The 57671-nt window shown below is 63.9% G+C and carries 49 protein-coding genes (1 of these 49 running past the window's edge); 33 read left to right on the top strand and 16 right to left on the bottom strand.

What is annotated here, in order from left to right; translation table 11 throughout:
• The first annotated feature begins 79 nt into the window (after nt 1–79).
• From UP09_RS03665 to UP09_RS03610, 12 genes are all read left to right on the top strand, one after another.
• A complete protein-coding gene (locus tag UP09_RS03665) occupies nt 80–979 on the top strand; it encodes a carbohydrate ABC transporter permease (RefSeq protein ID WP_044536864.1) in 900 nt (299 codons plus the stop codon).
• Nucleotides 980–981: 2 nt separating this feature from the next.
• Nucleotides 982–1857 carry a carbohydrate ABC transporter permease gene (locus tag UP09_RS03660; protein WP_044536637.1) on the top strand — a complete coding sequence of 292 codons (876 nt, stop codon included), beginning with the start codon at nt 982–984 and terminating at the stop codon, nt 1855–1857.
• 82 nt (nt 1858–1939) lie between these two features.
• Nucleotides 1940–2926: a D-erythronate dehydrogenase gene (gene denD, locus UP09_RS03655; RefSeq protein WP_044536636.1), complete on the top strand. Its 987-nt coding sequence runs from the start codon at nt 1940–1942 to the stop codon at nt 2924–2926.
• A gap of 29 nt (nt 2927–2955) precedes the next feature.
• Entirely contained in the window at nt 2956–3912 is a 957-nt protein-coding gene (locus UP09_RS03650; RefSeq protein WP_044536635.1) for a sugar kinase, read from the top strand.
• On the top strand, nt 3909–4559 hold the full coding sequence (gene eda, locus UP09_RS03645) for a bifunctional 4-hydroxy-2-oxoglutarate aldolase/2-dehydro-3-deoxy-phosphogluconate aldolase (protein WP_044536634.1): 651 nt from the start codon (nt 3909–3911) through the stop codon (nt 4557–4559). The genes UP09_RS03650 and eda overlap by 4 nt, the downstream gene beginning before the upstream one ends.
• A gap of 43 nt (nt 4560–4602) precedes the next feature.
• Nucleotides 4603–5775: an acetyl-CoA acetyltransferase gene (locus UP09_RS03640; RefSeq protein WP_044536633.1), complete on the top strand. Its 1173-nt coding sequence runs from the start codon at nt 4603–4605 to the stop codon at nt 5773–5775.
• A gap of 72 nt (nt 5776–5847) precedes the next feature.
• Nucleotides 5848–6048 carry a hypothetical protein gene (locus UP09_RS03635; RefSeq protein WP_044536632.1) on the top strand — a complete coding sequence of 67 codons (201 nt, stop codon included), beginning with the start codon at nt 5848–5850 and terminating at the stop codon, nt 6046–6048.
• Between the two features lie 140 nt (nt 6049–6188).
• Nucleotides 6189–7391: a CaiB/BaiF CoA transferase family protein gene (locus UP09_RS03630; RefSeq protein ID WP_044536631.1), complete on the top strand. Its 1203-nt coding sequence runs from the start codon at nt 6189–6191 to the stop codon at nt 7389–7391.
• Nucleotides 7392–7402: 11 nt separating this feature from the next.
• The gene (locus UP09_RS03625) at nt 7403–8569 is read left to right on the top strand and encodes an acyl-CoA dehydrogenase family protein (protein ID WP_044536630.1); all 1167 of its coding nucleotides are present in this window, start codon (nt 7403–7405) and stop codon (nt 8567–8569) included.
• A 120-nt stretch (nt 8570–8689) separates the two neighbouring features.
• Nucleotides 8690–9826: a thiolase family protein gene (locus UP09_RS03620; protein ID WP_044536629.1), complete on the top strand. Its 1137-nt coding sequence runs from the start codon at nt 8690–8692 to the stop codon at nt 9824–9826.
• Entirely contained in the window at nt 9823–10182 is a 360-nt protein-coding gene (locus UP09_RS03615) for a Zn-ribbon domain-containing OB-fold protein (protein WP_044536628.1), read from the top strand. The genes UP09_RS03620 and UP09_RS03615 overlap by 4 nt, the downstream gene beginning before the upstream one ends.
• 419 nt (nt 10183–10601) lie before the next feature.
• Entirely contained in the window at nt 10602–11129 is a 528-nt protein-coding gene (locus UP09_RS03610) for a carboxymuconolactone decarboxylase family protein (RefSeq protein WP_044536627.1), read from the top strand.
• A 66-nt stretch (nt 11130–11195) separates the two neighbouring features.
• On the opposite strand, the gene glsA is transcribed toward UP09_RS03610, so the two are convergent.
• Both glsA and UP09_RS03600 read right to left on the bottom strand, forming a co-directional pair.
• Complete coding sequence (glsA, locus tag UP09_RS03605) at nt 11196–13055, bottom strand: glutaminase A (RefSeq protein ID WP_044536863.1); 1860 nt, start codon at nt 13053–13055, stop codon at nt 11196–11198.
• A 290-nt stretch (nt 13056–13345) separates the two neighbouring features.
• A complete protein-coding gene (locus tag UP09_RS03600) occupies nt 13346–13567 on the bottom strand; it encodes an acyl-CoA carboxylase biotin carboxyl carrier protein subunit (protein WP_044536862.1) in 222 nt (73 codons plus the stop codon).
• Nucleotides 13568–13697: 130 nt separating this feature from the next.
• Between UP09_RS03600 and UP09_RS03595 the strand changes: the two genes are divergently transcribed.
• Nucleotides 13698–14672 carry an IclR family transcriptional regulator gene (locus UP09_RS03595; protein WP_044536626.1) on the top strand — a complete coding sequence of 325 codons (975 nt, stop codon included), beginning with the start codon at nt 13698–13700 and terminating at the stop codon, nt 14670–14672.
• Nucleotides 14602–16161 carry an acyl-CoA carboxylase subunit beta gene (locus tag UP09_RS03590; RefSeq protein WP_044536625.1) on the top strand — a complete coding sequence of 520 codons (1560 nt, stop codon included), beginning with the start codon at nt 14602–14604 and terminating at the stop codon, nt 16159–16161. The genes UP09_RS03595 and UP09_RS03590 overlap by 71 nt, the downstream gene beginning before the upstream one ends.
• Before the next feature lie 7 nt (nt 16162–16168).
• On the opposite strand, the gene UP09_RS03585 is transcribed toward UP09_RS03590, so the two are convergent.
• Complete coding sequence (locus UP09_RS03585; RefSeq protein ID WP_052832945.1) at nt 16169–17338, bottom strand: patatin-like phospholipase family protein; 1170 nt, start codon at nt 17336–17338, stop codon at nt 16169–16171.
• 230 nt (nt 17339–17568) lie between these two features.
• Here UP09_RS03585 and UP09_RS03580 point away from each other — a divergent pair, with 230 nt between their 5' ends.
• A complete protein-coding gene (locus tag UP09_RS03580) occupies nt 17569–18351 on the top strand; it encodes an acetoacetate decarboxylase (RefSeq protein WP_044536624.1) in 783 nt (260 codons plus the stop codon).
• Nucleotides 18352–18405: 54 nt separating this feature from the next.
• Here UP09_RS03580 and UP09_RS03575 read toward each other — a convergent pair whose 3' ends face one another.
• The 3 genes from UP09_RS03575 to UP09_RS03565 all read right to left on the bottom strand — a co-directional run bounded on the left by UP09_RS03575 (nt 18406) and on the right by UP09_RS03565 (nt 22755).
• Nucleotides 18406–19704, bottom strand: coding sequence for an MFS transporter (locus tag UP09_RS03575; RefSeq protein ID WP_044536623.1), 1299 nt, complete (start codon nt 19702–19704; stop codon nt 18406–18408).
• Nucleotides 19705–19942: 238 nt separating this feature from the next.
• Nucleotides 19943–21139, bottom strand: a complete 1197-nt coding sequence (locus UP09_RS03570) for an acetyl-CoA C-acyltransferase (protein ID WP_044536622.1) — start codon at nt 21137–21139, stop codon at nt 19943–19945.
• A gap of 827 nt (nt 21140–21966) precedes the next feature.
• On the bottom strand, nt 21967–22755 hold the full coding sequence (locus UP09_RS03565) for a type III pantothenate kinase (RefSeq protein WP_044536621.1): 789 nt from the start codon (nt 22753–22755) through the stop codon (nt 21967–21969).
• Nucleotides 22756–23025: 270 nt separating this feature from the next.
• Here UP09_RS03565 and UP09_RS03560 point away from each other — a divergent pair, with 270 nt between their 5' ends.
• Nucleotides 23026–24288, top strand: a complete 1263-nt coding sequence (locus tag UP09_RS03560) for an MFS transporter (protein WP_044536860.1) — start codon at nt 23026–23028, stop codon at nt 24286–24288.
• A 111-nt stretch (nt 24289–24399) separates the two neighbouring features.
• Here UP09_RS03560 and UP09_RS03555 read toward each other — a convergent pair whose 3' ends face one another.
• Nucleotides 24400–26679: an FdhF/YdeP family oxidoreductase gene (locus tag UP09_RS03555; RefSeq protein ID WP_044536620.1), complete on the bottom strand. Its 2280-nt coding sequence runs from the start codon at nt 26677–26679 to the stop codon at nt 24400–24402.
• Between the two features lie 281 nt (nt 26680–26960).
• Nucleotides 26961–27593, bottom strand: a complete 633-nt coding sequence (locus UP09_RS03550) for a LysE family translocator (RefSeq protein WP_044536619.1) — start codon at nt 27591–27593, stop codon at nt 26961–26963.
• A 248-nt stretch (nt 27594–27841) separates the two neighbouring features.
• On the opposite strand from UP09_RS03550, the gene UP09_RS03545 reads away from it, so the two are divergent.
• Nucleotides 27842–29557: a tetratricopeptide repeat protein gene (locus UP09_RS03545; protein WP_082069952.1), complete on the top strand. Its 1716-nt coding sequence runs from the start codon at nt 27842–27844 to the stop codon at nt 29555–29557.
• A gap of 11 nt (nt 29558–29568) precedes the next feature.
• Here the strand turns inward: UP09_RS03545 and UP09_RS03540 are convergent, their stop codons facing one another.
• Complete coding sequence (locus UP09_RS03540) at nt 29569–30339, bottom strand: enoyl-CoA hydratase (RefSeq protein WP_044536618.1); 771 nt, start codon at nt 30337–30339, stop codon at nt 29569–29571.
• Between the two features lie 129 nt (nt 30340–30468).
• Between UP09_RS03540 and UP09_RS03535 the strand changes: the two genes are divergently transcribed.
• Complete coding sequence (locus UP09_RS03535) at nt 30469–31032, top strand: PaaI family thioesterase (protein WP_044536617.1); 564 nt, start codon at nt 30469–30471, stop codon at nt 31030–31032.
• 60 nt (nt 31033–31092) lie between these two features.
• Nucleotides 31093–31707 carry a TetR/AcrR family transcriptional regulator gene (locus UP09_RS03530; RefSeq protein ID WP_044536616.1) on the top strand — a complete coding sequence of 205 codons (615 nt, stop codon included), beginning with the start codon at nt 31093–31095 and terminating at the stop codon, nt 31705–31707.
• Nucleotides 31708–31847: 140 nt separating this feature from the next.
• Here UP09_RS03530 and UP09_RS03525 read toward each other — a convergent pair whose 3' ends face one another.
• Complete coding sequence (locus UP09_RS03525; RefSeq protein ID WP_044536615.1) at nt 31848–32762, bottom strand: LysR family transcriptional regulator; 915 nt, start codon at nt 32760–32762, stop codon at nt 31848–31850.
• A gap of 116 nt (nt 32763–32878) precedes the next feature.
• On the opposite strand from UP09_RS03525, the gene UP09_RS03520 reads away from it, so the two are divergent.
• From UP09_RS03520 to UP09_RS03485, 8 genes are all read left to right on the top strand, one after another.
• Entirely contained in the window at nt 32879–34375 is a 1497-nt protein-coding gene (locus UP09_RS03520; protein WP_044536614.1) for a CoA-acylating methylmalonate-semialdehyde dehydrogenase, read from the top strand.
• A 121-nt stretch (nt 34376–34496) separates the two neighbouring features.
• Nucleotides 34497–35642: an isobutyryl-CoA dehydrogenase gene (locus UP09_RS03515; RefSeq protein WP_044536858.1), complete on the top strand. Its 1146-nt coding sequence runs from the start codon at nt 34497–34499 to the stop codon at nt 35640–35642.
• Nucleotides 35639–36721, top strand: a complete 1083-nt coding sequence (locus UP09_RS03510; protein ID WP_044536613.1) for an enoyl-CoA hydratase/isomerase family protein — start codon at nt 35639–35641, stop codon at nt 36719–36721. Before UP09_RS03515 ends, UP09_RS03510 begins: the two co-directional genes overlap by 4 nt.
• Nucleotides 36722–36747: 26 nt before the next feature.
• Nucleotides 36748–37635 carry a 3-hydroxyisobutyrate dehydrogenase gene (gene mmsB / locus UP09_RS03505; RefSeq protein ID WP_044536612.1) on the top strand — a complete coding sequence of 296 codons (888 nt, stop codon included), beginning with the start codon at nt 36748–36750 and terminating at the stop codon, nt 37633–37635.
• Nucleotides 37636–37765: 130 nt separating this feature from the next.
• Nucleotides 37766–39496 carry an AMP-binding protein gene (locus UP09_RS03500; protein ID WP_044536611.1) on the top strand — a complete coding sequence of 577 codons (1731 nt, stop codon included), beginning with the start codon at nt 37766–37768 and terminating at the stop codon, nt 39494–39496.
• Nucleotides 39497–39499: 3 nt separating this feature from the next.
• A complete protein-coding gene (locus UP09_RS03495) occupies nt 39500–39979 on the top strand; it encodes a MaoC family dehydratase (protein ID WP_044536610.1) in 480 nt (159 codons plus the stop codon).
• A 247-nt stretch (nt 39980–40226) separates the two neighbouring features.
• Entirely contained in the window at nt 40227–41144 is a 918-nt protein-coding gene (locus UP09_RS03490) for an SDR family NAD(P)-dependent oxidoreductase (protein ID WP_044536609.1), read from the top strand.
• 131 nt (nt 41145–41275) lie between these two features.
• Entirely contained in the window at nt 41276–42517 is a 1242-nt protein-coding gene (locus tag UP09_RS03485; protein WP_082069951.1) for a BaiN/RdsA family NAD(P)/FAD-dependent oxidoreductase, read from the top strand.
• 11 nt (nt 42518–42528) lie between these two features.
• On the opposite strand, the gene UP09_RS03480 is transcribed toward UP09_RS03485, so the two are convergent.
• Nucleotides 42529–43746: an MFS transporter gene (locus UP09_RS03480; RefSeq protein ID WP_044536608.1), complete on the bottom strand. Its 1218-nt coding sequence runs from the start codon at nt 43744–43746 to the stop codon at nt 42529–42531.
• Nucleotides 43747–43838: 92 nt separating this feature from the next.
• On the opposite strand from UP09_RS03480, the gene UP09_RS03475 reads away from it, so the two are divergent.
• Nucleotides 43839–44741, top strand: a complete 903-nt coding sequence (locus tag UP09_RS03475) for a LysR family transcriptional regulator (protein ID WP_044536607.1) — start codon at nt 43839–43841, stop codon at nt 44739–44741.
• 9 nt (nt 44742–44750) lie between these two features.
• Here the strand turns inward: UP09_RS03475 and UP09_RS03470 are convergent, their stop codons facing one another.
• From UP09_RS03470 to UP09_RS03460, 3 genes are all read right to left on the bottom strand, one after another.
• Nucleotides 44751–45830: a D-TA family PLP-dependent enzyme gene (locus UP09_RS03470; protein ID WP_044536606.1), complete on the bottom strand. Its 1080-nt coding sequence runs from the start codon at nt 45828–45830 to the stop codon at nt 44751–44753.
• 114 nt (nt 45831–45944) lie between these two features.
• Nucleotides 45945–47753 carry an ABC-F family ATP-binding cassette domain-containing protein gene (locus UP09_RS03465; protein WP_044536605.1) on the bottom strand — a complete coding sequence of 603 codons (1809 nt, stop codon included), beginning with the start codon at nt 47751–47753 and terminating at the stop codon, nt 45945–45947.
• Nucleotides 47754–47760: 7 nt separating this feature from the next.
• Nucleotides 47761–48258, bottom strand: coding sequence for a YaiI/YqxD family protein (locus tag UP09_RS03460; protein ID WP_044536604.1), 498 nt, complete (start codon nt 48256–48258; stop codon nt 47761–47763).
• Between the two features lie 134 nt (nt 48259–48392).
• Here UP09_RS03460 and UP09_RS03455 point away from each other — a divergent pair, with 134 nt between their 5' ends.
• A complete protein-coding gene (locus tag UP09_RS03455) occupies nt 48393–49205 on the top strand; it encodes a MaoC family dehydratase (protein ID WP_245301742.1) in 813 nt (270 codons plus the stop codon).
• A gap of 2 nt (nt 49206–49207) precedes the next feature.
• Nucleotides 49208–49816: a 2-hydroxychromene-2-carboxylate isomerase gene (locus UP09_RS03450; protein ID WP_044536602.1), complete on the top strand. Its 609-nt coding sequence runs from the start codon at nt 49208–49210 to the stop codon at nt 49814–49816.
• Between the two features lie 47 nt (nt 49817–49863).
• Here the strand turns inward: UP09_RS03450 and UP09_RS03445 are convergent, their stop codons facing one another.
• Nucleotides 49864–50736 (bottom strand): tetratricopeptide repeat protein, encoded by an 873-nt coding sequence (locus UP09_RS03445; protein WP_044536601.1) that lies wholly within the window; start codon nt 50734–50736, stop codon nt 49864–49866.
• Nucleotides 50737–50959: 223 nt separating this feature from the next.
• Complete coding sequence (locus UP09_RS03440; RefSeq protein ID WP_044536600.1) at nt 50960–53335, bottom strand: xanthine dehydrogenase family protein molybdopterin-binding subunit; 2376 nt, start codon at nt 53333–53335, stop codon at nt 50960–50962.
• A 201-nt stretch (nt 53336–53536) separates the two neighbouring features.
• Between UP09_RS03440 and UP09_RS03435 the strand changes: the two genes are divergently transcribed.
• The 3 genes from UP09_RS03435 to UP09_RS03425 form a co-directional block, all read left to right on the top strand.
• Nucleotides 53537–54580 (top strand): Ppx/GppA phosphatase family protein, encoded by a 1044-nt coding sequence (locus UP09_RS03435; protein ID WP_082069950.1) that lies wholly within the window; start codon nt 53537–53539, stop codon nt 54578–54580.
• Between the two features lie 184 nt (nt 54581–54764).
• Entirely contained in the window at nt 54765–55454 is a 690-nt protein-coding gene (locus UP09_RS03430; protein ID WP_044536599.1) for an RlmE family RNA methyltransferase, read from the top strand.
• A 161-nt stretch (nt 55455–55615) separates the two neighbouring features.
• On the top strand, nt 55616–57671 hold the 5' portion of the coding sequence (locus tag UP09_RS03425; protein ID WP_156164430.1) for a lipase family alpha/beta hydrolase. 2 nt of this gene lie beyond the right edge of the window; 2056 of the gene's 2058 nt are visible here — the first part of the coding sequence; its start codon is at nt 55616–55618; only part of the stop codon is in view: it crosses the right edge, with 1 base visible at nt 57671.

Genomic DNA, 57671 nt, shown 5'->3' with positions numbered 1-57671 from the left:
GCCGCTACCATCCGTGAGGGGGAAGTCCGACATGGCAATTCTGGCCGAGCCCAGCGTTGCGACGATCAAGCGCACCAGCATGTGGTCCAGCGCGTTCCAAAGTCGTCACTTTCTGGGCGCGATGTTCATGGTGCCTGCCGTCACCATCCTCGTTCTGTTCCTGGCCTATCCCCTCGCGCTGGGTTTCTGGCTGGGGTTGACCGATACCAAAATCGGCGGCGCCGGCCGCTTCATCGGCATGGCGAACTTCGTCTCGCTCGCGAAGGACAGCGTGTTCTGGCTCTCGGTGTTTAATACGATTTTCTACACGGTGACCGCGAGCGCGGTGAAATTCGCGATCGGACTTTACCTGGCGCTGCTGCTCAACGAGCGGCTGCCGCTGCAATCGATGATCAGAGCGATCGTGCTCTTGCCGTTCGTGGTGCCGACGGTGCTGTCCGCGATTGCGTTCTGGTGGATCTACGACAGCCAGTTCTCGATCATCTCCTGGGTGCTGGTGAAGTCCGGACTGATCACGCGATACATCGAATTCCTCGGCGAACCCTGGAACGCACGTTGGTCGGTTGTCGCTGCCAATGTGTGGCGCGGCGTGCCCTTCGTGGCGATCACGCTTCTCGCAGGCCTGCAGACGATCTCGCCCTCGCTCTATGAGGCGGCCAATCTCGACGGCGCCACCAACTGGCAACGCTTCCGTCATATCACGCTGCCGATGCTGTCGCCGATCATCGCCGTGGTCATGACCTTCTCGGTGCTGATGACGTTCACCGACTTCCAGCTGATCTATACCATCACCCGGGGCGGGCCGATCAATGCGACGCATCTGATGGCGACGCTGTCGTTCCAGCGCGCGATCACCGGCGGCAATCTCGGCGAGGGGGCGGCGATCTCGAACGCGATGATCCCATTCCTGGTCGCCGCGATCCTGTTGAGCTTTTTTGGGCTTCAGCGCTCCCGCTGGCAGCAGGGCGGGAGGGACTGACCATGACCACCGTGGACGACCAAACCGTCGGAATGTCCTACCTGGAGAGCTGGCCGCGGAAGCTCCTGCGCGTCTATCTTCCGCTCGGGCTGATCATGTTCTTCCTGCTGTTCCCGTTCTACTGGATGGTCGTCACGACCTTCAAGCCCGACGCGGAGATGTACGACTACGAGAAGTTCAACCCGTTCTGGGTCGCGCATCCGACGTTCGAGCACATCAAGAAGCTGTTCCTGGAGACCGACTATCCGCAATGGATGTGGAACACCGTGATCGTCTCGGTGTCCTCGACATTTATCTCGCTGTTCGCCAGCGTCTGTGCGGCCTATGCGATCGAACGTCTTCGCTACAAGGGCTCGCGCTATGTTGGCTTAGCGATCTTCCTCGGCTACCTGGTTCCCCCGTCCATCCTGTTCATTCCGCTGGCCGCGATCGTGTTCCAGCTTGGGCTGTTCGACGGCAATCTGGCGCTTATCCTGACCTATCCGACCTTCCTGATCCCGTTCTGCACCTGGCTGCTGATGGGATATTTCCGCACCATCCCTTATGAACTCGAGGAGTGCGCGCTGATCGACGGGGCGACGCGGCTGCAGATCCTGACCAAGATCACGCTGCCATTGTCGCTTCCAGGAGTGATCTCGGCCGGCATTTTCGCCTTTACGTTGTCGTGGAACGAATTCATCTACGCGCTGACCTTCATCTCCTCGTCCGAAAACAAGACGATTCCGGTCGGCGCGATTACCGAACTCGTCAACGGCGACGTCTATCATTGGGGCGCGCTGATGGCGGCGGCACTAACCGGGTCGATCCCCGTAGTTATCCTTTATTCCTTCTTCGTGGAGTACTATGTGTCGGCCATGACCGGTGCCGTGAAGGAGTGATTGCGGGTCCGCCATGAGGAACGCGCCCGAGGCGGCGCGTTCCGACCAATACGAAGGCCCAATAAGAAGAAGGAGCAGGCTCTTGCACATTCTCATCCTCGGCGCCGCCGGCATGGTCGGCCGCAAACTCACCGAACGGCTGTTGCGCGACGGTCGTCTCGGCAGCCGTGACATCACCAAAATGACGCTGCAGGACGTGGTTGCGCCGGCCAAGCCCGCGAACGCCTCGATCCCGGTCAACGTGATTGCCTCCGATTTCGCCGACGCCGGCGTCGCGGCGCCCCTGATCGCCGAACGGCCGGAGGTGATCTTCCATCTCGCCGCGATCGTCTCGGGCGAGGCGGAGGCCGAGTTCGACAAGGGCTACCGGATCAACCTCGACGGCACCCGCCATTTGATCGACGCGATCCGCGCGGCCGGTGGCGGCTACAAGCCGCGGTTGGTGTTCACCTCCTCGATCGCCGTGTTCGGCGCGCCATTCCCGGAGAAGATCGGCGATGAATTCTTCCACACGCCGCTGACGAGCTATGGCACCCAGAAATCGATCTGCGAGCTGCTGATCAACGATTACAGCCGCAAGGGGTTGCTCGACGGCATCTCGATCCGCCTGCCGACCATCTGCGTACGGCCCGGCAAGCCGAACAAGGCCGCGTCCGGCTTCTTCTCCAACATCATGCGCGAGCCGCTGGCCGGCGAGGAGGCGATCCTGCCGGTGTCCGACGACGTCCGGCATTGGCACGCCTCGCCGAAATCGGCGGTCGGCTTTCTGATCCATGCCGGCACGATGGATCTCAATGCGATGGGCCCGCGGCGCAATCTCAGCATGCCCGGGATGTCGGTCACCGTCGGCGAGCAGATCGCAGCGCTCGATCGCGTCGCCGGCAAGAATGTCACCGCGCGCATCAAGCGCGTAGCCGACCCGACCATCATCGGTATCGTCTCGGGATGGCCGCGCGATTTCGTCACCGATCGCGCGCTCAAGCTCGGCTTCACCACAGCCGAGAAGACGTTCGACGACATCATCCGCATCCATATCGAGGACGAACTCGGCGGCAAGTTCGCGGCTTGAGTTAGGTCCGGGCGAACGCGGTTCTTGAGATGACCAGGGTAGCCTGCATCGGCGAATGCATGATCGAGCTGCGCCAGGCCCCGGGGGGCCAGGCCGGCGCGCTGTACTCGCGCTTCTATGGCGGCGACACGCTCAACACCGCCGTCTATCTGTCGCGGCTCGGCGTCGACGTCGACTACATCACCGCGCTCGGCGACGATGCGCTGAGCGACGAGATGATCGCGGGCTGGGCCGCTGAAGGCATTGGTACAAAGCGCGTCGCGCGGCTGCCCGGCAAGCTGCCGGGGCTGTACCTGATCCAGACCGACGACAAGGGCGAGCGGCGCTTCTTCCACTGGCGCGAGAGTGCGGCCGTGCGCAGCCTGATGGACCTGCCCGAGACCGACGACATGCTGAACTCGCTTGCGAGCTATGACATCGTCTATCTCTCGGCGATCACGCTCTCGATCCTGCAAGAGGGCGGACGGGAAAAGTTGATGACGGCGCTGAAGCGCGCGCGGCTGCTGGGGACGCGGTTTGCGTTCGATACCAATTTCCGGGCCCGCGGCTGGCCGGATTTGGACGTCGCGCGCAAGGTCTTCAGTAGCGCGTTCGAAGGCGCTGATATCGTGCTCGCGTCGACCGAGGATCTGGCGCCGCTCTATCCCGGCGAAAGCAACGCCGCGCTGCTCGCCGGCATCTCCAGCCCCGAAGTGGTGCTGAAGCTCGCCGAGCCATCGTGCATTCTGCGCCATGCCGGTGGGTCGAGCGAGGTGAGGGCGGAGCCGCTGACCAAGCCGGTGGTCGACACCACGGCGGCCGGCGACAGCTTCGCCGCCGCCTACCTTGCCGCGCGTCTCGGCGGCGCCGAGCCGGAGGACGCGGCCCGTGCTGGCCATCGCCTCGCCGGCGCCGTGGTAGGCTATCCCGGCGCGATCATTCCACGCTACGCCATGCCGCCGAAGAAGGCGCCACGGCCCTCAACATCCCGCAAGGCCTCCCAATGACAGCGACATCAAAGCAGGACCAGATCGCCGAGTTGATCCGGCAAGCCACCGTGATCCCGGTGCTGACGATTGAACGGCTGGAGGACGCGGTGCCGCTCGCCAGGGCACTGGTCGCCGGCGGCGTGCGGACGCTCGAGGTCACGCTGCGCACGCCGGCCGCGATCGAGGCGGCCAAGGCAATGATAGCTGAAGTGCCTGATGCGATCGTCGGGATCGGCACTATCCTCAATGGTGACGATTTGGCGCGCGCCGAGGCGCTCGGCGCCAAATTCGGCATCAGCCCTGGCGCCACGCCCGAACTGTTGAAGGCGGCGGCGGCCAGTCGGCTGCCGTTCGCCCCGGGGATCGCCACCGCGTCCGAGTTGATGCAGGCGCTGGCGCACGGCTTCGACGTCGTCAAATTCTTCCCGGCCGAGCAGGCCGGCGGTATCAAGGCACTGCGGGCGCTGGCGGGGCCGTTTCCGAATGTCAGGGTTTGCCCGACCGGCGGGATTGGCGAGGCCAATGCGGCGACCTGGCTCGCCGAGCCGAATGTGCTGGCGGTCGGTGGGTCCTGGCTTTGCCCGTCCCAAGACGTCCGCGCCGGCAACTGGGCCGGCATAACCGCCATGTGCGCGCGGGCGATGAAATCGCTGAAAGCCGCCTGAAGATGGGTTACATAAATCTCGAACACGAACAGGGAGAACGGCCATGACTGCAGCCAGCATCGTCGGTTGGGCGCATACGCCATTCGGCAAATTCGACGCGGAAACCGTTGAAAGCCTTGTCGTCAAGGTCGCCAACGAGGCGCTGGCCGATGCCGGCATTGCGGCTTCAGATGTCGACGAGATCATGCTCGGCCATTTCAACGCCGGCTTCTCGCCGCAGGATTTTACGGCCTCGCTGGTGTTGCAGGCCAATCCGGCGCTGCGCTTCAAGCCGACGACGCGTGTGGAAAACGCCTGCGCCACCGGTTCCGCCGCCGTGCACCAAGGCATCCGCGCCATCGAAGCTGGCGCTGCGAAGATCGTGCTGGTGGTCGGCGTCGAGCAGATGACCCGAACGCCCTCGGCCGAGATCGGCAAGAACCTGCTGAAGGCATCGTACCTGCCGGAGGACGGCGAGACCGTCGGCGGCTTCGCCGGTGTGTTCGGCAAGATCGCGCAGAGCTATTTCCAGAAATACGGCGACCAGTCCGATGCGTTGGCGATGATCGCGGCCAAGAACCACAAGAACGGCGTCGCCAACCCCTATGCGCAGATGCGCAAGGACTTTGGCTTCGAGTTCTGCCGCGCCGAGAGCGAGAAGAACCCTTATGTCGCGGGTCCCTTGAAGCGCACCGACTGCTCGCTGGTGTCTGACGGTGCCGCAGCACTGGTGCTGACCGACGCCGAGACCGCCAAGACCATGGGCAAGGCGGTCCATGTCCGCGCCACCGCGCATGCACAGGATTTCCTGCCGATGTCCAAACGCGACATCCTGCAGTTCGAAGGCTGTACCATCGCCTGGCAGCGCGCGCTGCAAAAGGCCGATCTGCAGCTCTCCGATCTCTCTTTTGTCGAAACCCATGATTGCTTCACGGTCGCCGAATTGATCGAATATGAAGCGATGGGCCTGACGCCGAAGGGGCAGGGCGCACGCGCGATTCTGGAAGGCTGGACCCAGAAGGACGGCAAGCTGCCGGTCAATCCGTCCGGCGGCCTCAAGGCCAAGGGCCATCCGATCGGCGCCACCGGCGTCTCCATGCACGTCATGACCGCGATGCAGCTCACCGGTCAAGCGCCGGAGGGCATGCAGCTCAAGAACCCGCAGCTCGGTGGCATCTTCAATATGGGCGGTGCTGCGGTCGCGAACTACGTCTCGATTTTGGAGCCTGCAAAATAAGAGGCAAGGTTGGAGGCTCGTGAATTCTTTAGCGCGCTGACCTCGTGGAGGCCTGTCACCGGAGAATGCACTATGGCAATCGAAAACTCGCTATCGCTGTCTGAACTGAACGACCGCATCGCGATCCTGCGGGATAATATCAGGCAACTGATCGAGCAGGCCGCCGGCGCGGGCGGCGCCGAGGTCGAGGAGCGCATTTCCGAGCGTCTCGAACAGCAGAATGCGGAACTGGAGAAGCTGTTGAAGGCGCGTGAGGCCCTGCCGGGCCAGTAGTCTCTGGTCGCGTCCTGGATCGACCAGGAGCCACGATCGGCTCCGGTACGCATACGCCCATACGCCGGGCACGGCTTGATCTCCGCGAAAACCTCCCGTTACTAGGTTTCCAACCAGAACAGCCGGGAGCGCATAGGACCATGGGACCACTGCAGGGCATCAAGGTCGTCGACATGACGACCGTGCTGATGGGACCCTATGCCACCCAGATGCTCGGCGATTATGGCGCCGACGTCATCAAGGTGGAATCGCCCGATGGCGACGTGACGCGACAGATCGGGCCGACGCGGCATCCCGGCATGGGCCCGGTGTTTCTCAACACCAACCGCAGCAAGCGCTCGATTTGCCTCGACCTGAAGAAGCCGGCCGGGCGCGAGGCCGTGCTGCGGCTGATCGCGAAGGCGGATGTGCTGGTCTACAATGTGCGCCCGCAGGCGATGGCGCGGCTGCAGCTCGGCTACGATGTGGTCTCGAAGATCAATCCGCGCCTGGTCTATGCCGGCGTGTTCGGCTTCGGCCAGGAGGGGCCTTATGCCGCAAAACCCGCCTATGATGATCTGATCCAGGGCGCCACAGCCTTGCCGGCGCTGATGGCGCAGACGTCCGACGGCGTGCCGCGTTACGTGCCGAATGCACTGGTCGACCGCATCGTCGGTCTCACCGCGGTCGGTGCGATCTGCGCCAGCCTCGTGCATCGCGACCGGACCGGGCAGGGCCAGCGCGTCGACGTTCCGATGTTCGAGACCATGGCGGGCTTCGTCATGGGCGATCACATGGGCGGGCTGACCTACGATCCGCCGCTCGACAAGGGTGGATACGCGCGACATTTGTCGCCGGACCGGCGGCCCTACAAGACCTCGGACGGCTATATCTGCGTGATCGTCTACAACGACAAGCAGTGGGAGAATTTCTTCAAGGCCACCGGCCGCGAAGATCTCCGGAGCAATCCGAAATTCGCGACCTTCGCCGGCCGCGCCACCAACATTGATGTTGTCTACGCCGAGCTCGCGCGCATCCTGCTGACGAAGACCACGGCCGAGTGGAGCGATATCCTCGAAAAGGCCGACGTGCCCGTGATGCCGATGCACGATCTCGAGAGCCTACTACAAGATCCGCACATCGTCGCCACCGAGGTCTTCCCGGTCACGGAGCATCCGACCGAGGGCCGCATTCGCAATATGAAGGTGTCGGCACGGTGGTCGGAGACCAAGGCGGAGCCGCAGCGGCTGGCGCCGCGGCTCGGCCAGCACGGCGAGGAGATTTTGCGGGAGGCGGGCTTCTCCCCCGACGAGATTGCCGCGATGGCACGCGACGGCGTCACCAAGCTCGCGCCCACCACTTAAGGACAGCGCCCATGGATTTCGCACTCTCCGCCAACCAGGAATCGATCCGCGACGCCATCGGAAAAATCTGCTCGCGCTTCGACGATGCCTACTGGCTGAAGAAGGACAAGGAGGGCGGCTACCCGGCCGACTTCCACCGTGCGCTGGCCGATGCAGGCTGGCTCGGCATCTGCATCCCCGAGGAATATGGCGGCTCCGGCCTCGGCATCACCGACGCCGCGATCATGATGCACACGATCTCGTACTCGGGGGCCGGCATGTCCGGCGCATCGGCCGTGCACATGAACGTGTTCGGGCTCAATCCTGTCGTCGTGTTCGGCACCAAGGAGCAGTGCCACCGCATGCTGCCGCCGATCATCGACGGCCGCGACAAGTCCTGCTTTGCGGTGACCGAACCGAACACCGGCCTCAACACCACCCAGCTCAAGACGCGCGCGGTGCGCCAGGGCGACAAATACGTCGTCAACGGCCAGAAGGTGTGGATATCGACCGCGCAGGTCGCCAACAAGATCCTGCTGCTGGCACGCACCACGACACTGGAAGAGGTGCGCAGCCCGACCCACGGGCTGAGCCTGTTCTACACCGATTTCGACCGCAAGCGCGTCACCGTGCACGAGATCGAGAAGATGGGCCGCAAGACCGTCGACTCCAACGAATTGTTTTTCGAGAATTTTGAGATCCCGGTCGAGGACCGCATCGGCGAGGAGGGCCGCGGCTTCGAATATATCCTGCACGGCATGAACCCCGAGCGCATCCTGATCGCGGCCGAAGCTGTCGGCCTCGGCCAGATCGCGCTGAAGCGGGCGTCGGACTACGCAAAGGGCCGCATCGTCTTCAACCGACCGATCGGCATGAACCAGGGGATCCAGCATCCGCTGGCGAAGAACTGGATGGAGCTCGAGGCCGCCTGGCTGATGGTGCTGCGCGCCGGCTGGCAATACGACCAGAGCCTGCCGTGCGGCCCGGCTGCCAACGCCGCAAAATATCTCGCGGCCGAGGCCGGCTTCCATGCCTGCGAGCAGGCCGTGATGACGCATGGCGGCTTCGGCTATGCCAAGGAATACCACGTCGAGCGTTACCTGCGGGAATCCCTGATCCCGCGCATCGCGCCGATCAGCCCGCAGCTCATCCTCAGCTTCATCGGCGAGAAGGTGCTCGGCCTCCCGAAGTCGTATTGACGTGATGATCGTAATTGTAGCCGTCATTCCGGGGCGATGCGAAGCATCGAACCCGGAATCTCGAGATTCCGGGTCTGGTCCTTTGGACCATCCCGGAATGACGGAAGAAGGCATAGGGCCATGAGCTTCGTCACCGGCGTCGGCCTCACGTCCTTTGGCAAGCGCGAAGGCTCATCCTCGCTCGACCTGATGAGCAAGGCGGCCGAGTCAGCCATCGCCGACGCCGGGCTGAAGCGATCCGACGTCGACGGCATCCTGTGCGGCTATTCCACAGTCTCGCCGCACATCATGCTGGCGACCGTGTTTGCCGAGCATTTCGGCATTCGTCCGTCCTACGCCCACGCCGTGCAGGTCGGCGGCGCGACGGGGCTCGCGATGACCATGCTGGCGCACCATCTGGTCGATGCCGGCGTGGCAAAGCACGTGCTGGTGGTCGGCGGCGAGAACCGCCTGACCGGGCAGAGCCGCGACGCCTCGATCCAGGCGTTGGCCCAGGTCGGCCATCCCGATTACGAGGTGACGCTGGGGCCGACAATTCCTGCCTATTACGGTCTCGTCGCGACGCGCTACATGCATGAGTACGGCGTCACGCAGGAGGACCTCGCCGAATTCGCGGTGCTGATGCGCAAGCACGCGTTGACGCATCCCGGCGCGCAATTCCATGAGCCGATCACAATTGCCGACGTGATGGCGTCCAAGCCGGTGGCGATGCCGCTCAAGCTGCTCGATTGTTGCCCGGTGTCCGATGGCGGCGCGGCGTTCGTGATCAGCCGCGAGGCAACCGGCGACAGGCGGGTTCGTATCCGCGGCTGCGCGCAGGCGCACACCCATCAGCACGTCACGGCCGCGCCCGCGCTGAGCGAACTCGGCGCGGAGATTTCGATTGCCAAGGCCAAGGCGGAGTCTGGCATCGCCATTTCGGACGTCCGCTACGCCGCGATCTATGACAGCTTTACGATCACGCTTGCGATGCTGCTGGAAGATCTGGGCCTCGCCAAGCGAGGCGAGGCGGCGGCACGGGTCCGCGCAGGATATTTCGATAAAGACGGCGAGATGCCGCTCAACACCCATGGTGGTCTGCTCAGCTACGGCCATTGCGGCGTCGGCGGCGCGATGGCGCATCTCGTCGAGACCCATCTGCAGATGACCGGCCGCGCCGGCAATCGTCAGGTTCGCGACGCCTCGGTCGCGCTGCTGCATGGCGATGGCGGCGTGCTGTCGTCGCATGTCAGCATGTTCCTGGAGCGCGTGCGGTGAGCGGGCCAATCGCAGACTGGACCAAGGGCGCCGAAGCAATCGTCTATCAGGTGTGTAGCGCGTGCAGCGCCCGGCAATATTTTCGCCGCAGCTTCTGCGCCGCATGCGGCTCGACCGACCTGACGGAGAACCAAGCGACCGGGACAGGGACGATCTATGCAACGTCGCTGGTCTGCCGCGCCGCGACGCCAGAGACGCGAGCGCATGTGCCTTACAACATCATTCTTGTCGATGCCGAGGAAGGCTTCCGCATGATGGCCCATGGCGACAACGATCTAGCCATCGGCGACAAGGTCGCGGCGCGCTTTACGCAGTTCGCGGGGCGGCTGGTTCCCTACTTCGTCAAGGCGAAGTGAGGGGCTTGGGCGATCCAATCAGAACGCGAGACCAGAGCCGGTGTCGCCTTTCGCCCCTCGCAGTTGCGGAACCTATCGCCAGTAGAAAATGACGCTGGCGATGACGAGCATTGCCGTCACCGCCAGCATTTGCGCAAGCGCCTCCGAGGCCGCCCTCTTGGTGGCTTCCTTCATGCGTTCTCCCTAGACCCGGGCATGACTCATCGTTGCGCAAACAGCGCGCAAGACGGCCAGATTTTGTACTCGGAACACCCCGCGACGAGTATTCGCTTTGATGAGTCCCCACTCAGCGAACATCGACCGTCTCAGGGTTGTATAGCATTGCGGCGGCAATTTGGCTCGCCCGTGTTGCTCCCGCGACGGCTGACAGATAGTGTTTTGGAACCCGATAGAAACGACAACACGATCAAGGTTTGGAAATGGCCCGCATCGACTACTCCGATCCCGCGAATGCAAGTCCGCGCACCCGCGAAATTCTCGACAAGAACCGTAACGCCAACATCTTCCGCATGATGGCGCATTCGCCGAGCTATTTTGAGCAATATTGCCGGCTCGGCGGCGCGATCCGCCACAAGGGCGAGCTCGATGCAATCGTGCGCGAGCTTGCGATCACGCGCACCGGCATTCTCTGCGAGGCGCCCTACGAGATCGTCGCCCACAAGCGGATCGGCAAGAATGTCGGCGTCACCGACGAGCAGAACGAAGCACTGGACAACTGGCAGCAAGCTACGTGCTTCAACGAGGTGCAGCGCGCGGCGCTGGCCTTCACCGACGAGGTCGTCAAGCTGAAGAAGCCGACCGACGCGACCTTCAAGGCGATCGCGTCGAAGCTGACGCCGGCCGCGCTGATCGAACTGCAGCTCTCGGTCGGCTTCTACATCATGACGTCGAAGTTCTTGGAGACGTTCGAGATCGACCTGCAGCCGGTGACGGAAGTGGTGAGCTGATTTTTGACCACGCGGGAGCTTTCTTCGCCTCTCCCCGCGAAGAGCGGGGCGAGGGAGAAGAGCGAGCTAGCCCGACGTCAGCAGATCCACCTTCGCATTCGCGACGATCAGCCGATCGGCAAGCAGTTGCGCGAGATTGCGCATGACGCGCTCGCCCGCGTGGGGGTGCTGTTTGGTGAAGCGCTCGAAATCGGCGATCGCCACCTCATAGGCGGTCGCCGACATGTCGGCCAGCACGTTGGCAGAGCGCTTCGGCTCCAATAGCGCCATCTCGCCGAATGCCATGCCGGCGGTCAGCGTCGCCAGCCGGATGCCGTCGGGCAGCGTGACGTGCACTACGCCGCTGCGCAGGAAGAACAGCGAGGTGGCGGTTTCGCCCGCGGTGATGATCTTCTCGTTCGGCTGATAGGTTCTGATCGTACCGAGCGAGGCAAGGTCGGTCAGTTCCTCCGCGCTCAACCCGGCAAGCAGCGGCTGTTCGGACAGTTCAGTGGTTTCGAGGAAGTCGATCGAGCCGCCGTAGCGATAAACGATCTGGTCCTCCGCCCATTCGATCGCGGTATCGAGCAGGTAGAAATCCCTGATGTTGCCGAGCTGGCTGGTCCATTCGTTGATTGTCCTCCACTCCCGCGACGTCTGTTTGATCCCTGACAGGATCACGGTGACGCCGAGCTCGGCCAGGTCCTTGAAGGCTTCCGCCACCAGCCGGGCGCCGGCGCGCGTCGTCGCGGTGACGCGGCGCAGATCGAAGATCACGAACTCCGGACGCCGGCCACCGCCGAGACGGCGCGAGACGTAGTCGACATTGGAGAGCGACAGCGTGCCGACCAGCTCGATGACGCGCACCTCCTGGAAGTGTTTGGCCAGGATCTCCTGCTCCTGCGGCCGGCGGACGCGCCGCGATGGGTTCTTGCCGATATTGTAGTCGGCGATGATGCTGTGGCGGGCGTCGTCGCTGCGGTTGAGCATGTGCAGGTCGTAATGCGCCGACAGCGCCTCGCAGACCTTGATGCCGCGCACGCTGTTGCCATGCTTGTCGAGATTGGGCGAATAGCTGCCAAGCCCGAGCCGCGCCGGCAATGCCGCCAGGATGCCGCCGCCGACGCCGCTCTTGGCGGGAATGCCGACGCGGTAGATCCATTCGCCGGCATAGTCGTACATGCCTGACGACGTCATCACCGAGAGCGTGCGGGCGATCGCGTAGGGCGTCACCACCTGTTCGCCGGTCAACGGGTTGATGCCGCGATTGGCGAGGGTCGCCGCCATCACCGCGATGTCGCGCGCGGTGACGAGGATGGCGCATTGCCGGAAATAGACGGCGAGCACATCAGGTACGTTTTCGGTGATCACACCATTGGTGCGCAGGAGATAGCCGATCGCGCGGTTGCGGTCGCCGGTCGCGCTCTCGGACGCGTAGACCGCCTCATCAACGCCGAGCTCCCGGCCGGCGAAGCGGCCGAGCGCGTGCCGGACGTATTCGAACGCGCCATCGCCCTTGGCGGAGTGGATCAGGCCGGAGCAGGCGATCGCGCCTGCATTGACCATCGGGTTGAACGGATGGTTGTCCGCGTTCAGCCTGATCGAGTTGAAGGGATCCCCCGACGGCTCGACGCCGATCACGCTTTCCACCCGCTCGGCGCCCAGTGTGTCCAGCGCCAGCGCGAACACGAACGGTTTCGACATCGACTGGATGGTAAAGGGGATTTTGGTGTCGCCGACCTCGTAGACATGGCCGTCGAGGGTCGCAAGGCTGATGCCGAAATGGGCAGGGTCGGCCTTGCCGAGTTCGGGAATGTAGTTGGCGAGGGCGCCGCCGGTCTCGGGCAGGAACTCTGCGTAACAGGCGCGCAAAAACCGCAGCAGCGGCGGCTTCGAGCTGGTCCAGGCCGTGGTGATGGCGGTGACGGGAGGCGGCGATTGTTTCATCGCCTCATGTTGTGCAACGCAATCAAGATGCGCGCAACCGAGTGCGCCCGGACATTTGGTGTCGGGCAGGTCGGTCAGGATGGGTCCGAGATTCGATGGCAATCGGTCTCGAACCGAAGCACCAGCCAAGCGAGCGATCGCTCGCTAATTGTTTCATCTTGTGAAACTTTTGTGCCGAAAATGTTTTGAAAGCAAAACCGCTGACGACGCTGTGTCGCTTGAAAGATGAGACGATACAGAAGGCGGTATTTGCGAAGGGAGGATCGCACGAAGAGGCGGGACGGTCGTCGTCAGGTCTCGACGATCGCAATCGCCTGGCCTTCGGCAATGACATCGTCGATCTTCACCAGAATAGACTTGATTTTACCTGATGTTGTCGAGGTGATCGGTATTTCCATCTTCATGGCTTCGACGAACGCGATTTCGTCGCCGTCGCCGATGCTGCTGCCGGCTTGAACAGAAAGCGCGCAAACGCGCCCCGCAACTTCGGTCACGACCTTGATCTCTGGCATTCCACTCTCCGATACCGTCTTGCGGAAATTTCGTCCGGCGAACGGCTTTTTGTTGTGGCCGCAGATTGCCTGAGGTAGCGTCATCTGCAAGTGGAATTTTATTCCGCATGACGGAATGGAGAGAAACAATATGGGACGGCGCTCGGAACGGCTTAGCCGGCAGGGACTACTCGCCAGCGAGACAGGCGATGGCGACGTGATCCAGGTGGTGTCGCGCGCCTTTGATGTATTGCGGTGCTTCGAGGGGCACGAGGCGCGGCTCGGCAATCTCGAAATCGCCAACCGCTGCGGCCTGCCGCGCTCGACGGTGTCGCGTCTGACGCACACGCTGACGCGGATGGGACAGCTCGTCTATCTGCCGCGCGATCAGAAGTATCGCATCGGCCCGAGCGCGGTGGCGATGAGCACGACGATGATGAAGGGGTTGCAGCTTCGCAACCTGGTCCGGCTGCGCCTGCAGGAGGTCGCGGATCAACTGCCCGGCACCGTGGGCTTCGTGATCCCCGACCGCTTTCAAATGGTCTATCTCGAATTTGCCCGCGCCGCGAACGCGCTCGGCCTGCACGAGACCACCGGCAGCCGCATCTCGATGGCGACGACAGCCGCCGGCCAGGCCTACACCGCGGCACTTGATCCGGCGCTCGGCGACGCGCTCATCGCCGAGATGGAGCGCGAGCTGCCTGATGGTGCCAAGCTCCTGACGCCGCGCATCGAGGCCAATCGTCGTCACCTGCGCGAGCACGGCTATGTCGTCGCCTGCGGCCTGTGGAGCCCCCATATCAACGGCGTCGGGGTGCCGCTCTGGTCGCCGCAATATCAGACCTATGTGGTGACCACGATCGGGCTGCTCTCGGCGATGTATGATGAGAAGCGGCTGCACAAGGAGGTCGCGCCGCACATGGTCGACCTCGCGGCCGCGGTCGGTAGCCTGCTCGAAGGCGCCGACGGCGACATCTTCACCAATCGGATCGAGCGAAAATCGCTTCCGGTGACGGCCCATAACAACAATAAAATCATCAAGACGGAGGCAATGAATGAACTGGAAGCCGGAACTCGACGACCTCGCCCGGCGCGAAGCGTTCGCGCGGGAGATGGGAGGCGTTGACAAGGTCAAGCGGCAACGCGACCAGGGTCGGCTTACCGTTCGCGAGCGTATCGACGGGCTGGTTGATCAACAGAGCTTCCACGAGATCGGTGCGATCTCCGGCATCGCCGAATATGACGAGAACAACGAACTCAAGCAGCTGACGCCGGCGAACTGCGTGTTCGGCCGCGCCAGGGTCGACGGCCGCACCGTGGTGGTGGTCGGCGACGATTTTACGGTGCGCGGCGGTTCGGCCGATGCGTCGATCTCGGCCAAGCCGCTGATGGCCGAAGAAATGGCGCATGATTTCCGGCTGCCGATCATCCGCGTGATCGAGGGCTCCGGCGGCGGCGGCTCGGTCAAGACGATCGAGACCAAGGGCGCCGCCAATCTGCCCGGCGGCGTCGGCGGCACGCGCTGGTACTGGTACACGACATCAAATCTGGCGCGCGTGCCCGTGGTCGGACTCGGGCTTGGCTCGGTCGCAGGCCTCGGCGCCGCAAGGCTGGCGGCGACGCATTACTCTGTCATGACCAAGAGCTCCGCGATGTTCGTCGCCGGACCGCCGGTGGTGAAGCGGCTGGGCCAGGATTTGACCAAGCAGGAGCTCGGCGGCGCCGATATCCAGACCCGTGCAGGTGCGATCGACCAGGCCGTCGAGACGGAAGAGGAGGCGTTCGGCTACGCACGGCGTTTCCTCTCCTATCTGCCGTCGTCGGTCTACGAGCTGCCGCCGACCATTCCCTGCGCCGATGATCCCCAGCGTGCCGAGGAGTCACTGCTGACGGCCGTGCCGCGTAATCGGCGGCAGGTCTACAAGATGCGCCCCATTATCGAGGCCGTCGTCGACAAGGGTTCGTTCTTCGAGGTATCAGCCAATTACGGCCGCCCTGTCATCACCGGTCTGGCGCGCGTCGAGGGTCGTGCAATGTTCGTGCTCGCCAGCGATCCCTTCCATTATGGCGGCTCCTGGACTGCAGATGCCTGCCAGAAGGTGGTGCGCTGGGTCGACTTCGCCGAGACCTTCCATCTGCCGGTGGTCTATCTGATGGATTGCCCCGGTTTCATGATCGGGCTCGAGGCGGAGAAGTCCGCCACCATCCGCCACGGCGTGCGTGCGATGGCGGCGGTCAACCAGAGCACGGTGCCCTGGTGCACCATCATCATCCGCAACGCCTTCGGCGTCGCCGGCGTGGTACATCAGCCGGCCAACCGCTTCTCGATGCGCTACGCCTGGCCGTCGGCCTATTGGGGCTCGCTGCCGCTCGAAGGCGGCATCGAGGCGGCGTATCGCGCCGAGATCGAAGGGGCCACTGATCCAGCCGCCAAGCTGAAGGAGATCGAGGATCGTCTCAACAAGCTGCGCTCGCCGTTCCGTTCGGCCGAGAAGTTCTGGGTCGAGGAGGTGATCGACCCCCGCAAGACGCGTTCACTGCTCTGCGAGTTCGCGCGTCTCGCCGAGCCGATCCGTAACGTCGGCCCGCCGAGCAACATGTCGACGCGGCCGTAGGCAGGTCCTACGGCTCGCTCTCGCGATGCACGTCGTGGATCACGATACCCATGCCGCTCTCGGGCATCTTGATCCAGTCGCGCCGCTTCAGCGAGCGCTTGGTGTCCTCATGTCCGCTGGCCCAGTGCTCGCGCATCGAGGTGCCGGAGAATTCGTGATCCTTGGCGTCGCCCTCATAGGCCTTCTGCTGATAGATTAGTTGCAGCAGCGTGATTCCCGGTAGCGTGCTGTTGGACTTCTTGAGCTTGCGTTCGTCCTCCGACAGCTGGTCGTCGGGGATTTTCGCCAGCGCGTTGTGCAGGGCGGTGCGCAGGCTGTAGGTCTTGCGGTAGACGTCGGTGTTGTAGCGGGTGCGCGAGGAATACATGATGTCCTTGTGGCGGGCCATCACGTCCTGGATGTCGCGCGGCAGCGTGCCGCGAGCCGAGAACAGGTCGACCTGGAACACCAGCGAGTTGGCGTTGTCTTCCTGGTCGAGCAGATGCTGCAGCGGCGTGTTGGAGACGATGCCGCCATCCCAGAAATGATCGGTGCCGACCTTTACCATCGGCAGGGCCGGCGGCAGTGCGCCGCTCGCCATGATGTGCTCAGGAATGATCTCGTCATGGGCATTGTCGAAATAGATGAAATTGCCGGAGAGCACGTTCACGGCGCCGACCGCGAAGCGCATTGTCTTCGAATTGATGCGGTCGAAATCGACCAGCTCGAGCAGCGTCTCGCGCAACGGCGTGGTGTCATAATAGCTGGTGGCGGTGCGCGAACCGGTCGGGCTCAACCATGGATTGGCTTGATGCGGGGTGAAGAAGCCGGGTTGCCCCAGCGTCGTCGTCATCAATGAGCTGGTGAAGTTGCGCGCCTTGCGGAAGATGTCGCCGTCCGGCGTGTAATGCCAGATCTTGCGGCTGGTGATGCGGTCCCAGAACGTATGCAGCCGCTCCAGCCGCTTTTCCGGCGGATTGCCGGCGATGATCGCCGAGTTGATCGCGCCGATCGAGACGCCGCACACCCAGTCCGGCTCGATCTTGACCTCGTGCAGCGCCTGATAGACGCCGGCCTGGTAGGCGCCGAGCGCGCCGCCACCCTGCAGCACCAGCGCGACCCGATTGCACCCCTCGGGTCGCCAGCCTGGCATCTGGTGATCGATATCGTCGTCGAAATGAGGGGATCGCGCATCCATGACTGGTACTCCAATTTGCGGCGAGAATTCAGCGCGGGCGTGACGCCGTGATGACAAGCCGCTACCCGCGCGCGGTGCATCTGGCGCGTTTGCCTGCATGGTCAGCATTGGCCTCTCCGCAAAACGCAGGTCACAAAGGTCAGGTCACGCGGCTGACGGAAATCCCTCACATCGTTGTCAATCTCGGCGGCTAGCCTCCGATCAATTTTTCCAAACAGGGGGATTTCACGATGCGCAGGGAAGATCTGCTCAAGCTTCCGTCGATGCCGGCTGCCGGTCCGAGCTATCCGGCCGGCCCCTATCGTTTCGTCGACCGTGAATTCCTCGTCATCACCTATGAGACCGATCCGGAGCTGATCCGCGCCGGCCTGCCCGAGCCGCTGGAGCCGATCGCCGATCCGATCGTGCATTATGAATGGATCAAGATGCCCGACTCTTCCGGCTTCGGCAGCTACACCGAATCCGGCCTCGTGATCCCCGCGCGGCTGCACGGCGAGGACGTCAACTTCGTCTGCCAGATGTATCTCGACGACGATCCGCCGATCGCGGCCGGCCGCGAGATCTGGGGCTTTCCGAAGAAATACGCCCATCCCAAGCTCGAGATCGTCAAGGATACGCTGACCGGCACGCTGGAATATGCCGGCCAGCTCGTCGCCATGGGCACGATGGGTTACAAGCACGAGGCCATGGCCGGCAATGGCGACGTCACGCGTGCGACGCTGTCGAAGACGCAAATCAATCTGAAGATGATCCCGGGCGTCGATGGCCATCTGGAAATTTGCCAGCTGGTCGCGATCAACCTCACCGACATCGTTGTCAAGGGCTCGTGGATCGGGCCCGGCCGGCTGCATCTGGTGCCGCATGTCAACGCGCCGGTGGCCGATTTCCCGGTCAAGCGCGTGATCGGCGCGCATCATTTCCTCGCCGATTTGACGCTGCCGTTCGGCCGCGTCGTGCATGACTACAACAAGCAAGCCCTCGAGGCGGCGCCGACCGGCCTTGCGGCGGAGTAGCAGATGTCGCCGATTGGCCGTGCGCGACTGGTTCGCGCGCGGCCACCGGTATTTTCAGGCGGCGACTGGTTTCGCCTGTGGTTGCGGCTCCGGCCGCGAGATCGCCAGCACGATCACAGACGCGAACACGCACAGCGCGCCCGCGATGAAGAACGCCGGCAGATAGCTCGCGTAGAGCGTCCGCGACAGGCCTCCACCGAACGCGGCAACGCCGGCCCCGAGCTGATGGCCGGCAAAAATCCAGCCGAACACCATGTTGGCGCGCTCGGCGCCGAAGCGCTGCGCGGTCAGCCGCACGGTCGGCGGCACGGTCGCGATCCAGTCGAGCCCGTAGAACATTGCAAACAGCGACAGGCCGTAGAACGAGAAGTCACTGAACGGCAGCCAGACCAGCGACAGCCCGCGCAGGCCGTAATACCAGCACAGCAGATAGCGATTGTCATAACGGTCCGACAGCCAGCCGGAGATGATGGTGCCGAAGAAGTCGAAGATGCCCATCGCGGCGAGCAGGCTCGCGGCCTGCACCTGCGGGATGCCGTAGTCGAGACACATCGGGATCAAATGGACCTGGACCAGGCCATTGGTCGAGGCGCCGCAGACGAAGAAGGTTGCAAACAGGATCCAGAACACCCGCGACTTCGCGGAGTCGCGGAGCGTGCCGAGCGCGGCCGCCATGATCGGCGCATTGGCCGGCGGAGGGGCGGGCAAGGGCGCGGTGCCCTCATCGCCGAATGGACGCAGGCCAAGGTCGCTCGGCCGGTCGCGCATCAGCATCAGCACGGCAAAAGCGGCGACGCCGAGCGCGACGCAGACCAGCGCCAGCGCGACGCGCCAGCCATAGCGCTCGGTCAGGGTTGCAAGCAGCGGCAGAAAGGCCAGTTGTCCGGTCGCGACGCTCGCGGTCAGGATACCGACGACGAGGCCGCGGCGCGCTGCGAACCAGCGCGCGGCGATCGTCGCGCCCAGCACCAGCGCGGTCATGCCGGTGCCGATCCCGATCACGACACCCCAGAGCAGCATCAACTGCCAGACGTGGGTCATCGCCAGTGAAGCCAGCAATCCGGACACCACGATCAGCTGCGCCGCCAGGGTCACGTTGCGCAGGCCATAGCGGTTCAGCAGCGCGGCGGCGAACGGCGCCATCAGCCCGAACAGGATGAAGCGGATCGACAGCGCGGAGGAAATCTCGGCGGTGGACCAGCCGAACTCCTTCTGCAGCGGCACGATGAAGACGCCGGGCGCGCCGACGGTGCCGGCCGAGATCAGCCCGGCAAGGAAGGTGACACCGACCATCACCCAACCGTAGTGGATGTTGCGGCGGGCGAGGGATGCAGCAAGCCAGTTCGAGATCATTGGGCCCCAGATGTCTGACAGGAAATCAATTCGAGATAACATAGCACGAGGGAGCAACGTCTAAAATGACATGGTTCCCTCGTTTCAGGACTCGGCTTGGGCGGCTCGTCATTGCGAGGAGCGAAGCGACGAAGCAATCCATGGCTCCACATTCGCTGTGGAATGGATTGCTTCGCGGAGCCTGTCATCGGGCGCGCATTCGCGCGACCCGTTGGCTCGCAATGACGGCGCTTTGGCACTAATGCACCACCCGCTCCACCGCGATCGCGGTCGCTTCGCCGCCGCCGATGCACAGTGCCGCGACACCGCGCTTCAGGCCGTGCGCCTCCAGCGCATGCAGCAGCGTCACGATCAGCCGCGCGCCGGTGGCGCCGATCGGATGGCCGAGCGCGCAGGCGCCGCCATTGATGTTGAGCTTGTCCCGGGGAATCCCGAGGTCGCGCTGCGCGGCCATCGCCACCACAGCGAACGCCTCGTTAATCTCGAACAAGTCGACATCGCCGACGCTCCAGCCGACCTTGTCGAGCAGCTTTCTGATCGCCGGGATCGGCGCTGTCGTGAACCACTGCGGCTCCTGGCTGTGGGTGGCGTGGCCCTTGATCTCGGCCAGCACCGGCAGCCCGTCGCGATCGGCGAGCGAGCGCCGGGCCAGGATCAGTGCCGCGGCGCCGTCGGCATTGGCCGAGGAGGCGGCGGGCGTGATGGTGCCGTTGGCGCGGAACGCCGGCTTCAGGCCGGGGATTTTCGCCGGATCGACCTTCAGCGGATGCTCGTCATTGGCGATGATGCGCGGGCCGGCCTTCTCCGCAAGCGTGATCGGCGCGATCTCGGCTTTGAAGGCGCCGCCCTCGACCGCCTTGCGGGCGCGGCTCAGTGTCTCCATTGCATAGGTGTCCTGGTCGGCGCGGGTGAATTGATAGGCTTCTGCGGTGGCCTCGCCGAAATCGCCCATCGAGCGGCCGGTCTCGTAGGCGTCCTCCAGCCCGTCCATCATCATGTGATCGATGATGCGGTCGTGGCCGGCGCGATAGCCGCCGCGCGCCTTCTGCAAAAGATAAGGCGCGTTGCTCATGCTCTCCATGCCGCCAGACAGCACGATCTCGGCCGAGCCGGCCTTGATGATGTCGTGGGCCAGCATGGTAGCCTTCATGCCGGAGCCGCAGACCTTGTTGACCGTGGTGGCGCCGGTGGCATCGGGCAGTTTGGCGCCGCGCGCGGCCTGGCGGGCAGGGGCCTGGCCCTGGCCGGCCGGCAACACATTGCCCATGAACACCTCGTCGATGCGCTCCGGCGCCAGTTTGGCGCGCGCGAGCGCCGCCCCGATGACATGCGAGCCGAGTTTATGGGCGGCAAGAGGCGTGAGTTCCCCCATGAAACGCCCGAGGGGGGTGCGGGCGGCGGACAGGATGACGACGGGATCGGGGCTGGTTGCCACGGTGGGACTCCCTTGAATGCCGGAGATTCTATTGAATTATATGCATCATATGATGCGGCGCAAAAAATGCAACTGGCATGACGAATTGTCGTGTTCGCATGAAGTGGATCGGGAGCAACGATGGGCAGAGTGGCCCGACCATGCCGTCGTCCCGGCGAAAGCCGGGACCCATACTCCGCAGCAGGTGTTGTGAATGGGATTCGTCGTTCCAGCGGCGTACAACAATCAACATTCGTGGTTATGGATCCCGGCCTTCGCCGGGACGACAGTGAATTTGTGGCGCGGTCTGTGAGACATACATTCGCCTTCTCGCGACATGGTTTGTCCGAGCTTTGCATGTCGTTCCGCCCTCTCTCGAAACAGAGGGCGCAGGGAAAGCCGGGTGCACGCTGCACCCGCGGTCCCGTGTGCAAGAGTAGAAAGAGAACCGCACACGAGCATACAGGTCCAGCGGAGGCACTCCGGCTTTCCCTGCGCGATGGGTTACGGCTTATACGTGCTCTCCCCGGTGAGCGCTTTGTTGCCACCGTTGTCTCTGGGAAGCGTCAGCTTCTCAAAAACTTTCCGCCTGCATTGCAGCGTCAGGACCACACGATTTCACCGTCCGCCTCATGCGCTCTCGTCAGTTGCGCAATCAGCGGCCACCGCATCCCACCGCGCGTTCGTGACGTGCGCTCGCCCCTCAATCGGGTGGGACGAGTGCATTAAACGGCTGAGTTGGGGGCGGTGTCAAGAAAAACTTCCGAAAAAACGAAATTATTTCTGTCGCGGGCTTGCGCCGTCGGACAACTCAGTGATTGAGAATTTCGGCGCGAACGCGCGATGAGCTATCGATGCTCTGGATGATGATCCCGGGTGTTGCGCCGGTATATCACCAGCAAGCCGCGAATCGTCAGGTCGGGATCGAAGTGGTCGATCGCCGGTGTCGCGTCGTGGAACAACGCTGCGACGCCGCCGGTGGCAATGACCGTCATCGCTTCGTTCCGCTCCGCCTTGATGCGCGCGATCATCCCCTCGATGAGCGCAACGTGACCCCAGAAAATTCCGGACTGCATGGCGCTGATCGTGTCGTCGCCCACCACCCGCAGGGGCTTTTGCAGCGCGATCCTGGGAAGCTTCGCGGCCGCCGCGTGCAGAGCCTCCATCGACAGGTGTACACCCGGCGCAATCACACCGCCTTCGAAGCCGCCATCGCTCCCGATCACGTCCAGTTTGGTGGCGGTCCCGCTGTCGACGATGATCAAAGGCCCTGAATAGAGTTCGCGCGCACCGAGCGCATTGACCAGGCGGTCCGATCCAACCTGCGACGGCTTGCTGGTCCGCACCTCGATGCCAAGTTCGGCATTCTCGCCGACGATCAACGGCTCGACGTGCAGGTATCGGCGCGACAGGTTTCGCAGGTTGAAAATCGACTGTGGCACGACACTCGATATCACACAGGCGTTCAACAGGCCGAATTCCAGTTTGTGCATCGCCATGAGCTGCGACAGCCACACGGCGTACTCATCGGCGGTACGGCTGGATTCGGTGGCCGAGCGCCATTGGGCGAGCCAGCGTTCGCCGTCATGAACGGCGAACACGCTGTTGGTGTTACCCTGCTCAATCACCAGAAGCATCGATTGATCCCATGTGATCCAGACGCTAACGCGCGATGCGCGATCTTCTCGGTCACGCCCAAGTTGCGGCTGATGAACAGCACAGTCAAGCCGTTACGCGGCCGCCTGACGATCGCCGAAATTGACGGCCCCATCCGATGTCGTCGCGCATGGCCGCATGCGGCACTTCTGATTGACACGGGCATCGTCAGCGTTAGGGTCTGCGAACCGGACGTTTTTCAGAAGAATCAAGAAAAGGGCAGGGCACGCCGTGAAACGCGTCATCGCGTCTTGAGCGGGCTTGCGCGGAGATCCGCGCTCGCGCCGTTTCGTATCCGCAACTATCGCTTTCAATGGCCATCCGATCTGCTGACGTCCTGGGCGTTCGAGGTCGAGACGCTGGTGCTCGGCTGGTACATCATGGTCGAGACCGGCTCGGTGCTGCTGTTGACCGTGATGGCTTCGCTGCAATATGTCGGGACGCTGATCGCGCCGGTGCTCGGGATGGTCGGCGACCGCATGGGGCATCGCAATCTTCTCGCCGTGATGCGCTTTGCTTATACGGCGCTCTCCGCGACGATCATGACGCTGGCGCTGTCAGGCCATCTGGCTCCGGTGAATGTCATGATCATCGTCGCGATCATGGGCCTGATCCGCCCCTCGGATCTCGGCGTGCGCGGCGCGCTGCTCGCCGACATCATGCCCTCAGAGATACTCGTCGGGGCCATCAGCCTGGCACGCACCACGCAGGACAGTGCGCGCATCGCCGGCGCGTTGACCGGTGCCGGATTGTTCGCGCTGCTTGGCATCGGCTATGTGTATGTCGCGATCGCCTGTTTCTATTTCGCGGCGGCTGTCCTGATGCTGTGCATGACTCCTCCGGCCCAAACGCACGGCACTGTGGCGCATTCGGCGGACGCTGGGCCCGGCGCCAGCCTGCTCCATGACCTGAAGGAGGGCATCGTCTACGCCTGGAGCGGCCCGGGCATGCGTGCCGCGCTCTGCGTCGCGTTCCTGGCCAATCTCACCGCGTTCCCCCTGACCAACGGCTTGCTGCCTTACGTCGCGCGCGACATCTTCCATACCGACCAGACCGGTCTCGGCTATCTCTCGGCGAGCTTCGCGGTCGGCTCGCTGATCGGCTCGATCACGCTCAGCCTCGCCAGTGGCGTGCGCATCGCCCGGCTCCTGATCGGCGCGACGCTGGCCTGGTACGCGATGCTGCTGGTGTTCGTCGAACTCAGGACGATCCCGGTGGCGATGGCCTGCCTTGTGCTTGCCGGAATGGCGCAGAGCATGTCGATGATCTCGGCGGCCGTGATGCTGATGCGCAACGCCAGCGCCCATCTCCGCGGCCGCGTGATGGGGGTGCGCATGATGGTGATCTACGGCCTGCCGCTCGGGCTGCTCGCGGCCGGCAGCCTGATCGACCTGATCGGCTATACCGCGACCGGCTCGCTGCTTGCCGTCGCAGGCTTCATCGCGATGCTGGCGATCGCGCTGCACTGGCGCGCCGATCTCTGGCCGCTGCACGCGCCGGCGAATGCAAGGTAGAGTCAGCTCCGTAGCCCGGATGGAGCAAAGCGCAATCCGGGGCGGCTTGACCCGCGGACGGCGCACCCCCGGATTACGCTGCGCTTCATCCGGGCTACGGGCTCTGTTCTGTTACGCCGCCCGATCGGCGCTGCGGATACGCACTGGCACTGACTTATATGACGGCGTGCCGCTTGCCTTGTCCTGATAGTCGAGGGGCACGAGGCCGTTGGCTTCCGGGTAATAAGCGGCGACCGATCCGCGCGCGATGTCGTAGACGATCGCTGTGAGGGTGAGACACCGCTTTCGCCCCGAGGGCAGGGCGGTCTCGATCTCGACCAGATCCCCATGGGCAAGCCCAAGTCCGGTCAGATCAGCTTCGTTCGCGAACAGCACGTCGCGCCGGCCGAACACGCCGCGATAGCGGTCGTTCAGCCCATAGATCGTGGTGTTGTACTGGTCGTGGCTGCGGATGGTGGTGAGCTTGAGGATGGTCTTGTCCGACAGCACCGGGTCTTCCTCGAGGCCATCGTAGATCAGGAATTCGGCCTTGCCCGACGGCGTCGTCCATTTGCGTTCGGTCGGCGGCAGCGGGAGGCGGAAGCCGCCGGGAGTCCGGATGCGCGCGTTGTAATCCCTAAAGTCGGGGAATACGCCCTCGATGGCGTCGCGGATGCGGTCGTAGTCGGCGATCAGCTCGGCCCACGGCACCTTGCTCGCCGGCAAGGTCGCCATCGCCATGCCGGCCACGATGGCCGATTCCGAACGGAGATGCTCGGAAGCCGGATTGAGCCTGCCGCGCGAGGCGTGCACCATCGTCATGGAATCTTCGACCGTGATGACTTGCGGTCCGGAGGACTGGACGTCCTGCTCGGTGCGTCCCAGCACCGGCAGGATGATCGATTGCTTGCCGATCAAGAGATGCGTGCGGTTGAGCTTGGTCCCCAGGTGGACCGCAAGTTCGAGCTTGCGCATCGCCGCCTGGCAACGCTCGGGGTCGGACAAAGCGACGGCAAAATTGCCGCCGAGGCAGATCAGGACTTTCGACCGGCCGTCGTCGATCGCCTCCATCGCAGCAACTGAATCATGGCCGTGATGCCGCGGCGGCTTGAAGCCGAAGGTGCGCTCGATGCCCTCGAACATCGGAACATTGGGTTTTTCGGTAATGCCGACGGTGCGGTTGCCCTGCACATTGGAGTGGCCGCGCAACGGGCAGATGCCGGCGCCCGGCTTGCCGAAATTGCCCTTCAACAGCAGCAGGTTTGCGATCTGCTGGACATTGTCGGTTCCGCGGGTGTGCTGGGTGATGCCCATGCCGTAGGTGACGATGGTGGCATTGGACTTTGCATAGGCGGTGGCAACCTCGGCGAGCTGCGCGCGGGTGAAGCCGGAGACGGTCTCGATCGCCTCCCACGCCGTTGCGCCGAGGTCGGCGGCGAACGCAGCAAAACCGTGGGTGTGCTCGGTGATGAAGGCGTGATCGAGCACGTCGTGCGTGATCGCATCCTGCTCGAGCAGCGCCTTCATGACGCCCTTGAGCACCGCGGCATCGGCGCCGACCTTCGGCTGGTAATAGGTCGAGGCGATCCGCGTCGAGCCCAAGGTCGCCATCTCGATCGCATCTTGCGGATCGGCGAAGCGCTCCAGCGCGCGTTCACGCAGCGGATTGAACACGATGATCGGCACGCCGCGGCGCGAGACCTCGTGCAAGGTGCCCATCATGCGCGGATGATTGGTGCCGGGGTTGTGGCCCATCGCGATGATCAGCTCGCAATGGTCGAAATCGTCGAGCGACACCGTGCCCTTGCCGATGCCGATCGATTGCGGCAGGCCGACGCTGGTCGCCTCGTGGCACATGTTCGAGCAGTCGGGGAAATTGTTGCTGCCGTACTCGCGCGCGAAGATCTGGAACAGGAAGGCCGCTTCGTTGGAGGCGCGGCCTGAGGTGTAGAATTCGGCCATGTTAGGATCGGGCAGGCTGCGGAGACTCTCGCCGATCCGCGCGAAGGCCTCGTCCCATGCGATCGGCTGGTACATGTCGCTCGCGGCGTCATACACCATGGGGTGGGTCAGGCGCCCCTCGTTCTCCAGATGGAAGTCGCTCCAGCCGAGCAACTCGGTGACGGTGTGGGCGGCGAAGAATTCCGGAGTGGTGCGTTTGCTGGTCGCTTCCCAGGTCACCGCCTTGGCGCCGTTCTCGCAGAACTGGAACGTGGAGGTGTGCTCTTTGTCGGGCCATGCGCAGCCCGGACAATCGAAGCCGTCGGGCTTGTTGGTGTGCAGCAGCGTGATCGGCGCCTCGACCAGATCCATCTGGTCGCGAACGGCCACCGCAGTGGCTTTGAGGGCGCCCCATCCGCCCGCCGGGGCGTTGTAGGGTCGGATGCCCGGAACGTCGCGCTTTTGGACCATATGTCCTCCTGCAGCTCCTAGAGAATGACCTCGTGTGTCGATCCCGAAGTTAATTGTTCGTTTGGCCGTAGCCACAGCCATCGGCGAGACCAGCGGGCACCGATCGACGTTCTCGATCTGAACCGCCTGTCTCGCGATGCAGCCTAGACTAATAGGCTGGGTCCTGCGGTCAACAGTCTGTCAGGTCGGACCAGCGAGGGTGGCCCGCATGTCGCGGAGCCTGTCATCGGGCGCGCATTCGCGCGACCCGTTGGCTGATGCGGGCTACAAAAAGGCTGCCGTCAGCGCCGCCCGTCATACACCAGTCGCACCGCCAGGCCCGCGAAAACAGTCGCGAGCAATATTTGGGGTACGCGCTGCAGCCTGTTGCGCCCGGTCAAGGCCCTGCCGATTCGACTGGCGGTCATGATGACCAGTCCATTCACCACCAGACCCACCAGATTGAGCACGGTCGCCAGCACGAGAATTTGTCCTGCTACGGCGCCTGCGTCGGGGCGCACGAATTGCGGGAACAAGGCCAACACGAACAACGCCATCTTCGGATTCAGCAGATTGGTGAACAACCCCTGACGGAATATTTGCGGGAGCAGAAAGCGCGGCAGTGCTGCGATCGGCCGAAGCGAGGCGCCGTTCGACCGCAATGCTTTCCACGCGAGATAGAGCAGGTAGGCCGCACCGGCATAGCGCACGGCGTCATAGGCAAACGGAACAGCGAGAAACAACTGCGACAGGCCAAACGCAGCGGCGAGCGCATGGCAGTAGGTCCCGACCTGGATTCCCGCCAATGATGCAAAGCCTGCCGCGCGCCCCTGGGTCGCGCTTCGAGACGCGATGAGCAGCATGTCCAGGCCAGGCGTGGCGGTGAGCGCCAGGCAGGCAAGTGTGAACAAGGCAAGGGTGGAAAGGTCCGGCATCAACAGTCTCTCGGATGTCGGGACCCAATGTGTACGGACCGACTCATGATCCGTAAAGGTCAAGAGGCGACGTTCTGAGGTGATCTCAACAAGCGCAGTCCGGGCCGCGCGAATGCACGCCCAATCACAGGCCCCGTAGTAACCCGGACACGGCGCCTCCACAGGCCGCGATGGTGCGCGCGCCCTTGTCGCGGTCCACGTTGTCGCGGTAAAGTAGTAGTCCACGGCAACTTTGGGGGAGGATTGCCATGACACGAATTGCCATGACCAGGGCGGGATATCGCGTCTCCGCACTCGCGGGCGCGCTGATAACAGCGGCGGTCGCGTCCGGTACAACACCGGCGCACGCGGTGACGCAGCAGCAGAGCGCTTGGTGCGAGAACAAAGGCGGCGCGTTTTCGTTCGATCTCGAGATCAGCGGCTGCACGGCCGCGATCGAGTCGGGCAAATGGTCGGGCAAGAACCTCGCCTGGGCCTTCAGCAACCGTTGCAATGCAAGGAACGAGACGAACAATTACGATGGCGCGATCGCGGACTGCAGCCAGGCGATCCAGCTCGACCACGCGTTCGCCAACGCCTACCTCAACCGCGGCAATTCCTACACCGACGGCAAGAAGGACGACGAGCGCGGCATCGCCGACTACAACGAGGCGATCCGGCTCAATCCGAAAGCCAAGCAGGCCTACAACGGCCGCGGCAACGCCTATTATCACAAGGACGATTACGACCGCGCACTCGCCGACTACAACAAGGCGATCGAGATCGATCCGCACTATTCGCGCCCGCACGAGGGCCGCGGCAATATCTACGCGGTTCGCAAGGACAATGATGCGGCGATCGTCGAATACATGGAAGCTATCAACCTGGATCCGAAGCTCGCGCACCCCTACCTCAACCTCGGTATCGCCTACAAGACGAAGCAGGATCTCGACCGCGCCATCGCGGCCTACAACTCCGCGATCCAGCTTAATCCGAAGCTCGCCTCGGCCTATTACAACCGCGGCCTTGCCTACAAGGCGAAAGGCGAAGCCACCGCCGCGGCGACCGACTTTGCGGACGCGATCCGGCTCGATCCGAAGCTTGCCGATTCCGTGAAGATGCAGGACACGATCGAGCAGTGCACCAATCTCGGCGACAAGGTTCAGGCGGATATTGCCGTCGGCGCCTGCACGACGGTGATCCAGTCCGGCAAGTGGTCCGGCGCGGGCCTCGCATGGGCGTTCTCCAACCGCTGCAATAACCACAACGCCAAGCGCGAGTACGACCAGGCCATTCCCGACTGCGACCAGGCGGTCCAGCTCGATCCGAAACTCGCCAACGCCTTTTCCAACCGCGCCAATTCCTACTACGGCAAGCGGGACTACGACCACGCGATGGCCGACTACAGCGAGGCGATCCGGCTCAATCCGAAACACGCCAACGCGTTCAACGGCCGCGGCCTGGTCTACCTCAACGGCAAGACGGATCGCGAGCACGCGATCGCCGATTTCACCGCGGCGATATCAGCCAACCCGAAGCACGCCAACGCCTTTGCCAACCGCGCCAACGCCTACGAGCGTAACAAGGACTACGACCACGCGGTCGCCGACTACAGCGAGGCGATCCAGCTCGATTCGAAAAGCCCAAACTTCCTTAACGGCCGCTGCTGGGGCCGCGCCGTGCTCAACCGCGATCTCACGGCGGCGCTGGCGGACTGCGATGAATCACTGCGGCTGCGGCCTGACGACGGCAACACGCTGAACAGCCGCGCACTGGTCCAGTTCAAGCTCGGTGCGCTGGACAAGGCGGCGGCCGACTATGACGCGGCGGTGAAGCTCGACCCCAAGGACGCCAGTTCGCTCTACGTCCGCGGCGTCATCAAGCAGAAGAGCGGCGACGCGGCCGGCGGCGACGCCGACATCGCCGCGGCAAAGGCCATCAAGGCCAGCGTCGCGGACGACAATGCTGCAATTGGAGTGAAGTGAGGGCGTAGCCGCTACCGCTTCCGATCCAGAAATCCTTGCATCAGGCGTTGCGGCTCGCCGGTCAGGAAGGATTGGCCGAACACGCCGACGCTGAGGTTGACCGACTCGGTCAGCGGCAGCTCTTCCCATTGCCGCAGCAAGTCCTTCTGGATGCGCAGCGCCTCGGGGCCGCATTCCAGCAGCGCCTTCACGGTGTGCGCAACGGCCTCGTCGAGGCCGCCGGGCTTTGCCACCGTGTCGACCAGGCCCCAGGCGAGCGCGGTCGGCGCGTCGATGTTCTCTGCCGTCATCATCAGCCAGCGCGCGCGGCCCCAGCCGATCAGCCGCGGCAGCAGGGCTGCGTGGATCACCGAGGGGATGCCGACGCGTACCTCGGGCATGCCGAACATCGCATCATGCGCCGCGATCCTGATGTCGCAGGCCGCGGCGACCTCGAGCCCGCCGCCGAGGCACCAGGCGGGCAGGCGGGCGATCACGGGTGCCGGGAATTTTCGCACGGCCTCGCAGAGGTCGCGCAGGCGGCTGATGAATGCTTCGGCTGATGCTTGATCGAGCTTCGCCATCTCCTTGATGTCGGCGCCGCCGATCATGCTTCTCTCGCTTTCGCCCGCGAGAATTATCGCACGGATGCTGCGGTCGGAGGCTAGCTGCTCGAAACCGGCGCGGACTCCATCCGTCACGGCTGAGCTCAGGATGTTCAGTCGGCCGGCGTTGCAGATCGTCAGGCGGACGACGCCTCTGGCGTCGCGGTCGATACCGCAATGGGGATTGAGCATGTCCATGGTGATGGTCTCGCGACAGTGAATTGATCGCGCCATGTCCCGGACAATGCCTGCGACTGTCAAGAGACGGCAGTTGCGCCGCCGCGTGCGCTGCAATAGAATTATAGGCATAATATAAAAGGAGCCGCCATGACAGCCAACGACACGACCGACCTGTTTTCGCCCGATTTGCTGCGCGTGCGCGTCGTGGAATGGCAGGCGCCGGGACCGGCCGCGAAGGCCGCCGTGGCGATGTCGGGCATCGAGGCGATGTGCGCGATCCGCGACGGCCGGCTGCCGCCGCCGCCAATGGCCAAGCTGATCGGCTTCCGCATGAGCGTGGTCGAGCCGCAGCGCATCGTGATGGAACTCGATCCGGAGGAAAGCCTGGAAAACACCATCGGCCTGATGCACGGCGCGACCGCGGCCGCCCTGCTCGATACCGCGATGGGCTGCGCGATCTCGACCGTGCTGCCGGCGGGGCAGACCTCGGTCACGCTCGACCTCAAGCTGACCTATCTGCGGCCGCTGTCGGTGCGCTCGGGAACCATTACCGCCGAGGGCAAGGTTATCAAGCTGGGACGGCAGACCAGCTACACCGAGGGCTTCGTCCGCGACGGCAAGGGCAGCCTCGCAGTGCACGCAACAGCGACGTTTTCCATGATCGGTGGGGAACCTGGGAAACAAGATAGGACACAGGAAAAAACGAAATAACTGCAGCTTTTCCGGCGTCAATCTGCTATTATATGATTAGAAACATTCCATGAGAGCGGCATGCGCTATTCGAAAGAGCACAAGCAGGAGACCCATGCACGGATCGTGCGCAAGGCCGCGGTGCGGCTGCGCGAGAAGGGCGCGCATGGCATCGGCGTCGCCGATCTGATGAAGGAGGCCGGCCTGACCCATGGCGGCTTCTACGCGCATTTCGATTCGCGCGAGGCGCTGGTGATCGAGGCGTTTTCCCACGCGATGGACCGCTCGACCGAGCGCTGGCGCAAGGTCGCCGAGGAGGTGCCGCCGGAGAAGCGGCTGTCGACCATCGTCGATTCCTACCTGACCGCGGTTCATCGCGACGACCCCGGCCACGGCTGCGCGGTACCGACGCTCGGTGCCGAGATCGCACGCGAGACCCCGAAGACCCGCAAGGCCTTCGCGCTCAAGCTCGAGCAGATGATCGACATGATGGCCGACCAGATCCTCGACGTCCCGCGCAAGACCGCGCGCAAGCAGGCGATGGCGACGCTGGCGACGATGATGGGCACCATCGTGATGTCGAGGATCGCGGGCAATGGCGAATTGTCGGAGGAAGTTTTGAGCGCCGGCCGCGAGGCGGTGCTGGGACGTGCCGCGGCGGCGAAGGCGCCGGTGAAGAAGGCCAAGGTGAATTAGGCGGAGTCTCTCCCACTGTCGTCCCGGGCTTGACCCGGGACCCATAACCACAAGTGGTGATTGTTTTGCGCTGCTGGGGCTGCGATCCCGACAACAATGCATGGTCGTGGTAATGGGTCCCGGCCTTCGCCGGGACGACACTATGGCCCGCTGAACAGCGCGCGGTCGGCTTCCACCGTCTCGTAAATGTAATCCGCCACCGCGCGGATGCGGGCGAGGTCCTTGCTGTCGGCGTGCATCAGGAGCCAGAAGGTGCGGGAGATCCGCACCTCGTCCGGCAGCACCGCCTGCAATTCCGGATGCGCCGTCGCCATGAAATGCGGCAGCACGGCGATGCCGAAGCCTGACATGGTGGCGTTGAGCTGCGCGATCAGATTGGCGCTGCGGAATTTTGCCGAAATTTTTGGCGAGACTTGCGGCAAATAATCCAGTTCCGGCGTGAACAGCAGCTCCTCGATGTAGCCGACGAAGCGGTGCTGCGGCAGGTCGGCGCGCGCGGCGATGCGAGGGGCCTGCGCCAGATAGGCCGGTGCGGCATAAAGCCCAAGCGTGTAATCGAGCAGCTTGCGGCCGACGATCCGGCCTTCCTTCGGCATGGTCAGGCTGATCGCGATATCGGCCTCGCGCTTGGAGAGCGAGAACAGCCGCGCGGTCGCGACGAGCTGCAGGTCGAGATCGGGATACCGCTCGGTGAACTTGACCAGCCGCGAGGCCAGGAAGTGGCTGCCGAAGCCGTCGGGCGCGCCGATCCGCACCGTGCCGGTGAGGTGGGCGCGGGAGCCGCCGACCGCCTCCTGGTTGGCCACAATCGTGGATTCCAGCGCCTCCGCACTGTCAGCGACGCGCTGGCCGGCCTCGGTGAGGAGGTAGCCGGTCTTGCGGCGATCAAACAGTTTTGCGGAGAGGTGACGCTCCAGCCGGTCGACACGCCGGATCACTGTGGCATGATCGACGCCGAGCTGCTTGGCGGCAGCCGACACCGACCCGCCGCGCACGATCGCCAGCACGAAGCGGAAGTCGTCCCAGTCGATGGTGCCGCCGCCTTGATCCAGCATTTCCGCACATCTATGGTGCAATTTATCGGACTTGTATCCTATAAAATGCAGGGTCAATAGAGCTTGTAAAGCGGTCTTCGCAGGCTGGCGATTCTGGTCCTTGAGGGAGGTTATCCATGCGTTCAATCGGACATTTCATCGGTGGCAAGGAGGTCAAGGGCACCTCGGGCCGCACGGCTGACGTCTTCGAGCCGATGACCGGCGAGGTCCAGGGCAAGGTGGCGCTGGCCTCCAAGGCCGAAGTCCGCGCCGCCGTCGAAAATGCCAGGGCCGCGCAGGGCGAATGGGCCGCCACCAACCCGCAGCGCCGCGCCCGCGTCATGATGAAGTTCGTCGAACTGGTGCAGCGCGACTATGACAAGCTCGCCGAATTGCTCGCGCGCGAACACGGCAAAACCGTTCCCGACGCCAAGGGCGACATCCAGCGCGGCCTCGAAGTCGCCGAATTCGCCTGCGGCATCCCGCATCTGATGAAGGGCGAATACACCGAAGGTGCCGGTCCCGGCATCGACATCTATTCGATGCGGCAGCCGCTCGGCGTCGTCGCCGGCATCACGCCGTTCAATTTCCCAGCGATGATCCCGATGTGGAAATTTGCGCCCGCGATCGCCTGCGGCAACGCGTTCATCCTGAAGCCCTCCGAGCGCGATCCCGGCGTGCCGATGGCGCTTGCCCAGTTGATGATCGAGGCGGGGCTGCCGGCCGGCATCCTCAACGTCGTCAACGGCGACAAGGAAGCGGTCGACGCCATCCTCGACGATCCCGATATCAAGGCGATCGGCTTCGTCGGCTCGACCCCGATCGCGCAGTACATCTATGAGCGCGCGGCGCAGACCGGTAAGCGCTGCCAGTGTTTTGGCGGCGCCAAGAACCACGCCATCATCATGCCCGATGCCGACATGGACCAGACCGTCGACGCGCTGATCGGCGCTGGCTACGGCTCGGCCGGTGAGCGCTGCATGGCCGTCTCGGTCGCGGTCCCCGTCGGCAAGACCACCGCCGACCGTCTGATGGAAAAGCTGATCCCGCGCGTGGAGTCTTTGAAGATCGGCACCTCGGTCGATCCGTCGGCCGATTACGGCCCGCTGGTGACCCGCGAGGCGGTCGAGAAGGTGAAGGGCTATATAGATATCGGCATCAAGGAAGGCGCGACGCTCGCCGTCGACGGCCGCGGCTTCAAGATGCAGGGCTACGAGAAGGGCTTCTATCTCGGCGGTTCGCTGTTCGACAACGTCACCAAGGACATGCGGATCTACAAGGAAGAGATCTTTGGCCCGGTGCTCTCGGTGGTGCGCGCTCACGATTACCATGAAGCGCTGGCGTTGCCGTCGGACCACGACATGGGCAACGGTGTCGCGATCTTCACCCGCGACGGCGACACCGCGCGCGACTTCGCCGCCAAGGTCAATGTCGGCATGGTCGGCATCAATGTGCCGATTCCGGTGCCGATCGCCTATTACACCTTCGGCGGCTGGAAGAAGTCGGGCTTCGGCGATCTCAACCAGCACGGTCCGGACTCGATCCGCTTCTACACCAAGACCAAGACGGTGACCTCGCGCTGGCCGTCGGGCGTCAAGGATGGTGCGGAGTTCTCGATCCCGACGATGAAGTGATTCCCACAGCCGTCATTGCGAGGAGCGAAGCGACGAAGCAATCCATTCTTTCCCGGTGCGGGGGTGTGGATTGCTTCGCTTCGCTCGCAATGACGACGAGGTGACAAAGGTAGGCGGCGAGATGCAGTTCGCGCTCAACGAGGACCAGATCGCCGTTCGCGACATGGCGCGGGCGTTTGCGGCGGAGAAGATCGCGCCGCATGCGCTCGAATGGGACGAGACAAAGCATTTCCCTGTCGATGTGATGCGCGAGGCCGCAAGCCTCGGCATCGGCGGCATCTACATCCGCGACGATGTCGGCGGCTCGGCGATGACGCGCTTCGACGCGGCGCTGATCTTCGAGGCGCTGGCGACGGGCTGTCCGACCACGTCGGCCTTCATCTCGATCCACAACATGGCGTCCTGGATGATCGATGCCTATGGCAACGACACCCAGCGCCACAAATGGCTACCAAAACTCTGCACCATGGAGTTCCTGGCGAGCTATGCCTTGACCGAACCGGGCGCCGGTTCGGATGCCGCTGCCCTGCGTACCCGTGCGGTGCGCGACGGCGACCACTACGTGCTCAACGGCCAGAAGCAGTTCATCTCCGGTGCCGGGAGTACCGATCTTTTGGTGGCGATGGTGCGGACCGGCGGCGATGGCCCCGGCGGCATCTCGACGATTGTGATCGACGGCAAGACGCCCGGCGTGTCGTTCGGCGCCAACGAGCGCAAGATGGGCTGGAACGCGCAGCCGACCCGCGCTGTCGTCTTCGAGAATGCCCGCGTGCCGGTCGAGAACCGGCTTGGCGACGAGGGCATCGGGTTCAAGATCGCGATGGCCGGCCTCGACGGCGGCCGCATCAACATCGCGGCGTGCTCGCTCGGCGGTGCCCAGGCCGCGCTCGACAAGTCGCTGGCCTATATGAGGGACCGCAAGGCGTTCGGCAAGCGCCTCGACGAATTCCAGGCGTTGCAGTTCAAGATCGCCGACATGGCGACCGAGCTGGAAGCCGCGCGCACCTTCGTCTGGCGTGCCGCTGCCGCGCTCGACCGCAAGGATGCCGACGCCAGCATGCTGTGCGCAATGGCAAAACGCTTCGGCACCGATGTCGGCTTCGAGGTCGCCAACCAGGCGCTGCAGCTGCATGGCGGCTACGGCTACCTCAGCGAATACGGCGTCGAGAAGATCGTGCGCGATTTGCGCGTGCACCAGATCCTCGAAGGCACCAATGAAATCATGCGGCTGATCGTGTCGCGCAAGCTGATCGAGGGCGCGCGATGAATGATGCTGTCGTTGCCGAAAGCGATCTGATCGCGCGCAAGGAAGGTTCGGCCGGCATCATCCGCCTCAACCGGCCGAAGGCGATCAATGCCGTGACGCTGGAGATGTTTCACGACATCGACCGGGCGCTCGATGCGTTCGAGGCCGACCCTGATGTCGCTGTCATCGTGCTGGAGGGCGCCGGCGAGCGCGGGCTGTGTGCCGGCGGCGATATCCGCGCGCTCTGGGAAAGCTCGAAGGTGCGAGGTGACCTCGGCAAGATCCTGTGGCGCGACGAATACATTCTCAACGCGCGGATCAAGCAGTTCCCAAAACCCTATGTCGCCTTCATGGACGGCATCGTGATGGGCGGCGGCGTCGGATTGTCGGCGCATAGCCGTCACCGCGTGGTGACGGAACGAACAAAGCTTGCGATGCCGGAAGTCGGCCTCGGCTTCTTCCCCGATGTCGGCGGCACCTATCTGTTGTCGCGTTCGCGGGGCGAGATCGGCACCTATTTTGGTCTCACCGGCACGACCATGAACGGGCCCGATGCGATCTACGCAAAATTCGCGGATGCTGTGGTGCCGAGCGCCAAACTCGCCGCGCTGCGCGAGGCGTTGACCAAGGTTCGACCGGGCACGAATTCAGCCGAGATCGACAAGCTCATCGGCGGTTTTGCGACCGGCGAGACATCAGGGCCTGTCGCAGCCCAACAGGCCAAAATCGACGGCTGGTTCGCCCATGACCGGATGCAAGACATCGTCGCCGCGCTGAAGGCCGACGGATCGGACCTTGCGCAGGCGACCTTGAAGACGTTGGGTGAGAAATCGCCGCGTGGCATGGTGGTGACGCTGAAATTGCTTCGGCTGGCACGGACGTCAGCGAATCTGGAAGCGTGCCTGGTGCGCGAATATCGCGCCGCGCTCGAGGTTTTCGCCAGCGACGATTTCCGCGAGGGCGTGCGCGCTGCCGTGATCGACAAGGATCGCAATCCGAAATGGTCGCCGCCGCGGATCGAGGATGTGACGCCCGAGATGGTCGCGCGTTACTTCGCCGAGATCGGCGCCGACGAACTGACATTTCCGGACAGCAAATAGAAACGTCACAAGCGGAGGAACTTCCCATGGCACACATCGCATTCATCGGGCTCGGCAATATGGGCGGGCCGATGGCGGCCAATCTGGTCAAGGCCGGCCACAAGGTGACCGCGTTCGATCTGGTCGCAGCGTCCCGCGACCAGGCCAGGAGCGACGGCGCTGCGATCGCCGAAACCAGCGCCAGTGCGGTGAAGGGCACGGATGTCGTCATCACGATGCTGCCGGCCGGCAAGCACGTGCTGGGTGTCTGGAACGAAGTGCTCCCGCATATGACCAAGGGTACGCTGATCATCGATTGCTCGACCATCGACGTCGAAAGCGCCAAGCAGGCGCACGCGGTTGCCGCCAAACATGGCATCGCCTCGGTCGATGCGCCGGTGTCCGGCGGCACCGGCGGCGCCAAGGGCGCGACCTTGACCTTCATGTGCGGCGGCGAGACCACGGCGTTTGCCGCGGCCCAGCCGGTGCTGATCAACATGGGCAAGAAGATCGTGCATTGCGGCGGCGCCGGCGCGGGGCAGGCCGCCAAGATCTGCAACAACATGATCCTGGGCATTTCCATGATCGCGGTCGGCGAAGCGTTTGCGCTCGCGGAAAAACTCGGCCTGTCGCACCAGGCGTTGTTCGACGTCGCCTCGACCTCGTCGGGGCAATGCTGGTCGCTGACGACCTATTGCCCGGTTCCCGGCCCGGTGCCGACCTCGCCGGCCAACAACGGCTACAAGCCCGGCTTCGCCTCGAACCTGATGGTGAAGGACCTGACATTGGCGCAGGACGCGGCCAAGGCCGCCGGTGCCGCCACACCGCTCGGCAAGCATGCGCAGGAACTTTACCAGGCCTTCGACGCAGCCGGGAATGGCGGGGTCGACTTTTCCGGAATTATCCAGCACGTTCGCAGCCTCGCTGGGAAATAGCCTTCGCTCGTAGCCCGGATGAAGCGAAGCGAAATCCGGGACAGTTTGTCACCTTGCGCGACCGGCCCCGGATTGCGCTTCGCTTCATCCGGGCTACGTTGAATGCTGATTGCAACGGGCTCGGAAGAAGATGACCACATTCCAGGACGCGCGCGCCTTTCTGCTCAAGCACCGCACCGACTACGACGCCGCGGTGAAGGGATTCCGCTGGCCCGATCCGGTGCCGTTCAACTGGGCGCTGGACTGGTTCGATGCCGAACTGGCGCGCAATCCTGACAGCCGCGACCGTCCGGCGCTGTGGATCGTCGATGCCGCCGCCAACAAGGAGACAAAGCTCTCCTTCGCCGCGCTGTCGCGCCGCTCCAACCAGGTCGCGAACTTTCTGCGTGCGCAGGGGTTGAAGCGCGGCGATCATTTGCTGCTATTGCTCGGCAATGTCGTGCCGCTCTGGGAGACCATGCTGGCGGCGATCAAGCTCGGCGTCGTCGTGATTCCCGCAACCACGCTGCTGACACCGGATGAATTGCGCGACCGGCTCGACCGCGGACGGGCGAAGGCGGTGGTTGCCACGCAAGATCAGGTCGCGAAGTTCAAGGACCTCGGCAGCGAGAATCTCGCGCGCATCGTGGTTGGCGCGACGCAGGCGCACGACGGTTGGTTGCCGTTCGAGGACGTGACCAATGCGTCTGAAACCTTCGCGCCTGATGGCCCGACCAACGCTGACCACCCGATGCTGCTCTATTTCACCTCGGGGACAACAGCCAAACCGAAGCTGGTGCGGCACAGCCAGCGCAGCTATCCGGTCGGCCATCTCTCGACCATGTACTGGATCGGGCTCCAGCCCGGCGACGTCCATCTCAATATCTCCTCGCCCGGCTGGGCCAAGCATGCCTGGAGCTGCTTCTTTGCGCCGTGGAATGCCGGCGCCACCGTGTTCGTGGTCAACCAGCCGCGCTTTGACGCCAAGGGATTGCTCGCCACCATCGGCCGTTGCGGCGTCACCACGCTGTGCGCGCCGCCGACGGTGTGGCGGATGTTCATCCAGGAGCAGCTCGCGACCTTCAAGATGTCGTTGCGCGAGGTCTGCGGTGCCGGCGAGCCGCTCAATCCGGAAGTGATCGACCAGGTCAAGGCGGCCTGGGGCCTGACCATCCGCGATGGCTACGGCCAGACCGAGACGACGGCGTTGGCCGGCAACTCGCCCGGGCAGAAGGTGAAGGTCGGCTCGATGGGCCGGCCATTGCCAGGCTATCGCGTGCAGGTGTCAGACAATGACGGCCATGCTTCGCGTGAAGGCGAGGTGTCCCTGCTGCTCGGCGCTGACAGGCCGGCGGGTCTGATGCAGGGCTATGAGAGCGACGGCAAGCTCAGCGGCGCCGATGGCGATATCTATCGCAGCGGCGACGTCGTGTTCACCGATGACGAGGGTTATCTGACCTTCGTCGGCCGCACCGACGACGTCTTCAAATCCTCCGACTACCGCATCTCGCCGTTCGAGCTGGAGAGCGTGCTGCTCGAACACGATTCGGTGGCTGAGGCCGCTGTCGTGCCGAGCCCGGATCCGATCCGGCTTGCGATCCCGAAGGCCTATGTGCTGCTGGTGGCCGGCGTCGAGCGGACGCCGGAAACGGCGCTGTCGATCTTTAAGCACCTGCATATGCGGCTGGCGCCGTTCAAGCGCATCCGCAAGATCGAGCTGGTCAGCGAGCTGCCGAAGACGATTTCGGGAAAAATCCGCCGGGTGCAGTTGCGCCGGCTCGAACATGACGATAATCGCGGAGATGCATTGCGCGGGAAAGAGTTCCGCGAGGAGGAATTCCCGGAACTGCAGAAAGTGCGGACGTCCGGATCGGAGAGCTAATCAATGAACGAAGTCTGGAAGAAGCCGCCGGTGTCGCTGGAAACCTATCAGGGCATGGTCGGCAAGGAGATCGGCGTGTCCTCGTGGCATCTGGTCGATCAGGGCCGCATCGACACCTATGCCGACGTGATCGAGGATCATCAGTTCATCCATGTCGATCCCGAACGCGCGAAGAAAGAAACCGCCTTCGGCACCACGATCGCGCACGGCTTCCTCACGATGTCGCTGATGTCGATCATGTCCTACGAGGTGATGCCGGTCGTCGAAGGCACCGCGATGGGCGTCAATTACGGCTTCGACAAGTTGCGCTTCATCTCCCCGGTGCGCTCGGGAAAACGCGTTCGTGGCCGTTTCGTGCTGGCGGAAGCCAAGCTGCGCAAGCCGAAGGAACTGTTGTCACGCACCAGCGTCACAGTCGAGATCGAGGGTGAAGAGAAGCCCGCGCTGGTCGCCGACTGGCTCGGGTTGATCTATTTCAGTTAGGCGATTCCCGCGTCATTGCCGGGCTTGACCCAGCCATCCATCGCTGCTCAAAAGCTTGCCAATCACGCGCTCGGTGCACCCTCTCCCCTTGTGGGAGAGGGTGGCGAAATCGAGCGGAGCGAGATGTAGCCGGGTGAGGGGTCTCTCTCCGCGAGCTCATCTCGTGGAGAGATACCCCTCATCCGGCGCGCTGCGCGCGCCACCTTCTCCCACAAGGGGAGAAGGGAAGAAAAGCAGGACGTGCACTATGGCAATCAGGTTTGACGGACGCGTCGCTATCGTCACTGGCGCGGGCAATGGTCTGGGACGGGCGCATGCGCTGGGGCTCGCCAGCCGCGGCGCCAAGGTCGTCGTCAATGATTTCGGCGGCGCGCGCGACGGCACCGGCGGCTCGTTGTCGCCGGCCGAGACCGTGGTCGAGGAGATCCGCAAGGCCGGCGGCACCGCGATGGCCGATGGTGCCGACGTCTCGAACTTCGAGCAGGTCACCGCGATGGTCGAGCGCACCAGCAAGGAGTGGGGCAGCGTCGATTTGTTGTGCGCCAATGCCGGCATCCTGCGTGACAAGTCGTTTGCGAAAATGGAAGTGGCCGACTGGGCCAAGGTGCTCGACGTGCATCTCACCGGCAGCTTCTACTGCTGCAAGGCGGTGTGGGCTGGGATGCGCGAGCGCAATTACGGCCGCATCGTGCTGACGACCTCGTCGTCGGGCCTGTTCGGCAATTTCGGCCAGGCCAATTACGGCGCGGCGAAGGCCGGCATGGTTGGCCTGATGAACGTGCTCGCTGAAGAGGGCCGCAAGAACAACATCAAGGTCAACACGGTCTCGCCGACGGCGGCGACCCGCATGACCGAGGAATTGCTGCCGCCGCAGGCGCTGCAACTGATGAAGCCGGAAGCGATCACGCCAGCGGTGGAATTCCTGCTCAGCGAGGACGCGCCGACCCGCACCATCATGGGCGCCGGCGCCGGCTCGTTCGCGGTCATCAAGGTGCTGGAGACAGAAGGCGTCAACCTGCCGCAGTCCGACTGGACGCCTGATGCGGTAGCTGCGCATTTTGCCGAGATCGGCGACATGTCGACCGCCAAGGCGCTGCAAGGCGCATTCGAGCAGACGCAGAAATACGTCGCGCAGGCCGCGTCGCGGGCGGGCGTGAAGTTGTGAGATTGTCGTTCCGGGGCGATGCGAAGCGTCGAACCCTCAGGTGCGCAATTGCGCACCGAGAACCTCGAGATTCCGGGTCTGGTGCTTCGCACCATCCCGGAATGACGTTCATCTAATTGGACGCCGCTCTCATGTCATCAACCGCGAAGCACGCCGCCATCATCGGAGCCGGACCTGCCGGCCTGATGGCGGCGGAAGTGCTCGCACAGGGTGGCGCAAGCGTCACCGTCTACGACGCGATGCCGTCGGCTGGCCGCAAGTTCCTGATGGCCGGGCGCGGCGGCCTCAATCTCACCCATAGCGAACCGTTGCCGGATTTCCTCGCGCGCTACCGCGAGGCGATGCCGCATCTGAAAGCGGCGATCGAGGCGTTTCCACCTGATACCTTGCGTGACTGGAGCGAGGCGTTGGGGCAACCGACCTTCGTCGGTAGTAGTGGCCGGGTGTTTCCAAAGGCCTTCAAGGCCTCGCCGCTGCTGCGCGCCTGGTTGCGGCGGCTCGATGCCGCGGGTGTAAAGTTCGCGTTCCGGCATCGCTGGCTTGGATGGGACGAGGGTGGAGGACTGTTGTTTGCAACGCCGGATGGTCCGCGCGTGATCAACGCAGACGCAACCGTGCTGGCGCTTGGCGGTGCAAGCTGGCCGCGGCTTGGCTCGGATGGCGTATGGACGGCACCCCTCGCCGCGAAGGGCATCGCCATTGCACCGATGCGGCCATCCAATTCCGGTTTCACCGTCGACTGGTCCGATATTTTCCGTGATCGGTTTGAAGGCCAACCGCTCAAGGGCATTGCTTTGACGATTGGCACGCATACTGAACGTGGCGAGGCGATCGTCACCCGCACTGGCATCGAAGGTGGCCTGATCTACGCGCTGTCGGCGGAGTTGCGCGACGCTGTACTCGCGAAGGGAATGGCGACGCTCTCCGTGGCGTTACGACCGGACTTTGCGGTTGCAGACCTGACGGCTCGTTTGTCGGCATCGCGAGGCAAGCAATCCTTCTCCAATTTCCTGCGCAAGGCCGCGCAGCTCTCCCCCGTCGGCATCGGGCTGCTGCAGGAGGCGGCTGTGATCTCCGGCCGCTCGCTTGCGTCACTGCCGGCGGCCGATCTCGCTGAGCTGATCAATGCGGTGCCGATCCGGATCACCGGCGTGGCGCCAATCGCGCGCGCGATCTCGACCGCCGGCGGCATAGCTTTCGATGAGCTCGACGGCAATTACATGCTGCGCCGTGTGCCCGGCGTCTTTGCCGCCGGCGAGATGCTTGATTGGGAAGCGCCGACCGGCGGCTATCTTCTGCAGGCGTCGTTCGCGACGGGCGTTGCCGCAGGGAAGGGCGCATTGCGATGGCTGTCGCAACGCGCCGCATCCTGATTTGGGGAAGCTCACGACGAGCCGATCTTCGTCGCGATATCCGTGATAACGGCGAGCACGCCGAACACCGCAGCCACCGCGCAGACCATTGGCCAGCCGCCGAAATTCCATGCGGCTGACGCGGCGGCCGCGCCGACGGTGCCGCCGACGAAGAACAGCGCTACGAACAGGCCGTTGGTCCGGCCACGCGCCTCCGGCCGCAGCAGATTGACGGCGCGACGGCCGAGCGTCTGGTCGGTGGTGATGCCGAAATCGAGCAGGATGGTGCCGGCGCTCAACACCGCCAATGCCGCGATCCGGGATTCGATCATGCCGGCCCATGCGCACAGCGCGAGCGAGGCGATGATCATGAGGTGCGAGCCGATCAGCAACGGCCGCGCGAAGCCGCGGTCGCCCCAACGGCCGGCGATTGGCGTTGCCGCGGCTCCCGCCACACCGATCAGCGCGAACAGCGCGATTCCCCTGGCGTCGAGCCTGAACGGCGCGTCCGGCAGGCGCAGCGCGACGGCCGCCCAGAACGCGGTGAATGACGCCATCATCAGCGCTGCGGTCCAGGCGCGAACGCGCAGCACCGGTTCCTCCCGCAGCAATCTTGGAAACGAGCGCAGCAGCGCGCCGTAGCTGATTTTTGCCGCCGGCTGCAGCGTCGGCAGATGGCGCGCCAGCGCGCCGGCGAGCGCGGTCATCAGACCGGCAGAGACGACGTAATAACCGCGCCAGCTCCAGGCATCCGCGATCAGGCTCGCCGCCGGCCGCGACAGCAGGATGCCGATCATCAATCCGCTCATGACATCGCCGATCGCCTGTCCGCGGCGCTCCGGTGGGACCATCGACGCGACCAGCGGCACCACCATCTGGATCGCGGCGCAGGATGCGCCGAGGATGAAGGTCGCAGCGAGCAGCATCAGCGCTGTCGGTGCCAGCGCGGTGCCTAGAGCTGCCACAATCGCACAGCCGAGCGTGCACAGGATCACACGCTTGTTCTCGACGAGATCGACCAGCGGCACCAGCAGCACGAGCCCGAGCGCGTAGCCGAGCAGGGTCAGCGTGCTGATCAGGCCGGCCTGCAACGCCGTCATATCGAGCGACCGGCTGATCAGGCCGACCAGAATCTGCGGCGCGAACAGATTGGTGACGACCGTGCCGGCGGTGATGGCGCCGATCCAGATCAGGGGGCGCACTGAGACCGGGCGTGCCGGGGAGAGTTTTGTGGCTTCGGAGATGGTCATGGAACCTCGCGGGTGAGTTGCGAAGTCCCTTTATGCGCTCAGCCTAATATGCTACAATTCAATTAAGCCGATAAAGAATATGCGGGATAGTCATGAACACGCACGACCTTGTTGCCTTCGTCGCCGTGGTGGAGACCGGATCGATCGTTGCGGCCTCGGCACGGCTCAATCTGACGCAGCCTGGCGTGACGCGGCGGATACAGAATCTCGAGGAGATGCTGGGCGCGCAGTTGCTGGATCGGCTCTCCAAGCCGCTGAAGCCGACGGCGGCCGGACATGAGGCGTATGAGCAGGGCCGCCGCGTGCTGCGCATGCTCGACGATCTCAAGTCGGGCGTTGCCAATGACGGCGTGGTGCGCGGCGAGTTCAGGCTCGGGCTGACGCCGTTCCTGTCGGAAGCCGGGCTATCAGGGCCGCTCGATGCGGTGCGCGCGCAGTTTCCGGCGCTCGGCGTGCGCGTCGTGTCTGGCTGGTCACCGCACGCGATCGAGTGTGTGTCCCGCAATGAGCTCGACGCGGCCGCGATCTGCCTGCCGGATGGCGTGGTGCCGCCGGCCGATCTTGTTGCCGATGATCTCGGCGCGCAGCCGGTGATCTTCGTCGTCGCGCGCGGCATGAAGATGCCGCGGTCGGTCGATCTGGAATGTCTCTCGCAGATGGGCTGGGTGATCAACCAGGATGGTTGCGGCTTTCGTCAGGTGCTGAAGCGCCGCTTCGATGCGGCGCATCTGCCGTTCAATGTCGCGGTCGAGGCGCTCGACAGCGAGCTGCGGCTGTCGCTGGTGGCGCGCGGGCTCGGCGTCGGCCTCGTGACCCCGCTCGCGCTGAAGCGCAGCGCGTTCCGCGACAAGCTCAAGCAGGTCAAGACGCCGGATTTCAATCCCGCGGTGCGCGCCTGGATCGTGCACCGCCCGCCGGCGGGCCGGCTGACGCGGCCGATCGAGGTGTTTCGCGACGCGTTGGATCGGGAGCTGCAAGCGCTGATCCACGGGTAGTGGTGCGTCCTACCGCAGCTTCCCCCGCGCCGCGACCGGCAGCGTGCCGATGATCTCGTCGCCGCGCACCATCACCACCTCGTCCATCATGTTGACGACGACGCAGACGTGATTGGGCACGATCCGCACGACGTCGCCGACGCCGGGCCGCGTGTTGCTGCGGGCGAGGTCGAGGAAGCCGTGCTCCTCGGCGAAACGTGCGATCTTCGCTTCGGGATGTTCGAGGATCAGGCCGTGGCCTTCGAGGCCGCCGGTATCCGACGTCAGCGTTTTCGAGCCGGCATCGAGGATGCCGCGCTCGGGACCCGCGCGGCTGACGACGGTGGAGTAGATATGAAGCGCGCAGTCGTCCCAGGTGGCAACGCCAGCCGCGACCTGCATGCGGTCATTGTAGATGTAGGTGCCGAAGCGATGCTCGGTGCCACCCTTCAGCTTGCCGATGTTGACAAGGTTCGGCGTGCCGCCGGTCGAGACGATCGCAGCGTCCAGGCCGTGCGCACGCACGCCGGCGAGGGCCTCGTCGTAGAATTTCTGCGCGTCGCCCCAGCCGGTTTCGGTTGGGTAGAGCATGAAGCCCGCGAAGGTCAGTCCCTTCGAGCCGGCGATCTCCCGCGCCAGCGCGATCGCCTCGGCAGGAGTCTCGACGCCGGCGCGCTTGCGGCCCGTATCGCATTCGACCACGACCGAGAGCGGGCGGCCGGAGGCAGCGGCGGCCTTCGGCAGATCGCCGACCACGACGGAATTGTCGGCCGCGACGGTGACGTTGGTTTTCCCCTGCAACGCGCCGAGCCGCGCCATCTTCTCGTCGCCAAGCAGATTGTAGCTGATCAGGATGTCGTCGATCCCGGCATCCGCCATGATTTCGGCCTCGCCGAGCTTCTGGCAGGTGATGCCCTTGGCGCCGGCCTTGACCTGCAGCTGCGCCAGGGTGGGATTCTTGTGGGTCTTGATATGGGGCCGGTTGGCGACGCCGGCGGCGTCACAGGCCGCCTGGATGCGCGCGATGTTGCGCTCGACCCGGTCCATGTCGATCACAGCGCAGGGCGTGCCGTAGTCCCGGGCGATTTTGGCGGCGAGGGGTGTGGTCATGTTGTCGACTCCAGTTTTTCGTCATTGCGAGCGAAGCGAAGCAATCCATGGTTCGGCATAACGGATGGATGGATTGCTTCGTCGCTTCGCTCCTCGCAATGACGGTGGAAATAGTCAGGCCTGTTCGATCTCTTCGCGCAGCACTTCGAGCTCCAGCCACTTGTCTTCCGCCTCGGCCAATTCCTTCTGCGCCTTGGTCAGCGCGTCCGATGCGGAGTCGAATTTCTTGCGATCCTTCCTGTACAGATCGGGATCGTCCAGAAAGCGCTGATGCTTGGCGATGTCAGCCTGCAGTTTCGCAATCGTCTTCGGCAGCGTGTCCAGCGCATGTTTTTCGTTGAAGTTCAGCCGGCGCTTCGATGCACCTGAAGGTCTCGCAGTTTTTGACGATTCCCGCTTCTCCTCGGCCACCTTCACCGCCTCGCGCTTCAGGTCGGCGCCGCGCTGCGCCAGCATGTCGGTGTAGCCGCCGGCATATTCGATCCAGCGGCCATCGCCCTCCGGGGCGATCACCGAGGTCACGACGCGGTCCAGAAAGTCGCGATCGTGGCTGATCAGGATCACGGTGCCCTCGTAATCGCCGAGCATTTCTTCGAGCACGTCGAGGGTTTCGAGATCCAGGTCATTGGTCGGTTCGTCCAGCACCAGCAGATTGGACGCCTTGGCGAGCGATCGCGCCAGCATCAGCCGGCCGCGCTCGCCGCCGGACAGCACCTCGAGCGGCGTGCGCATCTGCTCCTGCGCGAACAGAAAGTCCTTCATGTAGCTGACCACATGCTTCGGCTGGCCGCCGATCATGACATGGTCGCTGCCGCCGCCGGTGAGGGCATCGGCCAGCGTCGATTTGGGATCGAGGCTTTCGCGGTGCTGGTCCAGCGTCGCCATCTCGATATTGGCCCCTAACCGGATGCTGCCGCTGTCGGGCGGGCTGCCGCCGGTCAGCATGTCGATCAGTGTGGTCTTGCCGGCGCCGTTGGGACCGACGATGCCGATACGATCGCCGCGCTGGACCCGGATCGAAAATCCGTCGACGATCTTGCGATCGCCGAAGGATTTGCTGATGGTCTTCGCCTCGATCACCAGCTTGCCGGATTTGTCGGCCTCGGCGGCGGCGAGGTTGGCGTTGCCGGTTGCACCACGATAGGTCCGGCGCTGGTCGCGCAGCGCGTGCAGATTGCCGAGCCGCTTGACGTTCCGCTTGCGTCGGCCGGAGACGCCGTAGCGCAGCCAGTGCTCCTCGTTGACGATCTTGCGGTCGAGCTTGTGCTGGTCGCGCTCTTCCTCGGCCAGCACTTCGTCGCGCCAGGCCTCGAAGGCGGAAAAACCGCGGTCGATCTGCTTGATCTGGCCGCGGTCGAGCCACGCAGTCGCGCGCGACAGATTGGAGAGGAAGCGACGGTCATGGCTGATGATAACAAGCGCGCAGCGGCGGCTGGCCAGTTCGCCTTCCAGCCATTCGATGGTGGTGAGATCGAGATGGTTGGTCGGCTCATCCAGCAGCAGAATATCGGGCGAGGGCGCCAGCACCCGCGCCAGCGCGGTGCGGCGGGCCTCGCCGCCGGAGATGTGGGCGGGATCTTCATCGCCGCTGAGGCCGAGCTGCTCCACCAGATAGCGCGCCTGATAATGGTCGTCGCCCGGATTGAGCCCGGCCTCGACATAGGCCAGCGTGGTCGCAAAGCCCGAAAAGTCCGGCTCCTGCGGCAGATAGCGGATGGTGGCTCCCGGCTGCACAAAGCGGCTGCCGCGATCGGGCTCGACCAGGCCGGCTGCGATCTTGAGCAGGGTTGATTTGCCGGAGCCGTTGCGGCCGATCAGGCAGACCCGTTCGCCGGTGGAGACGGACAGCTCGACACCGGCCAGCAATGGCGTGCCGCCAAAGGTCAGCGCGATATCTTTCAACTGGATCAGCGGTGGCGCCATGATTGCTTCAATTCTGGTTCGGCGCGGGCGCTTGTGCCCGCTGGCGCTGGATGCGGCGGATGGTCTGGTCGAGCGCCGACAGGAAGGTCGAGCGGTCGCGCGGCGAATAGGATTTCGGCCCGCCGGTGATTTCGCCCGACGAGCGCAGGTCAGTCATCAGGTTACGCACCGCGAGCGTCATGCCGATCGACTGTTCGGTGAAGGGCTTTCCGTTCGGCGCGATCACCTCGGCGCCGGCCTTGACGCAGCGGCTCGCCAGCGGAATGTCCGAGGTGATCACGACGTCGCCCTCATGCGCGCGTTCCGCGATCCAGTCGTCGGCGGCATCCATGCCGGGACCGGCGGCGATGCGCTCGATCAGGGGATCCTGCGGCACGCGGATGAAATTACCCGCGACCACGCTGACGGGAACGCCAAGGCGGATTGCGACGCGGTAGATCTCGTCCTTCACCGGGCAGGCGTCGGCATCGACATAAATGCGGGTGGGAGCAGCGGTTTCAGTCATCGATTCAAGGGTTCGCGCGGGTGCCCCGCATGTACTCCATGGCGCGGAAAATTGCGAGCAAAACGGGAGGCTTGCCATGCCTCTTTGTTCGACTACCATTACCGCCAGAAAACCAGCGAAATAAGGGAAAACCCATGACTTCCCAGCAAATGGCGGCCCAGCAAACCTACCGCGTCTCGGCCTACAACACCTCGAAACTGTCCGAGAACAAGATCCACGACGACGCGGTGGCGCGGAAGTTCGGCTTTTCCGGCGGGCTGGTGCCCGGCGTCGACGTCATGGCCTACATGATGCATCTGCCGGTGGAGCGATGGGGCCGTGATTTCCTCGGACGCGGCCTGATCGAGGCGCGGTTCGTCAAGCCGGTCTATGACGGTGAAACCGCGGAGCTGACGGGCAGGGAGGACGGCGGCGTGCTCGCGATCGAGGTGCACAGCCGCGGCGAGCTCTGTGCAACGGGCACTGCGTCGTTGCCGGCGAATGCTCCAGCCGTGTCGGTGAACTACTACGAGCAGATTGCCGCCGTCGCCGAGCGCAAGCCGGTTAGCCCGTCGTCCTACCCTCTGGGCAAGTGGCTCGGCACCATCCCGCGCGACTGGTCGGGCGATGCTGCAAAGGATTATCTCGCCGACATCAGGGAGACCGACCCGATCTACCTCCGCGAAGGTCTCGGTCATCCCGGCCTGCTGCCGCGGGTGATGAACAAGGTGCTGGTCGACAATGCGATCCTCGGTCCCTGGATCCATGTCGGCACGCGGATGCAGCTCTTGTCAGCATCGAAGATCGGCGACGAGCTGACCGCGCGCGCCAAGGTGTCGGACAATTACGAAAAGAAGGGCCACCGCTTCGTCGAGCTCGACGCGCTGGTTGTCGCCAACGGCTCCACGCCGCTGGCGCATTGCCGGCACATCGCAATTGTTCAGCCGCGTGAGCAGGCGGCGGCGTAGGGATGTCCATCACCATCGACTATTATCTGTCGCTGAACTCGCCCTGGACCTACATGGGCAGCGCGCCGTTTGCGGAGATCGCGCGCCGCTACGGCGCGACAGTCAACGTCAAGCCCAGCAAGTTCGGTCCGATCTTCGAGCAGACCGGCGGCCTTCCGTTGCCCAAACGCTCGCCGCAGCGGCAGGCCTACCGGCTGATGGAGCTCCGGCGCTGGCGCGAGGTGCGCGGCATTCCGCTCAACGTCGAGCCGAAACATTTTCCGAGCGACGATCTCGCAGCCGTGCGTCTCGTCATTGCGGCAGCGCTGCAGGGCAAGGACGCGCACCGCCTGTCGCTGGAATTCGGTCGTGCGATCTGGGAGCGCGAGGAGTCGCTGGCCGACGCCGCTGTCATGTCCGCGGCAGCGCAGCGCGCCGGCCTCGATGCAGTGGCATTGCGCGCCGGCGGTCTGCCGGATGCCGAGCTTGATCAACTCTACGAGCAGAACACGCAGGATGCGCTGAAAGCCGGCGTGTTCGGTGCGCCGAGCTATGTGCTGCCGTCGGGCGAAATTTTCTGGGGGCAGGATCGGCTGGAGCTGCTGGACCGCGCGCTGAAGATGATGGGCTGATCGGGTGAGCAGGCGGCGGCGTAGGCGCAGTCACCACAAAGCTTGGTCTAGTCGAGGCGCTGCAACTCGGCTAGCGCGGCGGTGTGCTCGGTGAACCATGGCGGGCACGCTTGAATGGCCGCTTGCAGCGCCTTCCTTGCCTCGGCGCGATCTCCGTGGATCAGGTGCCATTGCCCGAGATAGAATTGCACTTCGGCAAGCTCATCCGGCGTACCGGCGGCTGCGATCGTTGCGTCGGCCGAGAGTCGCTCGAGGAAAAGCCCGACAACCGCGGACGGCCAATGCCAGGTTCTCAGCTGGCTTGCGTCCGTCTCCAATGCCGCGGAGGCATTCGCGTTCGTCTTCACGCGGGCAAGATGCAGGAATAGAAGGGCGTATGCGTCGTTTGCGATATCGTAGGCCTGTTGCAGGTCGACGATCGCGGCCTTGAAGTTGCCCTGACAAAAGAACGCGAAGCCGCGTTGCTTGAGGTGATTTGGTTCATTGGGCGCCAGACTGATCGCTGTCGTCAGGCTGCGAACGGCGTTGTCGAGATCATGCTTGCACAGATAGACGACGCCAAGTTCTGCATGCGCGCTCGCAAACCGTGGGGACAAGGCGCTCGCCTTGGCCTGATCCGAAGCGGCACGCTCGAAATCGCCGAGCAATTTCCACGAAATCCCGCGGCTGGAATAGGTCATCATCATGCGCGGATCGATTGCGATGGCCGCGTTGAAGTCGTCGATTGACCCGCGATAATTGCCCATTCCCTGCCGGGCGACGCCTCGGTCATGGTAGGCAGCGGTGTTGTCGGGGGCAGCCTGTATGACCTTGCTCAGGTCGTCAACGGCGCGATCGAATTTGCCGCGCCGCAAGGCCGCGTCCGCCTTGGAGTAGTGGAATAGCACCTTCAGTCGTCGCAGCATGTCGCCACCGCCCACACGTCTGGATCGTCTAGCATCACTTATGTGGGATGCGGAAGTGAATCATACGGCCACAGCAATCACGGCTGCGTCCTTCACCTCGCCCCGCTTGCGGGGAGAGGTCGGATCGCATCGAAGATGCGATCCGGGTGAGGGGGTACAGGTCTCACTATGCTCAAGACTCGCGGATAGAGCCGCCCCGCCCTCTCCCCGCAAGAGCGGGGCGAGGGAGCGGAGAGACCTACGCCGCCGTCGCCTTCTTCGCATCCTGGATCGCGCGCCACACACGCTCCGGCGTCAGCGGCATGTTGATGTGCTTGATGCCGTAGTCCGACAGCGCGTCCACGACAGCATTGACGATGCAAACGAGACTGCCGGCGCAGCCGGCTTCGCCGCAGCCCTTGGTGCCGAGCGGATTGGATTTCGCGGGCGAGGGGTGATCGCCGGCTTCCATCGGCGGAACGTCGCCGGCGCGCGGCAGCGCGTAGTCCATGAACGAGCCGGTGATCGGCTGGCCGCTTTCGTCGTAGCTCACTTCCTCCATCAGCGCCTGCCCGATGCCCTGCACGACGCCGCCATGCAATTGGCCGGCGACGATCATCGGATTGACCACAGTGCCGAAATCGTTGACCGCGAAGTAGCGGACGATCCGCGTCACGCCCGTATCAGGATCGATCTCGACCTCGGCGACGTGACAGCCGTTCGGGAAGGTCGATGCGGTCTCCTTGCTGGCGTGGTCGACGTCGAGCGTCTCAGGTGTGCCTTCCGGCATCTTGCCCTCGCGCACACGTTCGGCGAGCTCCATGATGCCGATCGAACGGTCGGTGCCGGCGATCGTGAAGCGGCCGTCGCCGAACTCGATGTCGGCCTCGGAGGCCTCCAGCAGATGCGCGGCGGCCTTCTTGCCTTTCTCGACGACCAGCGCGGACGCTTCCACGATCGCCTGTCCAGTCGCGGTGATCGAGCGCGAGCCGCCGGTGCCGTTGCCGAAACGGACGATATCGCTGTCGCCCTGTTCGAGCGTGATCTTCTCGAAGGGGACGCCAAGCTGCGCTGATAGAACCTGTGCGAACGGCGTGGCGTGACCCTGGCCATAGTCGAGCGTGCCGGTGGTGAGCTTCACCGATCCGTCAGGCTCGAAGGTGATCTTGCCGAGCTCGCCGCTCGGCGGCGCGGTAACCTCGAGATAGGAACCGACCGCGATGCCGCGCAGCCTGCCGTTCTTTCTGCTCGCCTTCTTGCGCTTGGCGAAATTCTCGTAGTCGGAGATCTCCAGCGCTTTCTGGAACACGCCGGCGAAATCGCCGCTGTCATAGGTGACGCCTGAGGCGGCCGGGAACGGCAGTTGCGACGGCTTGATGAAGTTGCGCTTGCGCAAGGTGAGGCGATTGATGCCCATCTCGTCGGCGGCGGTGTCGATCAGCCGCTCCATGTAATAGTTGGCCTCGGGCCGGCCGGCGCCGCGATAGGCGCCCATCAGCGTGGTGTTGGTCAAAACCGTCTTGATGTCGACGCTGAGCAGCGGCGTGCGGTAGACGCTGGCGAGGTTCTTGCCGGTGTTGAGCGACAGCGGGCCCGGCGAGACGCCAGTGATATAGGCGCCGAGATTGCCGTAGCCTGATAGCCGCACCGCGAGGAACTTGCCGCCGGCATCGAGCGCGAGCTCGGCATGGATCAGTTGCGCGCGGCCCTGGCTGTCGGAGAGGAAGCTGGTCGAACGCTCGTCGAGCCACTTCACCGGGCGTCCCAATTGCCGAGCCGCATGCGCGATGCAGGTGTATTCGGGATAGTTGAGGTTCTTCATGCCGAAGGAGCCGCCGACATTAGCGGTCAGGATGCGAACCTTGTCCGCCGGCACATTGAGCAGCTTGGCCATGATGGCCTTGTTGCCGGATACGCCCTGGGTCGGCACCTGCAGCGTGAAGCGCTCGGTTGCTTTGTCATAATCGGCGAGTGCCACGCGCGGCTCCATCGAGACCACGGCGACGCGGGTGTTGACGATGTCGAGTTTTGTGACGTGTGCGGCGCTGGCGAACGCCGCCTCGATCTTGGTCGTGTCGCCATAGTGATAGTCGAGCGCGACATTGTTCGGGATGTTGTCGTAGAGCTGCGGCGCGCCGAGCTTGACGGCCTCGGCAGCGTCGGTCACCGCCGGCAGCGGTTCGATGTCGAGTTCGACGGCCTCGGCCGCATCACGCGCCTGCGCCGCTGATACCGCTACGACAAAGGCCACGGGATCGCCGACAAAGCGCACCTTGTCGGTCGCAAGCGCCGGGCGGTTGGTCTGCAGCAGTGACGAGCCGTCGCGGCTTTTGAGCGGCAGCCCGCAGGTGAAAGGGTTGTAGCCGGCCGCGGCCAGATCAGTTCCGGTCCAGACGCCGAGCACGCCGGGCATCGCCCTGGCGGCCGCGGTGTCGATGCCCTTGATGATCCCGTGGGCATGGGAGGAGCGCACCATCCAGCACCAAGCTTGCCCCGGCAGCGAGAAATCGTCGGTGTAGCGGCCCTTGCCGCGCACCAGCGTATCGTCCTCCTTGCGGCGAACCGGCTGCCCGACACCGTATTTTTGCAGTGCAATAGCGTTTTCGAGCGAAACGGGCGACGTATGATCTTGCATCGGAAATGACCTGAAATGCCCGGATTTGTGCCGGTTCGGCGGGCATTGACCAGATAAACCACGCCTCCCTTAACGACAACGCCCGATTGGGCATGGACCCAATGTGAACGGTTGTTGCGTAGGACCTTGGCGCTGCTAAAGTTTCCGTGAACGGACATTCTTCGGCGGGCTGACTGAAGGCCCCACGGAAAGACAGTTTTGATGAATGAGGATGTGCGGCTTTGCGACGGTCCTGCGGCCGGCGTGGCCCCGCCAGGGCTGGTTGCGGCAGGCGCGGCGGCGGGCGTCTACGCTGCGCTCGACCTTGGCACCAATAACTGCCGGCTCCTGATCGCCAGTCCGGCTGGCGACGGGTTCCGCGTGGTCGACTCGTTCTCGCGGATCATCCGGCTCGGCGAGGGCATCGCGGCGACCGGTTCCATCAGCGAGGCCGCGATCGAGCGCGCGATCGCAGCGCTCAGCATTTGCAGCGACAAGATCCGCTATCGCAAGGCGCGCCGGCTGCGGCTGATCGCCACCGAGGCCTGCCGGGCCGCTGGCAATGCCGAGAGTTTCCGCGCCCGCGTCGCCGCCGAGACCGGCATCAAGCTCGAAGTGATCGACCGCGAGACCGAGGCGACGCTCGCCGTGATCGGTTGTTCGCCGCTGCTCGATCCGAAGGGGCGCGGCGCCATCCTGTTCGACATCGGCGGCGGCTCGACCGAACTGGTGCGGATCGAGCGTGATCCGGAGGTGCCGAACGGGGCACCGCGGATCAAGGCGTGGATGTCGATTCCGCTCGGCGTCGTCACGCTGGCCGAGCATTTCGGCGGCAAGAACGTCACTCGGGAGCTCTACGCGTGCATGGTCGATGAAGTCGCGCGTCATGTCGCGCCGTTCGCGGCCGAGCACGGAACGGACCTGCGCGACATGCACATGCTCGGCACCTCGGGCACCGTGACCACGCTCGCCGGCGTGTTCCTCAATCTGCCGCGCTACGACCGCCGCCGCATCGACAGCATCTGGATGAACGATGCCGATGTGACGGCGACGATCCAGAAGCTGCTCGCCATGAGCTACGAGGAGCGCGTCCAAAGCAGCTGCATCAGCGTCGAGCGTGCCGATTTGGTGCTGGCGGGCTGCGCCATCCTCGACGCCATCCGGGCTGCATTCCCGCTGCCGCGGCTGCGCGTCGCCGATCGCGGCCTGCGCGAGGGCATGCTGGTCGAGATGATGCGCGAGGACGGCGCGCTGCGGGCGTGCTAGGAGGTCTCCTTGCCTCGCCCCGCTTGCGGGGAGAGGCCGGATTTTACGCGAAGCGAAAAATCCGGGTGAGGGGGAGTCTCCGCGAGATCATCTCTCACTTGTTACGCGGAAGCAGTCCCTCACCCCGACCCTCTCCCCGCAAGGGCGGGGCGAGGGAGAAGATCACATCGAGACGCAAACCATCATGGCGAAAGATACCACCGGGCGGCTGCGCGTCACGGTCAAGAGCGGCGGCAAGCGGAAATTGTCGTCAAAACTCTGGCTGGAACGGCAGCTCAACGACCCCTACGTCGCCAAGGCCAAGGCGATGGGCTTTCGCTCGCGCGCGGCTTTCAAGCTGCTGGAGATCGATGACAAATATCGCCTGCTGAAGCCGGGCATGACCGTGGTCGACCTCGGCGCGGCGCCTGGCGGCTGGAGCCAGATCGCGGCCAAGCGCACCGGTGCCGTCGAAGGCAAGGGCAAGGTGGTTGCGATCGATCTGCTGGAGATGGGCGAAATCCCCGGCGTCGCCTTCGCGCAGCTCGATTTCCTCGATCACGATGCGCCGGAGAAGCTGCTTGCGATGATGGGCGGCCGCGCCGATTTCGTGATGTCCGACATGGCCGGCAACACCACCGGCCACCGCAAGACCGACCAACTCCGCATCATCGGCCTGGTCGAGACCGCCGCCCATTTCGCTTGCGAGGTGCTCAATCCCGGCGGGACGTTTTTGGCAAAGGTGTTCCAGAGTGGCGCCGATGCCGAGCTGCAGACGCAGCTGAAGCGCGATTTTGCCGCCGTGCGCCACGTCAAACCGTCGGCGAGCCGGCAGGATTCCTCCGAGCGCTACGTGCTGGCGACGGGCTTTAGGGGCCAAACCAATCGCGTCTGAGGCCCTTGGCGCATCGGCAAGCACGGCCGGTGCACGTCGGCAGAGTTGGTCGTGACTTACCAACGTGAAGTTGCTATTCCTTGGGTCACCAATTCAGCGTAGTCCCTGCGGCCGTAGTGGGAGCGTTGATCGGACGGGTGTTTGCGGCCGGGGAGGAGCCGATGGCGCTGGTGAAACTGCTCATGGTCTGCATTCTGGCGATCGGTGCAACCGCGAGCCACGCGCAGATCGTTGTCCCGAGCAAGGCGCCGGACGCCGCCGTCCTCGCAAACATTCCACAGTCGGCGCAGAACGAGTTTTATTCGGAACGGCGGCAAGCCAGGCGGAAGAATGCGCCGAGGATAGTGTTCGTACCGGGTATCCTGGGCTCCAAGATTTCGGAGTGTCACGCCGACGGCAGTCAATGCTCGGATATTTGGGGAACGATCGGATCGGTCACCCGAAGCGGCGTCGACCTCAGCCTGAGGCCTGACCGCACTTACAGAACCGACGTCGTTGACAGCCTGTTTTTCAAAGACATCTATGGGGACACGCTGGACTATATCCGGGCCAAGGCGGATGCGATCGCCGTGGATAGCATCGACGACGCGCTGGTGACGGTCTTCCACTATGACTGGCGCGTTTCGAACGGAGATAATGCTAAAGCCCTAAAAGACCGCATCTGTCTCGTACGAGCTCATGCTGAATCGTCGCCGATCGTCATTATTGCTCACAGCATGGGCGGCCTGATGACGAAGATTTGGGCGGCCCGGCACGCCAAGGAACCTTGCGCCAACGGCAAGACTCCGGATGTTACACAGATCGTTTTTGTAGCAACGCCCCACCTTGGATCACCAAAAGCGATCAAGGCGGTCGCGGAGGGGTACAATATCCTGTTTGACGAGCTGACGGGGCTCCGGAAATATCTCGGATGGTTTGAGCGTAACTACCTGCTCGATGCGATCAATCAAGCCGGTATTTCTTACCCGAGCCTATACGAATTGCTTCCGATCCGGACCAGCGAGTATTGCAATCAGAAGAAGCCGCTCCTGGCCAAGGCATCGGTCCCTGTTGTCGGCGATGACAACAAGCCTCTCAATCTCTTCGATGTCGACACTTGGCGACGCTATGACCTGCTGCACCGCATTGGCGCGCCTGCCGTTCGCGCGAGCTACTACGAACACGATCTGGCGCCTATGCTTAGCCGGGCCGAGCAGCTGTTGTGCGAGATCGCCGATTTCGACCCGGCAACGGTGGCAGACGTCGTCTATCTGTTCGGACGAGAAAAAACCGACCGTACTTTTGGCTGGTTCCATCTTCACTCTGGAGTCTCCAACAGCATCGACGGATCCAGTATAGTTCAGGGTGACGGCACGGTCCCTGTTTACAGCGCGCAGAACTTCCTGGTCAGTACGACGCGACAGACCACCGAGGTGCAGGCCGATCATACTTCGATCATCAACAGTGCGACGGTTCTCCATCTCCTCGACGATCTCTATGTCAAGGCCACACAACGCGCCGATCTCCAGATTGCTCGCAGTAACAATCAATACGCGTCCCTTTTGGTTGCGGAAACGGCAGCGACTGGCAGGCTGATGTCTGTCTCGCTCGACCCTCAAGCATGGTCGGGCGGCGATGACAAGCTTGCCATCGAGATCAATACAAGGGCGCTGGCTGACATGGGTTACAAGGCGGACGATATTGCACACGTCGCGGCAACGACTCTCGATGCTTCCGAGCGGGCTAGGCTCTATGCAGTCGCGGCTTCAAGCAGTACGAACCTTACAGAGCGACTGACATTGATCACGGATGTCGGGCAGTCTGCTTACGATGCGGGGCGCTTCCAGGAAGCAATCCGCAGCTCTGCGTTTGTCAAAGTGACCGCCGAGACGGCGCTGCCATCGAGCACCCCCCAGAAGGTCAGCTTGCAGAGGTCCGCCAAGGAGTTGGAAGGGTGGTCCTATCTCAGAGGTGGGGATTTGGCGAAATTCAACGAGCTCGCTGCTTCCTATGCAACCACCTATGCGGTGACTAAAGACGAGTTCAAGGAACCGGTTTCTCCGCTGCCAAACGACGTCGACTTCGCAAAGTTCGTGCCTTTGACGAACTCCGACCAAATCGTCGTATACGCTCGACCTGGCCGTTACCACTTCGCCGCAGAGCGTATGTCGATGTCGAAGACGAAGGCATCTTCGGTCCACCGAGCGTCGCCGTGGACTCGGTCACTTTCAAAACACT

This window comes from Bradyrhizobium sp. LTSP885 (assembly GCF_000938305.1).
Classification (GTDB): domain Bacteria; phylum Pseudomonadota; class Alphaproteobacteria; order Rhizobiales; family Xanthobacteraceae; genus Bradyrhizobium.
This window is presented reverse-complemented; position numbering and strand designations above follow the sequence as displayed.

Coding starts and splice junctions, on each gene's coding strand:
- UP09_RS03535 (WP_044536617.1), top strand. CDS start 30,469: ATGACAGCCAACGACACGACCGACCTGTTTTCGCCCGATTTGCTGCGC.
- UP09_RS03485 (WP_082069951.1), top strand. CDS start 41,276: ATGTCATCAACCGCGAAGCACGCCGCCATCATCGGAGCCGGACCTGCC.
- UP09_RS03490 (WP_044536609.1), top strand. CDS start 40,227: ATGGCAATCAGGTTTGACGGACGCGTCGCTATCGTCACTGGCGCGGGC.
- UP09_RS03500 (WP_044536611.1), top strand. CDS start 37,766: ATGACCACATTCCAGGACGCGCGCGCCTTTCTGCTCAAGCACCGCACC.
- UP09_RS03635 (WP_044536632.1), top strand. CDS start 5,848: ATGGCAATCGAAAACTCGCTATCGCTGTCTGAACTGAACGACCGCATC.
- UP09_RS03430 (WP_044536599.1), top strand. CDS start 54,765: ATGGCGAAAGATACCACCGGGCGGCTGCGCGTCACGGTCAAGAGCGGC.
- UP09_RS03495 (WP_044536610.1), top strand. CDS start 39,500: ATGAACGAAGTCTGGAAGAAGCCGCCGGTGTCGCTGGAAACCTATCAG.
- UP09_RS03480 (WP_044536608.1), bottom strand. CDS start 43,746: ATGACCATCTCCGAAGCCACAAAACTCTCCCCGGCACGCCCGGTCTCA.
- UP09_RS03590 (WP_044536625.1), top strand. CDS start 14,602: ATGAACTGGAAGCCGGAACTCGACGACCTCGCCCGGCGCGAAGCGTTC.
- UP09_RS03460 (WP_044536604.1), bottom strand. CDS start 48,258: ATGACTGAAACCGCTGCTCCCACCCGCATTTATGTCGATGCCGACGCC.
- UP09_RS03520 (WP_044536614.1), top strand. CDS start 32,879: ATGCGTTCAATCGGACATTTCATCGGTGGCAAGGAGGTCAAGGGCACC.
- UP09_RS03625 (WP_044536630.1), top strand. CDS start 7,403: ATGGATTTCGCACTCTCCGCCAACCAGGAATCGATCCGCGACGCCATC.
- UP09_RS03450 (WP_044536602.1), top strand. CDS start 49,208: ATGTCCATCACCATCGACTATTATCTGTCGCTGAACTCGCCCTGGACC.
- UP09_RS03595 (WP_044536626.1), top strand. CDS start 13,698: ATGGGACGGCGCTCGGAACGGCTTAGCCGGCAGGGACTACTCGCCAGC.
- UP09_RS03630 (WP_044536631.1), top strand. CDS start 6,189: ATGGGACCACTGCAGGGCATCAAGGTCGTCGACATGACGACCGTGCTG.
- UP09_RS03465 (WP_044536605.1), bottom strand. CDS start 47,753: ATGGCGCCACCGCTGATCCAGTTGAAAGATATCGCGCTGACCTTTGGC.
- UP09_RS03565 (WP_044536621.1), bottom strand. CDS start 22,755: ATGCTTCTGGTGATTGAGCAGGGTAACACCAACAGCGTGTTCGCCGTT.
- UP09_RS03455 (WP_245301742.1), top strand. CDS start 48,393: ATGACTTCCCAGCAAATGGCGGCCCAGCAAACCTACCGCGTCTCGGCC.
- UP09_RS03545 (WP_082069952.1), top strand. CDS start 27,842: ATGACACGAATTGCCATGACCAGGGCGGGATATCGCGTCTCCGCACTC.
- UP09_RS03440 (WP_044536600.1), bottom strand. CDS start 53,335: ATGCAAGATCATACGTCGCCCGTTTCGCTCGAAAACGCTATTGCACTG.
- glsA (WP_044536863.1), bottom strand. CDS start 13,055: ATGAAACAATCGCCGCCTCCCGTCACCGCCATCACCACGGCCTGGACC.
- UP09_RS03550 (WP_044536619.1), bottom strand. CDS start 27,593: ATGCCGGACCTTTCCACCCTTGCCTTGTTCACACTTGCCTGCCTGGCG.
- mmsB (WP_044536612.1), top strand. CDS start 36,748: ATGGCACACATCGCATTCATCGGGCTCGGCAATATGGGCGGGCCGATG.
- UP09_RS03510 (WP_044536613.1), top strand. CDS start 35,639: ATGAATGATGCTGTCGTTGCCGAAAGCGATCTGATCGCGCGCAAGGAA.
- UP09_RS03620 (WP_044536629.1), top strand. CDS start 8,690: ATGAGCTTCGTCACCGGCGTCGGCCTCACGTCCTTTGGCAAGCGCGAA.
- UP09_RS03575 (WP_044536623.1), bottom strand. CDS start 19,704: ATGATCTCGAACTGGCTTGCTGCATCCCTCGCCCGCCGCAACATCCAC.
- UP09_RS03660 (WP_044536637.1), top strand. CDS start 982: ATGACCACCGTGGACGACCAAACCGTCGGAATGTCCTACCTGGAGAGC.
- UP09_RS03530 (WP_044536616.1), top strand. CDS start 31,093: ATGCGCTATTCGAAAGAGCACAAGCAGGAGACCCATGCACGGATCGTG.
- UP09_RS03475 (WP_044536607.1), top strand. CDS start 43,839: ATGAACACGCACGACCTTGTTGCCTTCGTCGCCGTGGTGGAGACCGGA.
- UP09_RS03525 (WP_044536615.1), bottom strand. CDS start 32,762: ATGCTGGATCAAGGCGGCGGCACCATCGACTGGGACGACTTCCGCTTC.
- UP09_RS03600 (WP_044536862.1), bottom strand. CDS start 13,567: ATGCCAGAGATCAAGGTCGTGACCGAAGTTGCGGGGCGCGTTTGCGCG.
- UP09_RS03435 (WP_082069950.1), top strand. CDS start 53,537: ATGAATGAGGATGTGCGGCTTTGCGACGGTCCTGCGGCCGGCGTGGCC.
- UP09_RS03610 (WP_044536627.1), top strand. CDS start 10,602: ATGGCCCGCATCGACTACTCCGATCCCGCGAATGCAAGTCCGCGCACC.
- UP09_RS03650 (WP_044536635.1), top strand. CDS start 2,956: ATGACCAGGGTAGCCTGCATCGGCGAATGCATGATCGAGCTGCGCCAG.
- UP09_RS03580 (WP_044536624.1), top strand. CDS start 17,569: ATGCGCAGGGAAGATCTGCTCAAGCTTCCGTCGATGCCGGCTGCCGGT.
- UP09_RS03515 (WP_044536858.1), top strand. CDS start 34,497: ATGCAGTTCGCGCTCAACGAGGACCAGATCGCCGTTCGCGACATGGCG.
- UP09_RS03540 (WP_044536618.1), bottom strand. CDS start 30,339: ATGGACATGCTCAATCCCCATTGCGGTATCGACCGCGACGCCAGAGGC.
- UP09_RS03470 (WP_044536606.1), bottom strand. CDS start 45,830: ATGACCACACCCCTCGCCGCCAAAATCGCCCGGGACTACGGCACGCCC.
- UP09_RS03640 (WP_044536633.1), top strand. CDS start 4,603: ATGACTGCAGCCAGCATCGTCGGTTGGGCGCATACGCCATTCGGCAAA.
- eda (WP_044536634.1), top strand. CDS start 3,909: ATGACAGCGACATCAAAGCAGGACCAGATCGCCGAGTTGATCCGGCAA.
- UP09_RS03665 (WP_044536864.1), top strand. CDS start 80: ATGTGGTCCAGCGCGTTCCAAAGTCGTCACTTTCTGGGCGCGATGTTC.
- UP09_RS03585 (WP_052832945.1), bottom strand. CDS start 17,338: ATGGATGCGCGATCCCCTCATTTCGACGACGATATCGATCACCAGATG.
- UP09_RS03555 (WP_044536620.1), bottom strand. CDS start 26,679: ATGGTCCAAAAGCGCGACGTTCCGGGCATCCGACCCTACAACGCCCCG.